Annotated in this window: 47 protein-coding genes, 2 tRNA genes and 2 pseudogenes (1 of these 51 cut by a window edge); 39 read left to right on the forward strand and 12 right to left on the reverse strand. The window is 62.6% G+C overall.

Annotated features, from left to right (window positions below):
• Positions 1 to 325 precede the first annotated feature (325 nt).
• From N181_RS00995 to N181_RS32750, 5 genes are all read left to right on the forward strand, one after another.
• Positions 326 to 880 carry a recombinase family protein gene (locus N181_RS00995; RefSeq protein WP_060563195.1) on the forward strand — a complete coding sequence of 185 codons (555 nt, stop codon included), beginning with the start codon at positions 326 to 328 and terminating at the stop codon, positions 878 to 880.
• Positions 881 to 1,381: 501 nt separating this feature from the next.
• Positions 1,382 to 2,068 carry a hypothetical protein gene (locus N181_RS01000; protein ID WP_060563196.1) on the forward strand — a complete coding sequence of 229 codons (687 nt, stop codon included), beginning with the start codon at positions 1,382 to 1,384 and terminating at the stop codon, positions 2,066 to 2,068.
• Positions 2,065 to 2,802 (forward strand): ParB N-terminal domain-containing protein, encoded by a 738-nt coding sequence (locus N181_RS01005; RefSeq protein ID WP_060563197.1) that lies wholly within the window; start codon positions 2,065 to 2,067, stop codon positions 2,800 to 2,802. The genes N181_RS01000 and N181_RS01005 overlap by 4 nt, the downstream gene beginning before the upstream one ends.
• A gap of 170 nt (positions 2,803 to 2,972) precedes the next feature.
• Positions 2,973 to 3,461, forward strand: coding sequence for a ribonuclease HI (gene rnhA, locus N181_RS01010; RefSeq protein ID WP_060563198.1), 489 nt, complete (start codon positions 2,973 to 2,975; stop codon positions 3,459 to 3,461).
• Between the two features lie 36 nt (positions 3,462 to 3,497).
• Positions 3,498 to 4,163 carry a hypothetical protein gene (locus N181_RS32750; RefSeq protein ID WP_141322084.1) on the forward strand — a complete coding sequence of 222 codons (666 nt, stop codon included), beginning with the start codon at positions 3,498 to 3,500 and terminating at the stop codon, positions 4,161 to 4,163.
• 92 nt (positions 4,164 to 4,255) lie between these two features.
• Here N181_RS32750 and N181_RS01025 read toward each other — a convergent pair whose 3' ends face one another.
• Together N181_RS01025 and N181_RS01030 are read right to left on the reverse strand one after the other, a co-directional pair.
• Positions 4,256 to 5,776, reverse strand: a complete 1,521-nt coding sequence (locus tag N181_RS01025) for a DUF6538 domain-containing protein (RefSeq protein WP_060563201.1) — start codon at positions 5,774 to 5,776, stop codon at positions 4,256 to 4,258.
• A 78-nt stretch (positions 5,777 to 5,854) separates the two neighbouring features.
• Positions 5,855 to 5,929: transfer RNA gene (locus tag N181_RS01030), tRNA-Thr, on the reverse strand.
• Between the two features lie 262 nt (positions 5,930 to 6,191).
• Here N181_RS01030 and N181_RS01035 point away from each other — a divergent pair.
• From N181_RS01035 to N181_RS01080, 10 genes are all read left to right on the forward strand, one after another.
• The gene (locus N181_RS01035) at positions 6,192 to 6,410 is read left to right on the forward strand and encodes a hypothetical protein (protein WP_014327284.1); all 219 of its coding nucleotides are present in this window, start codon (positions 6,192 to 6,194) and stop codon (positions 6,408 to 6,410) included.
• Positions 6,411 to 6,626: 216 nt separating this feature from the next.
• Positions 6,627 to 7,919 carry a UDP-N-acetylglucosamine 1-carboxyvinyltransferase gene (gene murA, locus N181_RS01040; protein ID WP_012706806.1) on the forward strand — a complete coding sequence of 431 codons (1,293 nt, stop codon included), beginning with the start codon at positions 6,627 to 6,629 and terminating at the stop codon, positions 7,917 to 7,919.
• Between the two features lie 160 nt (positions 7,920 to 8,079).
• A complete protein-coding gene (locus N181_RS01045; protein ID WP_014327286.1) occupies positions 8,080 to 8,520 on the forward strand; it encodes a DUF2948 family protein in 441 nt (146 codons plus the stop codon).
• 34 nt (positions 8,521 to 8,554) lie between these two features.
• Positions 8,555 to 9,859 carry a histidinol dehydrogenase gene (gene hisD / locus N181_RS01050; RefSeq protein WP_037391986.1) on the forward strand — a complete coding sequence of 435 codons (1,305 nt, stop codon included), beginning with the start codon at positions 8,555 to 8,557 and terminating at the stop codon, positions 9,857 to 9,859.
• Positions 9,856 to 10,332, forward strand: a complete 477-nt coding sequence (locus N181_RS01055) for a UPF0262 family protein (protein ID WP_014327288.1) — start codon at positions 9,856 to 9,858, stop codon at positions 10,330 to 10,332. The genes hisD and N181_RS01055 overlap by 4 nt, the downstream gene beginning before the upstream one ends.
• Positions 10,333 to 10,343: 11 nt before the next feature.
• On the forward strand, positions 10,344 to 10,805 hold the full coding sequence (locus N181_RS01060) for an arsenate-mycothiol transferase ArsC (protein WP_014327289.1): 462 nt from the start codon (positions 10,344 to 10,346) through the stop codon (positions 10,803 to 10,805).
• A 178-nt stretch (positions 10,806 to 10,983) separates the two neighbouring features.
• A complete protein-coding gene (gene infA / locus N181_RS01065; protein ID WP_014327290.1) occupies positions 10,984 to 11,202 on the forward strand; it encodes a translation initiation factor IF-1 in 219 nt (72 codons plus the stop codon).
• A 47-nt stretch (positions 11,203 to 11,249) separates the two neighbouring features.
• Complete coding sequence (locus tag N181_RS01070; RefSeq protein WP_014327291.1) at positions 11,250 to 11,870, forward strand: Maf-like protein; 621 nt, start codon at positions 11,250 to 11,252, stop codon at positions 11,868 to 11,870.
• Between the two features lie 6 nt (positions 11,871 to 11,876).
• Positions 11,877 to 12,089 (forward strand): DNA gyrase inhibitor YacG, encoded by a 213-nt coding sequence (yacG, locus tag N181_RS01075; RefSeq protein WP_014327292.1) that lies wholly within the window; start codon positions 11,877 to 11,879, stop codon positions 12,087 to 12,089.
• A 283-nt stretch (positions 12,090 to 12,372) separates the two neighbouring features.
• Positions 12,373 to 12,448 (forward strand) — tRNA-Phe (locus N181_RS01080).
• A 212-nt stretch (positions 12,449 to 12,660) separates the two neighbouring features.
• On the opposite strand, the pseudogene N181_RS35410 reads toward N181_RS01080, so the two are convergent.
• Positions 12,661 to 12,833 (reverse strand): annotated as a pseudogene (locus N181_RS35410) (winged helix-turn-helix transcriptional regulator); the annotation flags it as partial.
• 109 nt (positions 12,834 to 12,942) lie between these two features.
• On the opposite strand from N181_RS35410, the gene N181_RS01085 reads away from it, so the two are divergent.
• Positions 12,943 to 13,473 (forward strand): dihydrofolate reductase family protein, encoded by a 531-nt coding sequence (locus N181_RS01085; protein ID WP_014327293.1) that lies wholly within the window; start codon positions 12,943 to 12,945, stop codon positions 13,471 to 13,473.
• Between the two features lie 204 nt (positions 13,474 to 13,677).
• Here the strand turns inward: N181_RS01085 and N181_RS01090 are convergent, their stop codons facing one another.
• Positions 13,678 to 14,052, reverse strand: coding sequence for a VOC family protein (locus tag N181_RS01090; protein ID WP_014327294.1), 375 nt, complete (start codon positions 14,050 to 14,052; stop codon positions 13,678 to 13,680).
• A 220-nt stretch (positions 14,053 to 14,272) separates the two neighbouring features.
• The gene (locus N181_RS01095; RefSeq protein ID WP_037391987.1) at positions 14,273 to 15,184 is read right to left on the reverse strand and encodes a LysR family transcriptional regulator; all 912 of its coding nucleotides are present in this window, start codon (positions 15,182 to 15,184) and stop codon (positions 14,273 to 14,275) included.
• A 192-nt stretch (positions 15,185 to 15,376) separates the two neighbouring features.
• Here N181_RS01095 and N181_RS01100 point away from each other — a divergent pair, with 192 nt between their 5' ends.
• Complete coding sequence (locus N181_RS01100; RefSeq protein WP_037391999.1) at positions 15,377 to 16,669, forward strand: carboxymuconolactone decarboxylase family protein; 1,293 nt, start codon at positions 15,377 to 15,379, stop codon at positions 16,667 to 16,669.
• A 355-nt stretch (positions 16,670 to 17,024) separates the two neighbouring features.
• Here N181_RS01100 and N181_RS34365 read toward each other — a convergent pair whose 3' ends face one another.
• A complete protein-coding gene (locus N181_RS34365) occupies positions 17,025 to 22,088 on the reverse strand; it encodes a beta strand repeat-containing protein (RefSeq protein WP_014327297.1) in 5,064 nt (1,687 codons plus the stop codon).
• Between the two features lie 730 nt (positions 22,089 to 22,818).
• Here N181_RS34365 and N181_RS01110 point away from each other — a divergent pair.
• From N181_RS01110 to N181_RS35415, 4 genes and pseudogenes are all read left to right on the forward strand, one after another.
• Positions 22,819 to 24,876, forward strand: a complete 2,058-nt coding sequence (locus tag N181_RS01110) for an O-linked N-acetylglucosamine transferase, SPINDLY family protein (RefSeq protein ID WP_014327298.1) — start codon at positions 22,819 to 22,821, stop codon at positions 24,874 to 24,876.
• Positions 24,877 to 24,903: 27 nt separating this feature from the next.
• Entirely contained in the window at positions 24,904 to 26,157 is a 1,254-nt protein-coding gene (locus N181_RS01115; protein ID WP_014327299.1) for a DUF6250 domain-containing protein, read from the forward strand.
• A 49-nt stretch (positions 26,158 to 26,206) separates the two neighbouring features.
• Complete coding sequence (glf, locus tag N181_RS01120; protein WP_014327300.1) at positions 26,207 to 27,364, forward strand: UDP-galactopyranose mutase; 1,158 nt, start codon at positions 26,207 to 26,209, stop codon at positions 27,362 to 27,364.
• Positions 27,365 to 27,746: 382 nt separating this feature from the next.
• Positions 27,747 to 34,822 (forward strand): annotated as a pseudogene (locus N181_RS35415) (beta strand repeat-containing protein).
• Here the strand turns inward: N181_RS35415 and N181_RS01130 are convergent.
• The 6 genes from N181_RS01130 to N181_RS01155 form a co-directional block, all read right to left on the reverse strand.
• Positions 34,807 to 35,880: a GlxA family transcriptional regulator gene (locus N181_RS01130; RefSeq protein WP_037391989.1), complete on the reverse strand. Its 1,074-nt coding sequence runs from the start codon at positions 35,878 to 35,880 to the stop codon at positions 34,807 to 34,809. The pseudogene N181_RS35415 and the gene N181_RS01130 overlap by 16 nt on opposite strands.
• 442 nt (positions 35,881 to 36,322) lie before the next feature.
• Positions 36,323 to 36,784: a YbaK/EbsC family protein gene (locus N181_RS01135; RefSeq protein WP_014327303.1), complete on the reverse strand. Its 462-nt coding sequence runs from the start codon at positions 36,782 to 36,784 to the stop codon at positions 36,323 to 36,325.
• 82 nt (positions 36,785 to 36,866) lie between these two features.
• Complete coding sequence (locus N181_RS01140) at positions 36,867 to 37,055, reverse strand: hypothetical protein (protein ID WP_014327304.1); 189 nt, start codon at positions 37,053 to 37,055, stop codon at positions 36,867 to 36,869.
• 169 nt (positions 37,056 to 37,224) lie between these two features.
• Complete coding sequence (locus N181_RS01145; protein ID WP_014761069.1) at positions 37,225 to 37,479, reverse strand: GlsB/YeaQ/YmgE family stress response membrane protein; 255 nt, start codon at positions 37,477 to 37,479, stop codon at positions 37,225 to 37,227.
• A gap of 196 nt (positions 37,480 to 37,675) precedes the next feature.
• Positions 37,676 to 38,968, reverse strand: a complete 1,293-nt coding sequence (gene rhaI / locus N181_RS01150) for an L-rhamnose catabolism isomerase (protein ID WP_014327306.1) — start codon at positions 38,966 to 38,968, stop codon at positions 37,676 to 37,678.
• Between the two features lie 13 nt (positions 38,969 to 38,981).
• Positions 38,982 to 41,081 (reverse strand): bifunctional rhamnulose-1-phosphate aldolase/short-chain dehydrogenase, encoded by a 2,100-nt coding sequence (locus tag N181_RS01155; protein ID WP_014327307.1) that lies wholly within the window; start codon positions 41,079 to 41,081, stop codon positions 38,982 to 38,984.
• Between the two features lie 201 nt (positions 41,082 to 41,282).
• Here N181_RS01155 and N181_RS01160 point away from each other — a divergent pair, with 201 nt between their 5' ends.
• The 18 genes from N181_RS01160 to cheT all read left to right on the forward strand — a co-directional run.
• Positions 41,283 to 42,095, forward strand: coding sequence for a DeoR/GlpR family DNA-binding transcription regulator (locus N181_RS01160; RefSeq protein WP_014327309.1), 813 nt, complete (start codon positions 41,283 to 41,285; stop codon positions 42,093 to 42,095).
• A 128-nt stretch (positions 42,096 to 42,223) separates the two neighbouring features.
• Complete coding sequence (gene rhaS / locus N181_RS01165; RefSeq protein ID WP_014327310.1) at positions 42,224 to 43,213, forward strand: rhamnose ABC transporter substrate-binding protein; 990 nt, start codon at positions 42,224 to 42,226, stop codon at positions 43,211 to 43,213.
• Positions 43,214 to 43,504: 291 nt separating this feature from the next.
• On the forward strand, positions 43,505 to 45,016 hold the full coding sequence (locus N181_RS01170) for a sugar ABC transporter ATP-binding protein (RefSeq protein WP_037391991.1): 1,512 nt from the start codon (positions 43,505 to 43,507) through the stop codon (positions 45,014 to 45,016).
• On the forward strand, positions 45,013 to 45,993 hold the full coding sequence (locus tag N181_RS01175) for an ABC transporter permease (RefSeq protein ID WP_014327312.1): 981 nt from the start codon (positions 45,013 to 45,015) through the stop codon (positions 45,991 to 45,993). The genes N181_RS01170 and N181_RS01175 overlap by 4 nt, the downstream gene beginning before the upstream one ends.
• Positions 45,993 to 46,997, forward strand: coding sequence for an ABC transporter permease (locus N181_RS01180; RefSeq protein ID WP_037391993.1), 1,005 nt, complete (start codon positions 45,993 to 45,995; stop codon positions 46,995 to 46,997). Before N181_RS01175 ends, N181_RS01180 begins: the two co-directional genes overlap by 1 nt.
• A gap of 9 nt (positions 46,998 to 47,006) precedes the next feature.
• On the forward strand, positions 47,007 to 47,321 hold the full coding sequence (gene rhaM, locus N181_RS01185) for an L-rhamnose mutarotase (protein WP_037391995.1): 315 nt from the start codon (positions 47,007 to 47,009) through the stop codon (positions 47,319 to 47,321).
• On the forward strand, positions 47,318 to 48,694 hold the full coding sequence (locus N181_RS01190; RefSeq protein WP_174839369.1) for an FGGY-family carbohydrate kinase: 1,377 nt from the start codon (positions 47,318 to 47,320) through the stop codon (positions 48,692 to 48,694). Before rhaM ends, N181_RS01190 begins: the two co-directional genes overlap by 4 nt.
• 125 nt (positions 48,695 to 48,819) lie before the next feature.
• Complete coding sequence (locus tag N181_RS32755; RefSeq protein ID WP_153451782.1) at positions 48,820 to 48,996, forward strand: hypothetical protein; 177 nt, start codon at positions 48,820 to 48,822, stop codon at positions 48,994 to 48,996.
• Between the two features lie 387 nt (positions 48,997 to 49,383).
• Entirely contained in the window at positions 49,384 to 50,994 is a 1,611-nt protein-coding gene (locus N181_RS01195; RefSeq protein WP_037392008.1) for a globin-coupled sensor protein, read from the forward strand.
• A gap of 29 nt (positions 50,995 to 51,023) precedes the next feature.
• A complete protein-coding gene (locus N181_RS01200) occupies positions 51,024 to 51,317 on the forward strand; it encodes an STAS domain-containing protein (RefSeq protein WP_012706835.1) in 294 nt (97 codons plus the stop codon).
• A 3-nt stretch (positions 51,318 to 51,320) separates the two neighbouring features.
• Positions 51,321 to 51,686, forward strand: a complete 366-nt coding sequence (locus tag N181_RS01205) for a response regulator (RefSeq protein ID WP_012706836.1) — start codon at positions 51,321 to 51,323, stop codon at positions 51,684 to 51,686.
• A gap of 19 nt (positions 51,687 to 51,705) precedes the next feature.
• A complete protein-coding gene (locus N181_RS01210) occupies positions 51,706 to 54,006 on the forward strand; it encodes a chemotaxis protein CheA (RefSeq protein WP_037392010.1) in 2,301 nt (766 codons plus the stop codon).
• A 4-nt stretch (positions 54,007 to 54,010) separates the two neighbouring features.
• Positions 54,011 to 54,478: a chemotaxis protein CheW gene (locus N181_RS01215; RefSeq protein WP_014327318.1), complete on the forward strand. Its 468-nt coding sequence runs from the start codon at positions 54,011 to 54,013 to the stop codon at positions 54,476 to 54,478.
• Positions 54,475 to 55,383, forward strand: coding sequence for a protein-glutamate O-methyltransferase (locus N181_RS01220; RefSeq protein WP_012706839.1), 909 nt, complete (start codon positions 54,475 to 54,477; stop codon positions 55,381 to 55,383). Before N181_RS01215 ends, N181_RS01220 begins: the two co-directional genes overlap by 4 nt.
• The gene (gene cheB / locus N181_RS01225; protein ID WP_037392014.1) at positions 55,380 to 56,432 is read left to right on the forward strand and encodes a protein-glutamate O-methylesterase CheB; all 1,053 of its coding nucleotides are present in this window, start codon (positions 55,380 to 55,382) and stop codon (positions 56,430 to 56,432) included. The genes N181_RS01220 and cheB overlap by 4 nt, the downstream gene beginning before the upstream one ends.
• Positions 56,432 to 56,821, forward strand: a complete 390-nt coding sequence (locus tag N181_RS01230; protein WP_012706841.1) for a response regulator — start codon at positions 56,432 to 56,434, stop codon at positions 56,819 to 56,821. Before cheB ends, N181_RS01230 begins: the two co-directional genes overlap by 1 nt.
• Positions 56,818 to 57,372 (forward strand): chemoreceptor glutamine deamidase CheD, encoded by a 555-nt coding sequence (gene cheD / locus N181_RS01235; RefSeq protein WP_037392015.1) that lies wholly within the window; start codon positions 56,818 to 56,820, stop codon positions 57,370 to 57,372. Before N181_RS01230 ends, cheD begins: the two co-directional genes overlap by 4 nt.
• 60 nt (positions 57,373 to 57,432) lie before the next feature.
• On the forward strand, positions 57,433 to 57,671 hold the 5' portion of the coding sequence (gene cheT, locus N181_RS01240) for a chemotaxis protein CheT (RefSeq protein WP_037392016.1). It continues 154 nt past the right edge of the window; only the first 239 of its 393 coding nucleotides appear in the window; the start codon lies at positions 57,433 to 57,435; its stop codon lies off the right edge, out of view.

Below are 57,671 nucleotides of genomic sequence, written 5' to 3' on the forward strand. Positions count from 1 at the left end.
AATCGGACCGGGGCTCCCAGTGGGGTGAATGCCGGATCTTTCGGTGGAAATGCGCAGCCCATCTGAGAAGTGGCCAGCCGCAGCTATCCTCCAATACCCTTCGTCCCTCCTGAACGCCTCACTTTCTTGTCGGTCTCGGTTTGCGATAGAGTTAGCTGGGCATACGAGCATCCCAATGCTTCTGTGCGGGCCGGGTGACGCCGGATCGAATTGATAGTCGCCGCTGCACGTCCACTAAGTTTACTTTCTGGACAGAGGTCACTTGACCGTACACTTCGCGTCCACTAACCATATGTCCACATTTCTCTTAGAGTGAGGACATCGCATGATCGTCGGCTACGCCCGAGTTAGCTCCACCGGCCAAGACCACCAGACACAGATCGATCGCTTGAAGGAATCTGGCTGCGAGAAGGTCTACAGTGAGAAGCTCAGCGGCCTCGATCGAGATCGGCCTGAACTGCAGAAGGCGCTAGAGTTCGTCCGAGAGGGTGATGTGTTGATCATCACAAAGCTGGACCGGTTAGCCCGTAGCGCCTCCCACCTCCACCAGATCGTCGATGGGCTGACGGCCAAGGGTGTCGGCTTCAAGGTGCTTGACGACAGCGGCATCGATACCACGACCCGGTCGGGCAAGCTGCTCTTTGGTATCCTCGCGTCGTTTGCCGAGTTCGAGACCGCGTTGCGGCGTGAGCGGCAGTTGGATGGAATTGCCAAGGCGAAGGCTGAGGGTAAGACCGGTGGCCGACCGGCGCTCATCACCGCAGAGATCAAGGCCCAGATCGCGGCTATGAAGAACGGCGGGGCGAGCGTTCGTAAGATTGCTGCAGAGGTCGGGTTCAGCAAGTCTGCGGTTCAGAAGGTGATTGAGGAGGCGCGGTAGGACGCGCTCCCGGACGGATGCTGTCCATACATGAGCGTGTCCGTGTCTCTGGTTATAGGGTCGATTTGCCTCAACAAACTGCGAAACGGGGCGCGTCCGAAAAAAAGTTTTGTCACATGTGGGAGGAAATTTCCCACACGGGCCTCGCAAGTTCCTGAAAAGATTGGCGCCTCAAGGGATTTATGATCCCCTGCGTCTACCGTTTTCTTATCGTGTTGAATTTCAAAGGTTTTTTGCCTTGACGGCGGCGGCTTCTATAGCCATCTTCTGACCACCGCAGAGAACACCTGTCAGTCACCCGGAAGGCACCGCCCCCGGGAACGGAGAAGTGCGTCCTGACGGTCGGGCCGGTGACCAGCCGGGGCAGCAGCATCGGGGACAACCCCAAGCAAGATGACTAACTCCGTGAAAGTCCGGGGTCGAGTGGGTCCAGTGATCCCGAAGCAAGCCCCAACCTCGTCGGCCCGAAAGTCAAAACCAACCAGATAGTTAGGAGTATCCATGTGCCGTGTTGACGGCTGTTTCAGACCTGCAACGAAGTTTAGTCACCTGTGCGAACGGCACCGCAATGTCGCTCGCGTTCACGGCGATCCTCTTCAAAGGGGCATCACCAAGGCTGACCTGAAGCCCTATCTCAAGGCGATACGCGACTACCTGCACAAGCGCTCTGGCCCCCGGGCAGAAGCAATCATCAGCCGGGACTGGGAGCGTGTGCTGTCGAGCAGCCAGGCGTTCCTTGAACGCGCTGAGCGGGGCGAGCCACACAATCTACATTCACGCAACGCGGCACTGGTCGTCATTGACGTGGATGGAGAGCAACACCCTACCGACATTGCCGTGACGCTGATGGCGCTCGGTTATTTCTACGCCGACCAACCAAGCCGTTGGGCATCCGATCAGGGCTTCCAATTCCAAGCCGTTCGGATGTTTCGGAAGCTCGCAAAACACCAGACCGACTACTCATGGACGAGAACGGGGCAGATGATCCGAAGCTCGGCAAAGCGCTGCCCTCAGGGGACTACGAAAGCCTTGTGGCAGTCCATCACAGCCACCGGGTTCATTGGCTACGGCATCCAAATTCAAAAGCAAATCGAGAAGGAAAGACGAATGAGACAGAAAGACCGCATCGCGGATTTACGCGAGATCCTCGGGGCTTCGGCAGCGACCACTTACGAGACCGCTGAATGAAGACCGGAATAATCCGCCTCGACAGCCTTGTGATGGACCCGGCTTTGCAAATCCGAAGCTCGACCTCGGCGGCTACTGTGGCGGAGTATCGGGATGCCATGAGGGCGGGCGTGGAGTTCCCTCCGATCACCGTTGCAGCCATCGATCCGATGGACGATCTCAAGGGCTTCAGGCTCGTTGATGGATGGCATCGCGTCCTCGCTGCGCAGAAGATCGGATTGGGACGGATCAGCACCGCAATCGTGGACGAGACCGACCCGAAGCGTCTGCGCTGGCTGGCCGCCAACGCTAACCGTAGCCATGGTCTCCGGCTGGGTCGAAAGGATCGAAGGCTCGTCTTCAGGGCATACGTTCAGGCGGGAGAGCATCGTCACAAAGATCGAGGGCAACGGGTCAAGTCGGCTCGCGAAATGGCACGAGATCTTCAGGGCATCGTCAGTGACCGCCGTATCCCCGAGTGGATGAGGCAGGACTTCCCCAAGGTTTACGAGGCGATGCAGAAGGGCGGACTTGAGGAAAACCCGGGAGCAGATTTCGGCAAGAGCCACCCCGATGAGCGCCATCGAGAGTTGGCCCATCACTCCCTTTCGCAGTTCACCGCCGCGTTCCGAGCGCTCACTTCGGACGCCTACAAAGCCGAATTGCTCGACAGCATCACGAGCGCGACCCGCGATGTCGCTATCATAACTACCGGCGAGGACGTGGGCCCGACTTTCGTATCCGACGAGTTCTGACAAGTACTCGCTAAATCAATGACTTAGGTCGAAACCGCGAAATTTCGCATCGATGGGGGCGCAGCGGTGCCTCCATCCCACTGGTTTCATTGAACAATTACGGAATTGCCAAGCTCGCTGGGCAACCTCGGGACTGGTTTCCGTCAACAGACAATCTCAAGGAGAAACATATGCAGACTGGCGAAAACACTAAGCACGACGCCTTCATTCTCATCAACACCGACGGTGCTTGCTCGGGCAATCCAGGTCCCGGAGGCTGGGCAGCGGTCCTCAGGAAGTACGAGCAGGGCGTGGAACGGAAGGTGAAGCGAATAAGCGGAGCCGATCCCCAAACGACGAACAACAGGATGGAGATGAACGCCGCGATCGCCGGGCTGGAGGCAATCAAGAACAACGCCCATGGCCGCCTCATCGTAATCCGCAGCGACAGCCAGTTGCTCATCAAAGGAATGACGACTTGGCTCGCGAACTGGAAGCGTAATTCGTGGCGCAAGTCCGACAAGCGGCCGGTCGAGAACCAAGATCTTTGGATGCAACTCGATGCGCTCGCGGAAGGGAAGAACCTTCGATGGGAGTGGACGAAAGGCCACAATGGCGATGCCTACAACGAAGAAGCGGACCGTCTCGCAAGTCAGGCGATGCGGACGGCACTCATTTGAAAAAACGGCAATTTACGCAGAGAGTATGAGGCCAAATTGGAAGACGCTAGCTTTAAGATTATCACGCTGTCTTGGAAGAATGCCGACGCGCGGGACCTAGTAGAGTTCGAAGTGGTTTGCTGCCCGACTGGCAGAAACGGAGACCCGATAATTTCATCAAAGGTCGCATCGCTTCGCGGGTGGGTGCTGGACCTTGGATACTACCCGACACCTCGCGATTATCGTGTTCTTGATCTCTTCGATATGCGGAGTGGTCATGCCGAAGATGTCTTCCACGTACTTACTGGCCGACGAGCCATGATCAAACGCGCCTTGCCAGATCTCGACCTTGAGTGCTCGGGCAGATTTCTTCATTTGGAGGAACTCTCCGTCGAAGAGAAGTTTCGTGGAAAGCGCCTTGGTTTACGTTTGATACGGGAGGCGCAGAATATGTTCGCGCGGTATGACACCGTAGCGATCGTCAAGGCGCATCCTGACGGCACCAAGCCATCGGATGACGATTGCCGGAAGCTAGCGGATTACTACGCCTCAGACCCCACAACACGCTTTAAGCCCGTTTCCGTCCGCAGCCTCCCGGGTTGGCTGATATCGTATTGGGACGAACCGACAGTTCACGACGGCGATGCACCGTTCTGGTACTTGGAAGACGTGCCCGTCACATCATCACGCTCCGCTAATGATGGTGCCGTAACCTCAACATAGTTTAGCCGGCGTTCACAGGGGAGCGGCGATGGCGCACTGCCGGGACGGGGCCACCCAGGGTCCAGTCCCGGCACCTCGCTGATCAGCCTACACTAAACGCGAACATCGTATTTCGGCAGCTTCAAGATTTCGCGGTACAACGCCTTCATCCCGAACTCCCCATATTCAAAGTTGGACGTCCCATCCTCATGGCCCTGTATGGCTGCCATGTAGTGGACGCTTATATCAACGTCGCGAGCGACTGTTTTGAAGCGGTGCCGCCATGCGTGATTGGGCTGTACCCGTGGATCTTTCACGTTAGCCGTTTCTCGCACCCAGTCGCTTACCTTGCCGCGAACGCTCGCTGCTTGCGTGTGACCCGCTTTACGGCTTCGATTGTTCGGCAAATAGAAAATCGGCCCCGCCGGACGCTCGCGGATGACTTTCAGCAAGCCCAATTCGATCAGATGAGGATGGAGCGGTACCATCCGATACACGCCAGTCTTTACGGAGCCAGCCTCGGGTGTGATCTTTATGAACGGGATCCCGAACTGTTCCGTGAAATCCTCCCGGCGCAACTGCGTGATCTCCCCCGCACGGGCTCCCGTATAGGCGCAAATCCAAGGCACCCAGCGACAAGCGAGCTTATTGAGAGTGGCCATTCCTCCAAGCGTCGATGGATCACGCATGGCACACGTGAGGATCGTCTTTGCCTCATCATCCGTAAAGCCCTTGGGCCGCTCTTTGATCGCTCGTGGAACCGCCACTTTCACGTTGGCCGTCGGATCAACGGCTATGCGTGATTTGGCCAAGCCTACTCGAAACACAATTCGGATGGCAGCGAGATATTTGCCGTTCACTGTCTTCGCCGACAGTCCCTTCTCGTGTCTCAGAAAGTCGCAATATTCTGACACGTTAAGCGGTGTGATGCGGCCCACTTCTTCATGACCAAGATAGTCCCTGAAGCTCTCGATCTTCTGCCGGAAGTCACCCGGGGTACGGGGAGATCCATTTCCTGCGAGATGATCCCGCTCCCAGAGGTCGAACAAGTCTATGAGCGAAATGCCTTTGGCTGAAGTCTGCCTTTTTTGAATCGGCGGGAATCGATTGGCTCGAGGATCGGGACTGTAATCGCCTTGAGCTTTTTTGAGCTGCTGCTCTCCTGCCTGAAGAAGCGCGTCATGGGCTGAGCGGATCAGCTTATCGCGGCTTTCCGCATCTGTTTTGAAGCCTTCGCTAAGCAGCAGCTGATCGACACTTTCGCCGTACCATTGCTCCCAGTTTCCGGCTTTAGCCACGCGCATGGCCAGATCGATGATGTTTTGCCAAAGCGACGGACTACCCGGATCATCATCAAAGCGTTCAATGATTTTGCGGTAGACTTTGCCGCTGAGGGCAACGATCTGTTTCTGCGTAAGCGGCTCGGGCTGAGACCGGAGTGTCTTCCACTCTTGCGCTACCTTTCGCTCCTTGTCGGAGAAGAGTTCCTTAGCGAGAGCGGGGTCTTTGGTGCCTAGCGACACTTTGACTTCGGTCTTGCCGAGGACGCCGATCAAATCAGCAGGTACGCGAACACGGAAGTAGTAGACGCCAGTCTTGGGATGTTTGAATGGACGGGGCATTTGCAGAACCATTGTGGCCACCTATGTGTACCACCGAGGCGCTTTCAAGTCTCTGATAACAGCTAAGTTTTTGACACGGCAGGGGAAAACTGGTGCTGCTAGAGAGATTTGAACTCTCGGCCTCTCCCTTACCAAGGGAGTGCTCTACCCCTGAGCTATAGCAGCATCCGGCGGCGTTGGGTGATAAGCCGCAGCAAGCGAGGCGCCTATTGCCATAGCTTGAGGGGGAGCGCAAGCCGCAATTCGAAGTTTTTGTCGGAGCCGGCTCGTGCCTGCCTGCGGCAGCACCGGTTCGGAATCACAAAATCTCCCGTTTCCAATGTGTTAGCGCCGGCCGGGATCGGAAAAACGCTTCCACATTTTCGGCACTTTTGCCCGGTCGGAAATCGCCTTGCCGCTTCCGGGGCGGCTGGTTTTGCGCTAATCCATGCACATGCAGAACGATGACGACAAGGACCGCGCGCCGGGGCCGCGAAGCGGCGCGAAAGCCGGCAAAAGCGAGGCCGAGGTGAAGCGCCAGCGGCTGGCGAAGACGCTGCGTGACAATCTCCAGCGCCGCAAGCAGCAGGCGCGGGCCCGCCGGGCCGGCGACGCCGACGAGACATCCGGGCTGCCTGCCGCAAAATCGGACGAATCGGACGATTAATGCATGTCGACCAAAACTGTGCAGCGGTTTTGGGATGACGGCATGCAGGAGGAAAGTGATCGGCGGGGAAGAGAACCGTTTGAATCGCGACTACCGCCATTCCTGTCGACTTCGCATTTCAAGGCACTTCTAATTTCGCGGCATCTCCACTATGAGACGCCCTTCAGAGACACCGGATTTTTTAAGAAAGCGGGCGGCGCCCGTGCGAGAGGCCCCATGGATCGCATCAGGATTGTAGGCGGAAATCAACTTCACGGGGTCATCCCCATCTCCGGCGCGAAGAACGCCGCCCTGCCGCTGATGATCGCGTCGCTTCTCACCGACGATACGCTGACGCTCGAAAACGTGCCGCATCTCGCCGATGTCGAGCAGCTGATCCGCATCCTCGGCAATCACGGCGCCGATATTTCCGTCAACGGCCGGCGCGAGCGCCAGGGCGAGAGCTACGCCCGCACCATCCACTTCACCAGCCGCAACATCGTCTCGACCACGGCGCCCTACGAGCTCGTCTCGAAGATGCGCGCCAGCTTCTGGGTCATCGGGCCGCTGCTCGCCCGCGAGGGCAAGGCGCGCGTCTCGCTGCCGGGCGGCTGCGCCATCGGCACGCGGCCGGTCGATCTCTTCATCGAGGGCCTGACGGCGCTTGGCGCCAACATCGAGATCGATGGCGGTTACGTCAACGCCACGGCGCCGGAAGGCGGGCTGACCGGCGGGCGCTATGTGTTCCCGAAGGTTTCCGTCGGCGCCACGCATGTGCTGATGATGGCGGCGACCCTTGCCAACGGCACGACGGTGATCGGCAATGCGGCCCGCGAGCCGGAGGTCGCCGATCTCGCCAAGTGCCTGAACGCCATGGGGGCGAAGATCACCGGTGCGGGCACCGGCACGATCACCATCGAGGGGGTGCGCTCGCTGTCGGGCGCCCGCCATCGCGTGCTGCCCGACCGTATCGAGACCGGCACCTATGCCATGGCGGTGGCGATGACCGGCGGCGACGTGATCCTCGAGGACACCGAGGCGAGCCTGCTCGACACGGCGCTCGAAGCGATCCGCCGGGCGGGCGCCGAGATCAGCGAGACGAACAGCGGCATCCGCGTCGTCCGCAACGGCGCCGGCATCCGCCCGGTCGATATCGTCACCGATCCCTTCCCGGGTTTCCCGACCGACCTCCAGGCCCAGTTCATGGGCCTGATGACCAAGTCGAGCGGCGTTTCCCACATCACCGAGACGATCTTCGAAAACCGCTTCATGCATGTGCAGGAACTGGCGCGGCTCGGGGCGAAGATCTCGCTCTCCGGCCAGACGGCGAAGATCGAGGGCGTCGGCCGCCTGAAGGGCGCCCCGGTGATGGCGACCGACCTGCGCGCTTCGGTCTCGCTCGTCATCGCCGGCCTTGCCGCCGAGGGCGAGACGATGGTCTCGCGCGTCTACCATCTCGACCGCGGCTTCGAGCGGCTTGAAGAAAAACTGACGCGCTGCGGCGCCCATGTGGAGCGCGTCAGCGACTGATTCCTGATGCATGTCGCCGAAAAGTGTGTGCCGGTTTTGGCATAACGACATGCGCAAAAACAGATCCCGCGCCTGAAGCCGTTGCGGTTTCGGGCGCGACGTCTTATGTCCTTGATGATTGCGGTGCAAAACTCTGCGCCGGACGACAGGGATGGATCGCATGGATGCTTTGAAGCTGCTGGCACTCGACGAGGAAGACCTGGGGGTCGTTTCCGCTCATGTGCAAGACGCAGTCTTCAAGGTCGCCGGCATCCATTATGATGCGCGCCGCCGGCAGTTTTCCCTCGTCATCAACCGCTTCGTCTGGGAAACGGCGGAAGGCAAGCGCAAGAATTTCGAGCGGCGCCGCGCCTTGCTGTCGTTCAAGTGCGTCACCGCCGTGCGCTCGCTCGGCTTCGACCGGGCCGACATGGAAGCGGTGCTCGATCTCCTGGCGGTGCAATTCCTGGTCAAGGGGGAGGGGCCGGAGGGAACGGTCGAGCTGGTGCTCGCCGGCGATGCCTTGATCGCGCTCGATGTGGAATGCATCGAGGCGCAGCTTGCCGATACCGGCGGGGCGTGGGAAACCGCGTTCAGGCCGCGCCATCCCGAAGGCGGCTGAGCAGAACGGCGCCACCAGCAAGAGGATCATCGCATTGGCAATCCGGTTGAACTTTCTCGATAGCGGCTTCGAACGTGACTTCGCCGCGTTCCTGACCACCAAGCGGGAGGTTTCCGAAGACGTCAACGCCGTGGTGCGCGCCATCATCGACGACGTCCGCGCCCGCGGCGACGCGGCGCTCGCCGATTATTCCGCCCGCTTCGACGGCGTGGATTTCAGCGTCAGGCCCATGGCGGTCGGCGCGGCCGAGATCGACGCGGCGATCGCCGCGGTCGAGCCCGAAGTGCTCGGTGCTTTGAAGGTTGCGGCGACCCGCATCGAGTCGCATCACCGCCGGCAAGTGCCGAAGGATGATCTCTACGAGGACCGGATGGGTGTCGGCCTTGGCTCGCGCTGGACGGCGATCGATGCGGTGGGGCTTTACGTCCCGGGCGGCACCGCCAGCTATCCGAGCTCGGTTCTGATGAATGCGCTGCCGGCCAGGGTCGCCGGCGTGCCGCGCATCGTCATGGTCGTGCCGACAAGGGGCGGTGCGGTCAACCCGGCCGTGCTGGCGGCAGCAAGGCTTGCCGGTGTCGAGGAAATCTATCGCATCGGCGGCGCCCAGGCCGTCGCGGCGCTTGCCTACGGCACCGAGACGATCGCGCCGGTGGCGAAGATCATGGGTCCCGGCAATGCCTATGTCGCGGCCGCCAAGCGGCAGGTCTTCGGCACCGTCGGCATCGACATGATCGCCGGCCCTTCGGAGGTGCTGGTGATCGCCGACCGCGACAACGACCCGGATTGGATCGCCGCCGACCTCTTGGCGCAGGCCGAGCACGACGCCGGCGCCCAGGCGATCCTGATCACCGATGATGCCGCCTTCGGCGCGGCCGTCGAACAGGCCGTCGAACGGCAGCTGAAGACGCTGCCGCGCAGCGAGACGGCGACGGCGAGCTGGCGCGACTTCGGCGCCGTCATCCTGGTACCCGATCTCGACAAGGCGGTGCCGCTCGCCAACCGGATCGCCGCGGAGCATCTTGAGCTGGCGATGGCCGATCCGGATTCGATGGTGCCGAAGATCCGCAATGCCGGCGCCATCTTCATCGGCCGCCACACGCCGGAGGTGATCGGCGACTATGTCGGCGGCTCCAACCATGTCCTGCCGACGGCGCGCTCGGCGCGCTTCTCCTCCGGCCTCGGCGTGCTCGACTATATGAAGCGGACCTCCATTCTTCGACTTGGGCCAGAGCAGTTGCGCATCCTCGGCCCGGCGGCGATCGCGCTCGCCAAATCGGAGGGCCTGGAGGCGCATGCTCGCTCCGTCGCCATCCGCCTCAATTTCGGGGAGGAGGGATGAGGGCCGATCGCCACCTCAGGCTCTGTGATGTCGTGCTGGACGAGACGATCGGCCGCTCGACCCCGGACGTCGAGCACGAGCGCGCGGTTGCGATCTTCGATCTGCTGGAAGAGAACTTGTTCGAGCCCGTCGGTCACCCGGGCGGGCCCTATCGGCTCAATCTGTCGCTCGTCGACTCGAAGCTTGTCTTCGCCATCTCGACCGATGGCGGCGAGGCGGTTTCCACCCATATTCTGTCGCTCACCCCGTTTCGCCGCATCGTGAAGGACTATTTCCTGATCTGCGAAAGCTATTACGAGGCGATCCGCTCGGCGACGCCGAGCCAGATCGAGGCGATCGACATGGGCCGTCGCGGCATCCACAACGAGGGCTCGCAGACGCTGATGGATCGGCTTTCCGGCAAGATCAGGCTGGATTTCGATACGGCGCGGCGCCTCTTCACCCTGGTCTGCGTGCTCTATTGGCGCGGCTGACGGAGGCGGACATGACCGGGATCGCCGCGCCAGGATCGAAGATGCCCCGCTCGATCCTCTTCATGTGCGGCATGAACGCGATCCGCTCGCCGATGGCCGAGGCGCTCGCCAAGGCCGCGCTGCCGAAGGGAACCTATGTGGCCTCGGCCGGCGTGCGGCACGGCGAGCGCGACCCTTTCGTCGACGTGGTTCTCGATGAGGTCGGGCTGACGATCGGGCGTCACCAGCCGCATACGCTCGATGAGCTCGAGGACGATTACTTCGATGTCATCGTCACGCTGGCGCCGGAAGCCCATCACAAGGCGCTGGAACTGACCCGCTCCATGGCCGTCGACGTCGTCTATTGGCCGACGCCGGATCCGACCGTGGCGACCGGCACGCGCGACCAGATCGTCGGCGCCTACCGCGCCGTCAGGGACCACCTCGCCGGCCTGATTGCCAGCCGGCTGGCCGGCCGCGAGAAGGTCGGTTGAAGGACGGCGCCCTTCGCTTTTGCGTCGCTGAAAGCCATGGGGGCAGCGTAGGGTAGAATTGCCGAAAAAACGGGTATCAAGGCGGGTTCACAAATCCCTGGCGATTGTGTAGTTTCCGGCAAAATTTTCGGGATGCGTTGGCGCATCCGCGATTGAACATGAGAAAGCACAATCCTTTATGGCGAAAGAAGAAGTCCTCGAATTTCCGGGCGTGGTCACCGAATTGCTTCCGAACGCGACGTTCCGCGTGAAGCTTGAGAATGACCATGAGATCATCGCCCACACGGCCGGCCGCATGCGCAAGAACCGCATCCGCGTTCTTGCCGGCGACAAGGTGCTGGTCGAGATGACCCCCTACGACCTGACCAAGGGCCGCATCACCTACCGCTTCAAGTAGGTCCCTGCCTGGCGGCGGCAATCTTCAATATTTGACGGCTCGCTTCGATGACAGCCACCCAGAAACTGATATTGGCGTCCGGATCGCCGCGTCGCGTCGAGCTTTTGGCGCAGGCCGGCATCGAGCCGGCGCGGCTGCTGCCGATGGACCTCGACGAGACGCCCAAGCGCGCCGAGCACCCCCGATCGCTGGCACGCCGGCTTTCCGCCGAGAAGGCCAAGGCAGCGCTGGCGGCGATCAAGGGGGAGCCCGGCTGGGACGGCAGCTATATTCTCGCGGCCGACACGGTCGTCTGCGTCGGCCGCCGCATCTTGCCGAAGCCGGAGCTGTTGAGCGAAGCGTCGAGCACGCTCCACCTCCTGTCCGGCCGAAGCCACCGCGTCTATACCGGCATCTGCCTCGTCACGCCGGACCGGACGATCCGCCAGAAGGTGGTCGACACGAAGGTCCGCTTCAAGCGCCTTTCCGGCTTGGACATCGAGACCTATCTTGCCTCCGGTCAATGGCGCGGCAAGGCGGGCGGCTATGGCATCCAGGGCATCGCCGGAAGTTTCGTCGTCAAGCTCGTCGGCTCCTATACCAATGTGGTAGGCTTGCCGCTCTACGAAACCGTCAATCTCCTCATCGGCGAGGGTTACGACGTCCACGGACGCTGGCTGGAAGGCTAAAGACGAGTGAGTGGCGAAGGCAAGAAGAACGGTTCGAACGTCGAGCCCCTGCGCCCGACGCGGCCCTGCGCGGAATGCGGCCGCCCGTCGGTGCGCGAGCACTATCCCTTCTGCTCCGAGCGCTGCCGCAATGTGGACCTCAACCGCTGGCTTTCCGGCTCCTATGCGATCCCCGTCGCCGACGACGAGTCGAAGGCCGACGACGGCGAGGATCGCTAGACGATCCCAGCTTCGCTGCGGAGCGGCGCCGACCGGCGCATCGGCAATCCTATCCATCGGCAAATCTGTGCAGTCGCCGCGATCCGACTGGGCCTGGTCTGCGGCGCGATCCTGCTGAATCCCTTCGCTTTTCACGGCTTTTCCTCGGCTCGCGGATTTCCATCAAAAAAGAGTCATTTGGTGCTGGACACGGCCGAACAAGATGCTATAACCCCGCTCGCTTCCGGGGCGAACCAAGCGCCCTGGCGGCTTCCAGGCGGAAGCCGCTGCCAAAAGGCAGGATGCCCGGATAGCTCAGTTGGTAGAGCAGCGGATTGAAAATCCGCGTGTCGGTGGTTCAAATCCGCCTCCGGGCACCATTCAGTCCAGCCAAACCTGACTCAACCTGTTGGTCTCGGAATAGCCTCGACATTTCCGCGGGTTAGCCGATATTTCATCGGCTCTGTGGGCCTTTTATCCTAGTTTCGTGCCTCATTCTCTGCTTTTGGGCGCCCCGTCTCAGAAGGCCGTTCCCGCCAGCGACAATTATTTGCTGGCTGGCAGTTTCCGAGACAAGTTCGCTCTGTCCGCAACGGGATACCAATCCGGCTTTTTCCGGGCGCGTCAGCCGGTCGGCCAGAATGTTCGAGGCTATCCGCTCCTCCGACCGGGTAGCAACGCGCTGGAGACGACGATCAGGCTCCAGCGATCCCCCTGCGCCTCGAGAACCAGATTGATCGGGCCGCCCGAGCGTGGGGCATTCATGTGCACTCCCAAACCAATTGTGATATGAGATCAGTCGATCTAACTTACAATTGATTGCGTAATGCAATCAGACCCGCGAGGATGTGACATTTAGGGAAACGAAGTGGGTATGGCTAAGCTCGTGTTCGGAATGAACCAGTCCCTGGACGGCTACGTCGATCATATGGCGTTTGCGCCAAGCCCCACACTCTTCCGCCACTTCATCGAGGAGGCTCAGGCGCAGGCGGGCAGTGTGTACGGTCGCCTAATGTATGAGGTCATGCGTTACTGGGACGACGACCATCCTGAATGGGATGCTGAGCAATATGCCTTCGCGGCGGCGTGGCGGAACCAGCCGAAATGGGTCGTCTCGCGCTCGTTGAAGTCTGTCGGCCCCAACGCCAGGCTTGTTGAGGGCGATCTTGAGGGCGCGATCCGCGCGTTGAAGGCCGAGCGCGACGGGGAGATCGAAGTTGCTGGCCCGGACTTGGCGCAAAGCCTCACCGAACTTGGTTTGATCGATGAATATCGAATCTACCTGCACCCCGTCGTGCTTGGTCACGGCAAGCCATATTTCGCCGGACCTCGGCCGCCGCTCCGCCTTGTGACTAATGATCGGATTGGCGAGGATGTCATCAGGTTGACCTACGTTCCTGCTTAATCTCGCGACTCGCCGGATGGAACTCGCCCCTGACGTCTGGTCTTGGGTTAGGCCCAAGCGACGGAAACGGCCCGCTTTGGTGGCAGACCCCGACGATGTGGTGCGTGGATAAAGGGCAGCTATCCCCCGCCTCCTTCCGGAACCTGTCGGTCGGTAAACCGCCCCAGATCGGTTCTGGAAGCAGACGTCCCCTCGATGGAAAGGTTAGACCTCGGGTTCGTGGCAAACCACTTCGATGTTGTGCCCGTCCGGACCAATGACGAAAGCTGCATAGTAGTTCGCGTGGTAGTGCGGACGCAGACCAGGCGGACCATTGTCTTTGCCACCCGCCTCCAGAGCCGCGCGATAGAAAGCTTCGACTTGCTGGCGATTCTCGGCCGTGAACGCCAAGTGAAGATGCGCCGGCTTCTCCTCGGTTTGGTACAGGCACAATGAAGTCTTTCCCTTTGGACTAAGCTCGACGCCGTAGGTCGGCGGCCCCTCCGAGACGACGGCTACGCCAAGCGGTTCGAGGGTCTTGAGGAAAAACGCCTTGCTTGCTGCATAGTCGCTCACTCCGAATTTGACGTGGTCAAACATGAGTTCTCCTGCAGTGTGTGGGCCTATCTGACGGAGAGGCAACGGGAGCGTGCCGCCTGCTGCGCAGCTCGCAATGTCTGCTTGCACGCATTGCAGGGAGGTCTCGTTCCGTGCTGCTTCGCCTAACGTATTGTCGGAAACGGTGGACAGCAGACGCTTGAGCGACACTACAGCGCCGCGCGTCCAATCGGACGCGCCAAGGTTACATCAAAAAGGAAGGTCACGCCTGCGAGATTTCCCGAACCACGCGGCGAAGCCATTGGTGACCAGGATCGGCGTCATGACGCGCATGCCACGCCTGAACGACCCGAAACGGCGGAATATCAATCGGAGGCGGGAAGAACCGAAGCGGCAGCCGACTGGGCATCGGCTCGAAAAGGCGGCGCGGTTCCGTTGCCACGAGGTCCGAGGAGTCGACCAGAAATGGTGCCATCAGGAAGTGGCTGACGGTGACAGCGACTTTTCTCTTCAATCCACGCTCCGCCAGGACAGCATCGACGTAACCGTGCGGATTGCCCCGCGTCGATACCTGGAGATGGCGAAGCGATAGATAGCGGTCGAGATCGAGGGGATCGGCAAGGGCAGGGTGATCGCCCCGGCCGGCGCAGACGAAATCCTCCTCATAGAGCAGTTCCTCGCGTAGGTGAGACGGCGGCCCGGGAAAGTTGCCGGCAATCAGTTCGACTGTTCCTTCTTCCAGCATCGCGAGGCCAACGCCGTGGCTGGTGTTGCGGATCACCAGCGATATGTTCGGCGCTGCGCGTTCCAGGCGCGCTGTCAGCCGAGGCAAGAGCACGAAGGCCGCATAGTCGGAGAGGCCAAGCACGAACTGGCGGGTGCTCTCTTCTGGTTCGAAGGCCCGGCCACCACGCAGCACGACCTCGACCTGTTCGAGGATCGACCGGATAGCCGGAGCGGCGTCCAGAGCGACCGGCGTCGCAACCATGCCGCGCGGCGAGCGGACGAAAAGGGGATCTCCGAACAGGGCGCGAAGCCGATTGAGCGCGTGACTGACCGCCGGCTGAGTGAGCCCGATCCGTTCGGCGGCGCGGGTCGCATGCCCTTCGGCCACGAGGGCGTCGAACACAACCAAGAGGTTGAGATCGATGCTGGCGATATTAACTGCTTTCATGAAGGCGATACTAATTATTCATTGGATTTATCGCAACCGCTCCGCCTTCAATCGTCGTGTTCCTCCGGCCATCACGTCAGCCGCCGTAGGCACGGTAAATCGAGACAGAAGAAGGACCTCATGAAGATGAGCAAAGATTGGAACGGTGCCAAGTCTTCTGGCGGCGGCACAAGAGATCAGGACCGACGAACCATGCTCAAAACATCCGTAGGCCTGGCAGCCGCCGCCGCTCTTGGCAGTTCCGCTGCCGCCCAAACGACCGGTGCGCCAGGCAATGATCGCCGCGCAAGGGGTCTTGAAGCCCTCAGGGCCGTTGGCGGTGGGGATTTCAGCCAGACGCTGGATCCGCTTTCGCCGGACCTCTCCCGGCTTCTCATCGAAGACGCCTATGGCGACGTGATGGCCCGCCCTGGTCTTTCCCAGAAGACACGCGAGCTTATAAGTGTCGCCGTCATTACTGTTCTCGGCACGGCGCGTCCGGCCCTTCGCTTTCACATCGGCGGTATGCTGGAAACCGGCTGGAGCCCGCGCGAGATCGTCGAAACCCTGCTCCATGCTGTCATTTATGGCGGCTTTCCTTTCGCCCAGGACGCCGTGCTTCTTGCCCGTGAAGTGTTCGCCGAGCGCGGCATCACCGTCGGAACGGGCACGGGTCGGCCGGAGGGCGATGACTGGACGCTCGGAGTCCAGCAATTGCTCATGACGGGCGGGGATGACGCCGGCGCTTTCGCCCGCCGGGTGATCGACGGGAGCGGTCCATCGCCCGATCTCGATCGGCTGACAATCGAATTCGCCCACGGTGAGATCTGGAACCGACCCGGGCTCGCCCTCAAGGACCGCGAGCTGGCGACGCTCGCCATGGTCATTGCGATCGGTAACCTCGACAGCACGGTTCGCTTTCACCTCGAGGCGTGTTTGCGCACGGGCTGGACGCGTGCCGAGATCATCGAGTTGCTGATACAGATGACGGTCTATGTCGGTTGGCCGAAGGCGTTGATGGCGGTAGGACCCGCGCTCGCCGTATTCGCAGAGGTGGAAAAGCCGGGCGGCCTGGCTGCGCCGTCCAGCGCCGGCGAGGCAATTGCCGGACAGCGCACACAGGCAGAAACGGACGACGCCCGCTTCAATCGGGGCGTCGCAGCGATGGGAGAGATCAGCCAGGCGTCGGGCGAGGCCGTGGTCAACGCGTTCCAAGACATTGCCCCCGATCTCGGCCGCTATATCCTCGAGTTCTCCTACGGCGACGTGTTCTCGAGGCCAGGTCTCGATCTCAAATCGCGCGAATTGGCCGCGGTGGCCGCCCTTACGACACGTGGAACGAACGCGGATGAAACGCCGCTGAAGGTTCATGTCGAAGCCGCACTGAACACTGGAGCGACAAAAGAGGAGGTGACCGAAGCTATCCTCCACATGCTTCCCTATGCCGGCTTCAGCCGCGTGCAGTCTGCCATGGCGCTGGCAAGCCGGGTCTTTTCCCAACCCTAGAAAAGATCAGCCGGACACCCGGGCGAGTTTAAGATGCGAACCGCTCGCCTGTGTGACCGGCTCTGGTACCCGGAGAATGTTGAATGCCGTCGCAACTCGATGAGACGGTGCAAAACGTTCGCGGGCCGCGGGTCTAGCCGGAGCGGGCCTGCACTGGTGCTGCTCACGGTCGGCCGCGGTCTTCCTTCTCGAGGCACCGGCTTGAGGGATCTCTCGTGATGCTGGAATTGCAAACGGCCCCGCCTTTGGTTGAGGTGAGGCCGTAAACTCGATCAATCAGGTTTCAGGTTATACACAGTTGTCCCGGCTGGTCAGCGTGCCGATGCCGGGGGAAGGTCCCCCGGCATCGGAGCCGTTAGATGGCCTGGTAGGCCGCGATGATCGCCTCCACCTGCGAGCCGTCCAGGGCTTCCACCTGCGTTGTCGTGACGGCCAGCAGTTGGTCGCTCGACAGGCTCATGATGTCGTCCGTGGACAGGCCGGCGAGCGCGGTCGTGCTGATCGCGGCGATGTCGGCGGTCGAGAAGGTCGCGATGTCATCGGTAGACAGGGCCGCGATGTCGGCAGAGTCCAGTGCAGCGACCTGAGCCGAACTCAGCGCCTCGACCTGGTCGGTGGAGAGCGCGTCGATCTGGTCGGAGCTCAGGGCGCCGATGATCTTCGTGCTCAGGGCTGCGACCTGGTCGGTGGTGAGCGCCGCGACATTGTCCGTGCTGAGCGCGGTCAGTTGCGTCGAGGTCAGGGCTCCGATCTGGGCCGAGGTGAGTGCTGCGACCTGGTCCGACGTGAGCGCCCCGATCTGGGCGGTGGAGAGTGCTGCGACCTGCGTGGTCTTCAGCGCCGCTGCCTGATCGGTGGACAGTTCCGCGAGATTGTCGGTGGAAAGACCCGTCAGCGCGGTGACCGTGATCGCCGCGATGTCGGCGGTCGAGAAGGTCGCGAGATCCTCGGAGGCCAAGGCTGCGAGTTGCGCCGACCCGAGCGCGGCCACTTGTGCCGTGGTCAGAGCCTCAGCCTGGTCAGAACTCAGCGCTTCGATCTGCGTCGAAGTCAGAGCGGCGACCGTCTTCGAATTCAGCGCCGCGACCTGATCGGTGGAGAGCGCCGCGATATTGTCGGTGGAGATCACCGCAATCTGCGTGGAGCTCAGGGTTCCGACCTGAGACGTGGTGAGCGCAGTCACCTGATCCGAGGTGAGGGAGGCGATCTGGGCGGTCGAGAGCGCTGCAATCTGAGCGGTCTTCAGGGCTGCGGCCTGATCGGTCGACAGCGCCGCGACATTGTCGGTGCTGAGACCCAACAGGGCGGTCGCGGTGATTGCCGCGATCTCCGCAGTCGAGAAGGTTGCGATGTCCTCGGAAGCCAGCGCCGCAATGTCGGCCGAGTCGAGCGCCGCGATCTGGGCGGAGGTCAGCGCCTCGGCCTGATCGGAGCTCAGCGCTTCGATCTGTGCCGAGCTCAGCGCTGCGACCGTCTTCGAGTTGAGCGCCGCGACCTGGTCGGTGGAGAGTGCCGCGACATTGTCGGTCGAGAGCGCCGATATCTGCGTCGAGGTCAGGGCTCCGACCTGCGACGAGGTGAGCGCCACGACCTGGTCCGAGGTGAGCGCCGCGATCTGGGCGGTCTTCAGCGCCACGACCTGCGTGGTCTTCAGCGCTGCGGCCTGATCGGTGGAAAGCGCCGCGACGTTGTCGGTGCTGAGACCCGCCAGCGCCGTGACCGTGATCGCCGCGATGTCGGCGGTCGAGAAGGTGGCGATGTCCTCCGAGGCAAGAGCTCCAATCTGCGCCGAGGTCAGCGACGCCACTTGCGCCGTGGTCAGAGCCTCGGCCTGATCGGAGGTGAGCGCCTCGATCTGCGCCGAAGTAAGGGCGGCGACGCTCTTCGAGTTGAGCGCGGCGACCTGGTCGGTGGAGAGCGCCGCCACATTGTCGGTCGAGAGCGCCTTTACCTGGGTCGAGGTCAGAGCTCCGACCTGGGACGAGGTCAGCGCCACGACCTGGTCCGAAGTCAGCGCCCCGATCTGGGCGGTGGAGAGTGCCGCGACCTGGGTGGTCTTCAGCGCCGCTGCCTGGTCGGTGGAGAGCGCCGCGAGGTTGTCGGTGGAGAGACCGACGAGCGCCGTGACCGTGATTGCCGCGATGTCGGCCGTCGAGAAGGTCGCGAGATCCTCCGAAGCGAAGGCGGCGAGCTGCATCGAGCCGAGCGCGGCCACTTGTGCCGTGGTCAGAGCCTCAGCCTGATCGGAGCTGAGCGCGTCGATCTGCGTCGAGCTCAGAGCGGCGACCGTCTTCGAGTTCAAAGCGGCGACCTGATCGGTGGAGAGTGCGGCGACATTGTCGGTGGAGAGCACCGAAATCTGCGTCGAACTCAGGGCTCCGACCTGCGACGAGGTGAGCGCCACGATCTGATCCGAGGTGAGGGCGGCGATCTGGGCCGTCTTCAGCGCAGCGATCTGAGTGGTCTTCAGCGCTGCGGCCTGGTCGGTCGACAGAGCCGCGACGTTATCCGTCGAGAGGCCCGCCAGCGCTGCGACCGTGATGGCCGCGATGTCGGCGGTCGAGAAGGTCGCGATATCTTCCGAGGCCAGGGCACCCAGCTGTGCCATGGTCAGAGCGGCGACCTGCGCCGAGGTCAGCGCTTCGAGCTGATCGGAACTCATCGCATCGATCTGTACCGTAGACAGCGACGCCAGGGTCTTGGTGTTCAGGGCCGCGACCTGGTCGGTGGAAAGTGCCGCGAGGCTGTCGGTGCTGATCGCCGACGCTTGCGTCGAGGTCAGGGCACCGATCTGAGCAGTGCTCAGGGCCTCGACCTGGTCCGAGGTAAGGGCGGCGATCTGGGTGCTCTTCAGCGCCGCGACCTGCGTGGTCTTCAGTGCTGCGGCCTGATCGGTGGAGAGTGCCGCGACATTGTCGGTAGAGAGGCCTCCGAGCGCCGTGACGGTGATTGCCGCAATGTCGGCGGTCGAGAAGGCTGCGATATCTTCCGAAGCCAGGACAGAGAGCTGTGTCGAGCTGAGCGCGCCGACAAGAACCGAGGTCAGCGCCTCGACCTGTGTCGAGCTCAGCGCTTCGATCTGTGCCGTGGTCAGAGCGGCGACGGTCTTCGAGTTCAACGCCGCCACCTGGTCGGTGGTGAGTGCCGCAATATTGTCGGTGCTGATTGCGGACACCTGCGATGAGGTCAGCGCTCCGACCTGGGACGAGGTGAGTGCCACGACCTGGTCCGAGGTGAGGGCGGCGATCTGGGCGGTCTTCAGCGCGGCAACCTGGGTGGTCTTCAGCGCCGCGGCCTGATCCGTGGAGAGTGCCGCGACATTGTCGGTGCTAAGACCGGTCAGCGCCGTGACCGTGATTGCCGCAACGTCGGCGGTCGAGAAGGCGGCAATGTCCTCCGAGGCAAGAGCCGCAATCTGTGTCGAGCCGAGCGATGCCACTTGTGCCGTGGTCAGAGCTTCAGCCTGGTCAGAGCTCAGGGCTTCGATTTGCGCCGAAGTCAGAGCAGCGACGCTCTTCGAGTTGATGGCCGACACCTGGTCGGTGGAAAGCGCCGCGACGTTATCGGTGGTCAAGGCCTTCACTTGGGTCGAGGTCAGGGCTCCGACCTGCGACGAGGTCAGCGCCGTGACCTGGTCCGACGTGAGGGCGGCAATCTGCGTCGACTTCAGCGCCGCGACCTGGGTGGTCTTCAGTGCCGCGGCCTGATCGGTGGAAAGCGCCGCGACATTGTCCGTGGAAAGACCCGCCAGCGCCGTGACGGTGATTGCCGCAATGTCGGCGGTCGAGAAGGCGGCGATATCCTCCGAGGCGAAAGCCGCAATCTGCGTCGAGGTGAGCGCGGCCACTTGCGCGGTGGTCAAAGCCTCGGCCTGGTCGGAGGTCAGCGCGCCGATCTGTGTCGAGCTCAGCGCTGCGACGGTCTTCGAATTCAGTGCCGCGACCTGGTCGGTGGAAAGTGCGGCGACATTGTCGGTGGAGAGGGCCGAAATCTGCGTCGAGCTCAGGGACCCGACCTGGGACGAAGTGAGGGCCACGACCTGGTCGGAGGTGAGGGCGGCGATCTGGGCCGTCTTCAGCGCAGCGATCTGGGAGGTCTTCAGTGCCGCGGTCTGATCGGTCGACAGTGCGGCGACATTGTCGGTGGAGAGGCCCGCCAGGGCGGTCGCGGTGATTGCCGCAATCTCCGAGGTCGAGAAGGTCGCGATGTCCTCGGAAGCCAGAGCCGCAATGTCGGCCGAGTCGAGCGCCGCGATCTGAACGGCGGACAGAGCCTCGACCTGATCGGAGCTGAGCGCGCCGATCTGCGCCGAGCTCAGCGCTGCGACGGTCTTCGAGTTGAGCGCCGCGACCTGGTCGGTGGAGAGAGCGGCGACGTTGTCGGTGGAGAGCGCCGAAATCTGCGTCGAGGTCAGGACACCGACCTGCGACGAGGTGAGTGCCACGACCTGATCCGAGGTGAGGGCGGCGATCTGGGTGGTCTTCAGCGCTGCGACCTGGGTGGTCTTCAAGGCTGCGGCCTGATCAGTGGAGAGGGCCGCGACATTGTCGGTGGAGAGACCTGCGAGCGCCGTGACAGTGATTGCGGCAATGTCGGCGGTCGAGAAGGTGCCGATGTCCTCTGAGGCCAGAGCTCCAATCTGCGTGGAGGTCAGCGACGCGACTTGCGCCGTGGTCAGAGCTTCGGCCTGGTCGGAGGTGAGCGCGTCGATCTGTGCCGAAGTCAGGGCGGCGACGGTCTTCGAGTTGAGCGCTGCGACCTGATCGGTGGAAAGCGCCGCGATGTTGTCGGTGGAGAGTGCCTTTACCTGAGTCGAGCTCAGGACGCCGATCTGCGAAGAGCTCAGGGCGCCGATCTGGTCCGTCGTGAGCGCGGCGATCTGGGCGGTCTTCAGCGCTGCAACCTGGGTGGTCTTCAGCGCAGCGGCCTGATCGGTCGACAGTGCCGCGAGATTGTCCGTGGAGAGACCTGCGAGCGCCGTGACGGAGATTGCCGCAATCTCGGCGGTCGAGAAGGCGGTGATATCTTCAGAGCTCAAGGCTGCGACTTGCGCCGAGCCGAGGGCGGCCACTTGCGCCGTGGTCAGGGCCTCGGCCTGGTCGGAGGTGAGGCCGTCGATCTGTGCCGAGCTCAGCGCCGCTACCTGAGACGTCGCCAGGCTTGCGATCTTGGCCGAATCGATGGCAGCCAGCTGGTCGAGGCTGATGCCAGCGACCGAGGTTGCCGAAATGGCGCTCAGCTGTGCGGTGGTGAAGGTTGCGACATCTTCCGTATCGAGCGCCGCGATCTGGGTCGAGGAGAGCGCTTTGACCTGAGCGGTCGTCATAGCCGCAACATCGGTCGTCGTCAGGGAGGCAATGGCAGAGGTCGAGAGATTCTTGATCTGGTTGACGCTCAGAGAAGAGATGATGGAGGTCATGGACGCGAGCCTTCAAAGTTAATCGCTTGTGGAATTCACCCGTTGGCGCCGACCGTGCGACAAGCGCAGGGACCCCGTGAGGGCCCAGGCGCGTGATGCGTGCGACCACATGCGACGCCCGTCCACCCGGACGCAAAGAACTGCCTTGGCCGTCAAAGCGTCCTGATGGGCGTAAAGATCGAGTTGAGGAACATGGCTCGCGGGAGCCTTAGCGCTCGGAAAGCTTCATGCAGACAGGACGACTGCGTCCTATTTCCTACGCCTGTGAATGAAACCTTCCCTTGGCGAGATCGGTTTCGTCATCTTCTCCGCAGCCTCATCCGGTGGTTGCTGACTGCGGTACTCGGTTACTACGACTAGCTACGAAAGTTAAAGTTTTAGTTAACGGGTCGGCTCAAAGGGTGAATGCCACAATGTTCGACCGGACTGAGCCTGGGTGCGATTCGGGCACGGGCCACGTCTGAGGCGACGCTACAACATCGAATCGGCGCTTTGCAATATTCAGCGAAGCCTAAAATGCCGAGAGGGTCGACAACGGCCCCATGCCCAATGTTGCGTGCCGCGCGCTTCAAGAGACCGGCCAGGCGGGTACCTTCCATGTTGAACAACCCGCCGCATAGGCAGTCGAAGCGGCGCAAGCCCAGGGCAAGCTAGTCCGGTTAATGGCCTAAAATAGCATTCGAACATGTTCTCAGCGTCGGTCGCCAACTCGCCTGTCAGTGGGATTTTCATGACCATCTACACTCATCTCGCCTCGGATCCTGCTTCGCCGCTCGCCGGTTTCCTGGAAAGGGCGCGACAGCAGCGGCTTCCGTTGACGGAACTGTTCCAGTTTGCGGAGAGCTTCAATGCCGCCGGGCAAAGGGAGCAGGCCGCCGAACTTTACAAATCCTGGATCGCCTACAACGATTCCAATCCGCTGCTTCACCTTGTCTATTTCAACTACTCCGTCACGCTCCGGCAGATGGGCGATCTTGCCGGCTCCATTCATGCGCTGCGCGCTTGCCTGAAGCTCGAACCGCGCTTCGGCCAGGGCCATATCAATCTCGGCCGAGCGCTGGAGGATGCCGGACTGACGGGGCAGGCGATTCAACAATGGCAAGTCTATGCCGAGGCGACCTCCGAGATCACGCCGGAGCGCGTCGCTCATCGTTTGATGGTCCTCCAGCACACGGGTCGAGTGCTCGAGAATGCCGGTCTCATGGAGGAGGCGGAAAGCACGCTGTGGAAGGCGATCGAGCTCAGACCCGACAGGACCGAAGCCGGCCAGCATTGGACCTCGCTGCGGCAACGCCAATGCAAATGGCCGACATTGGCCCCTTCGGAACATGTTTCGGCTCGGCAACTGCTCGATGCGCTGTCTCCGTTGACCCTTGCCTGTTATGCCGACGATCCGGTTTTCCAGCTTGCCAAGGCCTATCGCTACTGCAAGTCGCTGGTGGGCCGACCCGATTTGAACGGCTTCCCGAAGCTTCAGCCTCGCCAAAAGTCAGGGACCGGACAACGATTGCGTGTCGGCTATGTGTCGTCCGACCTGCGCGACCATGCGGTCGGCTTCGCCCTCAGCGAAGTTTTCGAAACCCACGACAGGAGCAGCGTCGAGATCTACGCCTATTATTGCGGCGAAGCGCGGACCGGCGACGCGACGCAGACGCGGATGATGGGCGCCATCGACTGCTGGCGCGACATTTCCGCCGTCAGTGACAGCGACGCGGCAAAGCAGATCATCGCCGACGAAATCGACATCCTCGTCGATGTCAACGGCTACACCAAACATGCGCGGACCAGGATCTTCGCCTACCGGCCGGCACCGGTGATCGTCAGCTTCTGCGGCTACCCGGGTACCATGGGCAGCCCCTTCCACCAATACGTCATCGCCGACGAGCAGATCATCCCGCCGGAAAACGAGATCTACTATTCGGAAAAGGTGCTGCGGATTCCCTGCAACCAGCCCGTCGACCGCAAGCGGCAGATCGCGTCGCGGCCGGGCCGGGCCGAAGCGGGGTTGCCCGAGGACGGCTTCATATTCGCCTGCTTCAACGGCGCGCAGAAGATCACCGCCGCTTGCTTCGACCGCTGGATGGCGATCCTCGCCGCGACCCCCGGCAGCTTCCTCTGGCTGCTCGGCGGCGGCGAGGATGTCGATCAGCGCCTCAAGCAGGCAGCCCAGCAGCGCGGTGTCGCACCCGAGCGCCTGATCTTTGCTTCGAAGGCGCCCAACCCCAAGCATCTGGCGCGCATCGGATTGGCCGATCTGTTCCTCGACACCTTTCCTTATGGGGCGCATTCCACCGCAGGCGACGCGCTGACCATGGGATTGCCCGTCCTGACATTCCCCGGCAACGGCTTCGCCTCGCGATTCTGCTCGAGCATCGTTGCCGCCGCAGGCGTACCCGAACTCATTTGCGACGGACCGGACGACTTCGTCCGAAAGGCCGTCGGATTTGCGAAGGACCGCCAGAGCCTCGCAAATGTCAGAGAGGCTCTAGAGAGCCGTCATGACGCCAGCGTACTGCGCGACATTCCGGCTCTCGTCCGGCGCCTGGAGGAATTGTTCTGGCAAATGCAGGGCGAGTGCGAGCGCGGCGAAACGCCTGTGCCCGATCTCGGCAATCTCGACATCTACTACGAGGTCGGGGCGGAGATCATGAAGGAAAACGTGGAGTTCGTCGACGGCGCCGCCTATCGGCAGCGCTACGTCGAGAAACTGGCTGAGTGGCATGCCTTTTCGCCAATCCCGTTCGACTCCCGCCTGTGGACAGCGGCAACGGCCGGCGCCCGTCGATAAGCACCCGTTTCAGATAGTGAGGATGATATGGCTCCGGTTATACTTGTCACATTCGCAGGCCGACAGAAGAGAATGGAAATCCTCACCCGGTACATCCATTCCGCCATGGATGCCGGGATCATCGATGAATGGCATGTCTGGGATTTCACCCGCTCGCAGCAGGATCATGAATGGGTGACGCGCGAATTCGGACCTGTCCGCTTTATGGGCTCCGCCGCGCCTTACCAGACCAACGGATCGGTCGCTCCCAACCAACCGCTGCGCCTCGGCGCAACGATCACCAATGACCTTCACATTGCCATCGTTCCCAATGGCGGTGGCGACGACTATTTCGAACTGGTCGTCGGCGGTTGGAGCAATTCGCATTCGGTGTTGCGGAAACTGCCGTTGAGCCAACTCAGGAGTTTCGACCGCAACGATGTTCCGGCGCTGTGGAGCAGGCCCACACCGGGCATTCTGTCGCCGGGCACCGCCAACCAGATCGTCATCAACGTCGATGCGGCGGGTGTTCCCTCGCTCCACGTCAACAACGTGGCGATCGGCCGTTGGCCCGAACTGGACTTGTCGGCCGGCGCGTCCGTCATGGTCAGAGGCGGCTGGGGTGCCGATCTGGAACTTGGCAATGTACGCTCGCGCATCCAGCGTTTCGTCGGCAACCCGAATGAGCAGATGCCCTATTGGCAAGCCTATGACTACTACGCCAAGCGGCTGAAGATCTTCTCGGACTCCATATTTTTGAAATGCGACGACGACATCGTCTACATGGATCTCGAAAAGCTCAGCGATTTTATCGAATTCAGGCGGACCAATCCGAAATATCTCGTTGTGTCCGCCAATGTGGTGAACAACGGAGTATGCGCCCACTGGCAGCAGGTGGCGGGCTCCATTCCCGAAGGGGTAGGCCACTTCGAACGGCCGCCGGGTGGATTTGGCGGAAGCCTCTGGCAGAGCGCGGAGCGTGCCAACGAGTTGCACGACTACTTCCTGCAGACCAACAGTAAGCACCTGCCGTTGCCGAGCAAGGTGATCGAGTGGACCGAACGTCAATCGATCAACTTCATCGCCTGGCTCGGCAAGGACCTCGTGCATATGGCCCTGCCGAAGGGAGACGACGAGCGCGCGCTCACGGTTGACCTGCCGATGCTGCTCGATCGGCCGACGGCGATCTATTCGGATTTCACCGTCAGCCATTTGAGCTTCGGACCGCAGGAGCAGGGCCTGGCCCTGGATCGCCTGATCGATGCCTATGACGAACTGATGCGCAACGCGCTCGCCGCGTGACGCCTTCGTCGAATATCGCAATACGGACTTGGGACTGGAGCGTCTTCGAATGCGCGCAAGCGGAAGAATCGGCATTGTAGGGGCAGGATTGTCGGGTGCGGTCATTGGCCGGGAACTGGCCGAGGCGGGCCATCAGGTCGAGATATTCGATGCGCGCAACCATATCGCCGGAAACTGCCACACGGAGCGCGACGAAGAAACGGGCGTGATGATCCACGTTTACGGCCCGCATATCTTCCATACGGACGACCGCGAAGTCTGGGACTACGTCAACAGCTTCCAGGCTTTCATGCCCTACAAGAACCGTGTGAAGGCGACATCGGGGGACCAGGTCTATTCCCTGCCCGTCAATCTCCACACGATCAATCAGTTCTTCGGCAAGACCTTCAGGCCGGACGAGGCCCGCACCTTCATCGAAGCACAGGCGGACACGTCGATCGAGGACCCGAAAACCTTCGAGGAGCAAGCGCTTCGTTTCGTGGGCAAGGACCTCTACGAGGCGTTCTTCCAGGGATATACGCAAAAGCAGTGGGGCTGCTCGCCGACGGAATTGCCGGCATCGATCCTGAAACGGCTTCCGGTGCGCTTCAACTACGACGACAACTATTTCGCGCACAAATACCAGGGCATGCCGGAGAACGGCTATACCGACATGATCGGCCGCATTCTGGATCACCCCAACATCAATGTCAGCCTGAAGACGCGGTTCGTCCGGGCGCAAAAGGACGATTTTGCGCATGTGTTCTACTCAGGCTCGCTCGACGGCTATCTGGATCACGAATTCGGCCCGTTGGGCTATCGAACGCTGGACTTCGAGCGGTTCGAGTATGACGGCGACTACCAGGGCTGCGCCGTCATGAACTACGGTGATGTTTCCGTGCCCTATACGCGCATCACCGAGCACAAGCATTTCTCGCCGTGGGAGGAGCATAAAGGCTCCGTCTGCTACCGCGAGTTCTCCCGCGAATGCGGCCCCGAGGACATCCCCTACTATCCAATCCGCCTCGTCAAGGACAAGGAACAACTCGCCCAATACGTGGAGCGAGCGAGCCGCGAAACAGCGATCACCTTTGTCGGGCGGCTCGGCACCTATCGCTATCTCGACATGGACGTGACCATTCGTGAGGCACTCGATACGGCACGGCTTTACCTTGCCCGCGAGGCGGAGAACGCCTCCATGCCGGTATTCCTGCATTCGCCGATCTGATTGTCGTTGTCGCGGATCGGCGCCATCGAACCAGCTCGATACGCTCGCCTGCGGGGCAGGCAATGCAGGATGGGCCGGTCCGCGTGGACCGCTTTGGCGCAACGAAAACGTGATCGCGCCGAAGGTCAGACAGACACAAGGTTGCTGACTATTATCAACGGCAGCTTATTCCCAAAGCAGCCATGAGATCGCCCATGCCGGTATCCGGACGTTTGCCTTCCACACCCCGCAAATCGAACCTGGGCGAAGCCCACTGACGACGGCGATCCCGTCCGGGCGGCAACGCCAGCCGTCGCTGAGGTGCCGGAGCTGTACGACCGACCGCTCTTTCGAAGCGGCCGCTGGCTGATAGAGACCAATTTGGCCCCAAGGGTTTTCACGCATGACCTCCATCATTTCGTCCCTGAGCCCCACTCTGATCAAATCCTATTCCACAGCGGCCGTCGCTGCCTGGACGACGGAAGACGTGGCTTCGCTGACGACGAAGCAGATCAGCGCGATGTCGTCAGCTCAGATCGCGGCGCTCGACACGGAGGATGTCGACGTCCTCAGCTCTCGGCAGCTGGGCGCCATTTCTCCCAGCGCCATTGTCGGTTTAACCCTGGAGCAACTCGCCGTTCTCGACCAATCCGATATCGAGAGCTTCGGCACGAGCCAGGTCGCGGCCCTGACCACGACGCAGATAGATGGTCTGTCGACGGAGCAGGCGGAGGCGTTGAGCTCGACCCAGGTCGGAGCCTTGAGCGCCTTGCAGCTCTCGGCCTTGAGCGAGGAAGACCTGGCGTCCTTCTCGACCGCCGACATCGCTGCCATCGGCGCAAAAGCCATAACCGGGCTCCCGACCGATGTCGTCGCATCCCTTTCCACGGATCAGCTTGCCGCCTTGAGCACCCGTGCCGTCGCCGCCCTGTCGACCGCGCAGATCGCCGCCTTGTCCACCGATCAGCTTGCCGCCTTGACGACGGCCCAGGTCGGTGCGCTGAAGGCTTCGCAAATCGAAACCCTGGGCACCGACGACATTGTCGTGCTTTCCACCGAGCAGATTGGCGCGCTGAGCGCCTCGGCAATTTCGGGGCTTTCCACCAAACAGATCGCCACCTTGACGGCCGACCAGGTCGAGGCACTGACCGTCTCGCAGGTGAAGGCGCTGACGGCGGCGCAGCTCGGGTCCCTGGAGACCGACGGCATAGCGACATTTTCGACTGCCGAAATCGCGGCGATCAGCAAGGCCGTATGGGGCTTGACGACGGACGCCATCGCTGCGCTCTCCACCGCCCACATTTCCGCCCTGAACACGGCGGCCGTCGCCAGCCTGACGACGGCACAGATGGCGGCCTTGTCGGCCGACCAGGCCGAGGCGATGTCCGCCTTGCAGGTGAAGGCGCTGAATTCGAGACAGCTTGCGGCGCTCGGGACCGACGGCATAGCGACATTCTCGACCGGCGAAATCGCCGCGATCGCCAACCTGGCCATCAAGGGAGTGAGCACGGACGCGATCGCTGCGCTTTCGACCGCTCAGGTTGCAGCGCTCAGCACGAGTGCGATCTCGGGCCTGACGACCGCACAGAGCGAGGCATTGTCCTCCGACCAGACTGCGGTCCTTTCCGCGGCACAGCTCCGGACGTTGAGCTCGGCGCAAGTCGCCGCACTTGACACCGACAATATCGAGGCCCTGTCCACAGACCAGATCGCGGCGCTCAGCACCAAGGGCGTCATGGGCCTGACGACCGACCAAATCGGCGCGTTGACGACCGACCAGGTCGAGGCCATGTCCGTGACACAGGTGAAGGCCCTGAACGCGCTACAGATTGCGGCGCTCGGGACCGACGGGTTGGCGATGTTCTCGACCGGCGAGATCGCGGCGATCAGCAATAAAGCCATACTGGGGTTGGACGCCGAGGTCATTGCGTCCCTGTCTACCGATCAGATCGCGGCGCTCAGCACGAGTACGGTCGCCAGCCTGACGAGCGCCCAGCTGGCCGCTTTGTCGACCAACCAGGCGGAGGCCTTGTCCGTCTCGCAGGTGAAAGCCTTGAGCTCGGCTCAACTCGCCGCCCTTGGGGAAGACAGCATTGCGACGTTCTCGACCGCCGAGATTGCGGCGATCACCAGCAAAGCCGTGCCCGGCGTCAGCGAGGACGCCATAACAGCGCTTTCCACCGCTCAGATAGCAGCGCTCAGCACGAGCGCAGTTGCGAGCCTGACGACCGCACAGATCGCCGCCTTGTCGACTGATCAGACCGCGGCCCTGTCCACCGCGCAGCTTAAAGCCCTGAGTTCGGCGCAAATCGCCGCCTTGAGCACGGACAACATCGCGGCTTTGACCACGGTTCAGGTCGCAGCGCTCGGCACCAAGGCTGTCGCCGGCCTGACCGCCGACCAGGTCGAAGCCTTGTCTTCCGATCAGGTCGCGGCTCTCTCCACTCAACAGGTTGCCGCGCTCGGCTCCGAGCAGCTTGCCGTTCTCAGTGCGGAGGACATAGCGGCATTCTCGACCGCCGATATCGCGGCGATCAGTTCAAGCGCCATTGCCGGGTTGTCGGCAGATCTCATAGAGTCCCTCACCACGGCCCAGATCGTGGCGCTCAGCACGAAGGGCGTCGCGCGCCTCAGCACCGATCAGATCGACGCGCTGTCCAGCGACCAGCTTGCAGCCTTGTCGTCCGTCCAGGTTGCCGTCCTCAGCTCCACGCAGCTCTCGGCCCTGGAGGCAGAGGACATTGCAACCTTCTCGACCGCTGATATTGCCGCAATCGGCTCGAAGGCCATTTCCGGCTTGTCGGAGGATGTCGTCGCCGCCCTGACCTCCACGCAGATTGCTGCGCTCAGCACGGCCGGCATTGCGGGGTTGAGCACGGATCAGATGGCGACACTGAGCTCCGACCAGGTCGCCGCTTTGAGCACCAAGCAGATTGCAGCGCTGAAATCGACGCAAGTCGCCGCCTTGAGTACGGAGACGGTCGCCGCCCTGTCCTCGGACTTGATCGCCGCGCTCAGCACGGCCGGCATCAACGAACTGACCACCGACCAGGTCGAAGCGCTGTCGACTGACCAGATCGTGGCGCTGAGCACCAAGCAGGTTGCTGCGCTGAGCTCGGCGCAAATCGCCGCGCTGGACACGAGCGATATCGCGGTATTTTCGACCGAACAGATCGCCGCGTTGAATACGGCCGCAATCAGCGGGCTGAGCACCAAGCAGATCGATGCCCTGAGCACCGAGCAGGTGGAAGCCCTGACGGCGGCACAGGTCGGCTCGCTCAGCTCGACGCAGCTGGGGGCGCTCGGAACGGAAGACATAGCGGTCTTCTCGACGAAGGACATCGCGGCGATCAGCGCCACTGCGATGGAAGGACTGTCGACGGCCGTCGTGGCCGCGCTGTCCACCGATGAGATAGCTCTCCTGAGCACTGCCGGCATTGCGGGCCTCAGCAGCGCGCAGTTGAACGTGCTCAGCACCGATCAGCTCGCCGCCTTGAGCACCAAGCAGGCTGCTGCGCTGAGTTCGGCGCAGCTTGCCGCCTTGGGTACGAGTGGACTTGCAGCCCTCTCGACGTATCAGATCTCGGTCCTCAGCGCCGCTGCCATCGGGGGACTGACCACCAAGCAGCTCGTTGCCCTGAGCACCGGTCAAATGGAAGCCCTGACCTCGACCCAGGTCGGCGCCTTGAGCGCGACGCAGCTCGGGGTTCTGGGGGCGGAAGACATTGCGGCCTTCTCGACCAAGGACATTGCCGCTATCAGTTCGAGCGCCATTTCGAGCCTCTCCACGGCCGCCATAGCGTCCCTCTCAACCGATCAGATCGCCGCCCTGAGCGCCGCCGGCATTGCCGGTCTGAGCAGCGCGCAGGTCAACGCGCTCAACACCACGCAGCTCGCCGCCCTGAGCACCAAGCAGGTTGCCGCGCTCACTTCGGCGCAAGTCACCGCCCTCGGGTCGATCGATATCACGGCCCTCTCCGTCGATCAGATCGAGGCCTTGGGTTCGGCAGCCGTTGCGGGCCTCACCACCAGACAACTCGTGGCTTGAGCACGGATCAGGTGGAGGCGCTGACCGCGGCCCAGACCGGCGCCCTGAGCTCGGCGCAGCTCGCAGCCCTGGGGACGGAAGACGTGGCGGTTTTCTCGACCAAGGACATCGCGGCCATCAGTTCGAGTGCCATAGCAGGACTGTCCACGGCTGCCATCGCTTCGCTCTCGACCGAGCAGATCGGCGCCTTGAGCGCGGCCGCCGTCGCGGCATTGACCACCAAACAGATCGGCGTTCTGAGTTCCGACCGGATTGCTGCCCTTTCGACCGAACAGCTCGGTGTGCTGACGTCGCAGCAAATCGCTGCGCTGGATGCGGACGACATCAAGGCGCTGTCGATCGAGGACATCGCGGCGCTTGGCGCGGATCTCGTTTCCGGCCTTTCGACGGATGTCATGGCTGCCTTCTCCACCGACCAGATCGCCGCCTTGAGCACGGCTGCCGTCGCGGCGCTGAGCACCAAGCAGGTCGATGCCTTGAGCACCGATCAGCTTGCGGTCTTGACCACAGCCCAGATCGGGGCGCTCACCTCCAGACAGGTCGATGCGCTGAGCACGAATGACGTGGCGACGCTTTCGACCGACCAGATCGCCGCCTTGAGCGCGGCCGGCGTTGTCGGCCTGAGCACCGCGGACATCGCCATCCTGAGCTCGGGCCAGGTCGATGCCCTGACGACGACCCAGATCGCCGCCCTGGGCTCCAAGCAAATCGCCGCATTGGGCACGGACGACATAGCAGGCTTCTCGACCGCGGAAATAGCAGCCCTCAGTTCGAATGCGGTAGCGGGACTGTCCACAGAGGCGATCGCGGCGCTGTCGGCGGAACAGATCGTAGCCTTGAGCACGGCCGGCGTCGCCGGTCTTACCACCGCCCAGATCACTGCGTTGAGCACCGACCAGATCGGAGCCCTGTCGACCGAACAGGTCGCTGCTCTCAGTTCCAAGCAGGTGGCGGCGCTGGGCACCGACGACATGGCGGCCCTCTCGGCGGACCAGATTGCGGCGCTCGGTACGACTGGCATTGCGGTCCTTTCCACTGCACAGATCGATGCACTGAGCGCCGAGCAGCTCGAAGCCCTCACCTCCGTCCAGGTCGCGGCGCTGAGTTCGACGCAGATCGCCGCGCTGAGCACCGATGATCTGGCCGCCTTCTCGACCGCGGATATCGCGGCGATCAGTTCGCGTGCCGTGGCGGGGCTGTCCACCGACACGATCGCGGCGCTTTCGGTGGATCAGATCACGGCGCTCAGCGCGGCCGGCATCGCCGACCTTTCCACTGCCCAGATCAACGCCTTGAGTGCCGACCAGCTCGAGGCTCTGTCGACCGACCAGATCGCCGCGCTCAGCTCCAAACAGGTGGCGGCGTTGGGCACCGACGACATTGCGACCCTCTCGACCGAACAGATTGCCGCGCTCAGCACCGCCGGCGTCGCGGCTCTTTCTACGGCGCAGATCCAGGCGCTGAGCGCTGATCAGCTCGAGGCTCTGACCCCGAGCCAGGTCGCAGTGATGAGTTCGACGCAGATCGCCGCGCTGAGCACCGCCGACCTGGAGAGCTTTTCCAGCGCGGATATCGAGGCGATCGGTTCGAGCGCCGTAGCAGGCCTGTCCACCGATACGCTAGCGGCGTTTTCGGCGGATCAGATCGCCGCCCTGAGCGCGGCCGGCGTCGGCGGTCTTTCCACCATCCAGATCCAGGCGCTGAGCACCGACCAGATCGAGGCTCTGTCGACCGACCAGATCGGCGCCCTCAACTCCAAGCAGCTGGCCGTGCTCGGAACCGACGACATTGCGGTTCTCTCCACGGATCAGATTGCCGCGCTGGGCACGGCCGCAATTGCGGGCCTTTCCACCGCCCAGATCAACGCGCTGAATGCCGATCAGCTCGAGGCCATGACCTCCGGTCAGGTCGCGGTGATGAGTTCGACACAGATCGCTGCGCTGAGCACCGCCGATCTGGAGAGCTTCTCGACGGCCGATATCGCGGCGATCAGCTCGCGCGCCGTGGCGGGATTGTCCACGGACACAATAGCGGCGCTTTCCGCGGATCAGATCGCGGCCCTCGGCACCGGCGGCGTCGCCGGCCTTTCGACCGCCCAGATCAACGCGCTGAACACCGACCAGGTCGAGGCGCTCACCTCTCTCCAGATTGGCGCGCTGACTTCGCAGCAGATCGCCGTCCTCGGCACGGACGATCTGGAGACCTTCTCGACGGACGAAATTGCGGCGATCAGTTCGAGTGCCGTGTTGGGACTGTCGACCGACACGATAGCGGCGCTCTCGGTTGACCAGATCGCGGCCTTGAGCTCGGCCGGCATTTCGGGCCTTTCCACCGCCCAGATCAATGCGCTGAGCACCGACCAGATCGAGGCCTTGTCGACCGCGCAGCTCAGCGGCCTCGGCTCCAAACAGGTGGCGGCGCTTAGCACCGGCGATCTCGCGGTGCTGTCCACGAGCCAGATCGCAGCACTGAGCACGGCGGGCATTGCGGGCCTGAGCAGCGATCAGGTTGGCGCTTTGAGCGACGAGCAGGTCGACGCCCTCTCCACCGTCCAGATTGCCGCTATGAGCTCGGATGCGCTCTCGGGCCTTAGCACCGACGATCTGGAAGGCTTCTCGGCCGAGGACCTTGCGGCGATCAGCTCTTCCGCCATCAAGGGCTTGCCCACGGAATTCATCGCCGGGCTGTCCACCGCCGAGATTGCCGCTCTCGGTACCGCCAGCATTGCGGGTCTGAGCAGCGCTCAGGTCGGGGCGATGAGCGCCGAACAGATCGACACGCTGTCCACTCTCCAGATTGCCGCCCTGAGCGCCGATGGGCTCGCCGGTCTGACCACCGAGGATCTCGGAACGTTTACGACCGGAGAACTGGTGGCGATCAGCGCGGCCGCCATCAAGGGACTGTCCACGGCCTTTGTCGCAGCGCTCTCGACGGCTGAGATCGCCGCCCTGACGGCAAGCCAGATCGGGTCGCTGAGCTACAACCAGGTGGCGGCGATGAGCACCAGGCAAATCGCCACCTTGTCCACCGCGCAGCTCAGCGCTCTGAACGCCATACAGGCCGCGGCCCTGGGAACGGACGACATCGCCCAACTCTCCACCGATGATATCGTCGCCTTGAGCACGCGTGCGATCTCCGGACTGAGCACCAGGGTCGTCGCCGCCTTGACCACGGACCAGGCCGAGGCTTTGACGTCCGTCCAGGTCAGTGCGATGACCTCGGCGCAGGTCGGGGCATTGGAGACTGAGGATCTGGCGACCTTCTCGGCGGAGGATGTCGCCTCGTTCAGCTCCTATGGCGTCGCGGGGCTGTCCACGGAAGACATTGGGAATCTGTCCAGCACACAGCTGAACGCCTTGATGGACTCCCAGATGGACGCCCTGAGCTCCGATCAGATCGCGGCAGTCATTGCGGCCTATCTGGGGATGTAAATGGCTCCTCGGCCGCGACGGCTTGGCGCGGCACCTCGGGCGGCAGCGAGTTGCTTGCGTGCCGCCGCCGGGGTGATCGAGAAAGCCTTGCGGAACTTCCGGATGAAGTGCGAAACGTTCTCGAAGCCGGTTTCCAGCGCGATCTCGATCAGCGGCTTGTCGGTGGAGGCGACGAGGCGCATCGCCGCGTCGAGGCGAAGCTTCAGATAGACGGATATCGGCGTCGCCCCGAGCTCGTTCTGGAACAGGCGTTCGAGCTGCCTGCGCGAGATGCCGAGCACGGTCGCTACGTCGTCTATGCCGATCAGATCCTCGAGATGCTGCTCCATGACCATCAGCGCGAGACTGATCCGTTTGTCGTGCACCGGCACGGGGCCGAGCGGGTTTCGCGGCTGCATCTCGCTGGCTTCACGACGACGCGTGATCTGCATGATTTCGAGCGCATTGCGTTCGGCGTCTTCGCCGACATGCTTCCGGATCAGGTAGGTCGCGAGATCGGCGACGCTGCTGCCGCCGGCGCAGGTGATGATATTGCCATCCTCGAAGAAGATGCGGTTCGATGTGACCTCGATCTCGGGGAAGCGGGCGCGGAATTCATTATGATGCAGCCAGCTCACGCATGCGGCATGGCCGTCGAGCACGCCGGCCTCGGCGAGGACGAAACTTCCGGTGCAAACGCCGATGATCGGCACGCCCGCCCGTGCGGCGCCGTGCAGGTAGTCGACGGTCTCCCGGTCGAGTGGCTCTGCGACGTTGAGCCGCCCGCCGACGACCGCGATATAGCTGAATTCGGTCGGCGGACGGAGCGACGCGGTTGGTGCCACCTGGATCCCGCAGCTCGACATGACGAAATTTCTCGTGCTGCCGAGCACCTCCCAGTCGCAGTTCACCCGCCCCGACTTGTCCTCAACGTCGCTTCCCAAGCGAAGCGCATCGGCGAAGAGCGAGAAGGCGCTGAGCGTGAAGCTGCGCGCCAGAATGAATCCGACACGCAGCACGCCCTTGTCGCTGACGGTCTTTCCGGCGGCAGCCGTTGTTTCTGTGAGAGCTGTTCGCAAAGTCGCGCCGTTCCGTCGCCGATCTGATCGGGAGCCCATGAATGGTCTCCCGCCACGCGCCCCTCGGGGGGCCCTTCTGAAGCTTGAGACTTGCTTCTATGCTCCAATTATCCCGCAAGCAACGCTCCGGGTAAATGCTTCAGTTCCCACCCGAGACAGGCGGGCTAATCCGCATTGACAGGATGACTTTTTAACCAATTTGTCGGAAAATTCTGAATGTCGATGGGAGAGGGGTCGGCACGCCGGTTGTCGGCGACGAGCCGTCAGGTTGCGCCTTCGCTTGTTCCCATCGGGAGCGCGGGCAAGGATCCAGGCAGATGACAATGCATATGATGAAAGTGCTGTTAAGCCTCATGGCCGCGCTTTCGTTCGGCTCGCTCATGGTTCTCGTGGCCGTTCTGTAGGAACGCACGCGGCCCCGCTCGACGGCCGCCGGGGCCGGTCAGGTTTCCGACACGTCGATCCATTCCGCGCCGGTCAGTTCCGCCATGCGGTGAGGGCTGATGTGAACGGCGGCGTTAATTGCGCCGGCGGCGGGCACGACCACATCGAAAGCCTTCAGGGATTCATCGCAATAGATCGTATGCGGCTTCGCGAGGCCGAAGGGGCAGACGCCGCCGACGGGATGGCCGGTCTCGGATTCGACCTCGCCAAAGCCGAGCATGCGCGCCTTGGTGCCGAAGCGCGCCTTGTATTTCTTGTTGTCGAGGCGGGCGTCGCCGCGCGTGACGATCAGGATGACGTCGTCGCCGACGCGAAGCGCCAGCGTCTTGGCGATCTGTGCCGGCTCGACGCCGTGTCCCTCCGCCGCGAGCGCCACCGTTGCCGTGCTCTGCTCGAGTTCGATGACGTCGATGTCCGGGGCGTGCTCGGAAAAGAACTCTTTGACGGAGGTGAGGCTCATCTCGAAAGGCCGGTGCTGCGATCTGCAAATGGGATATCCGCGGCGAATTGCGGCCGACGGTCTTTTTGAGGAGAGGAATGTTTCAGTCGTCGTTCGACGCGTCAAGGTCTTCCGGTCGCCGGCCCTCCTGTTGCGGCGGCAGATAGCCGTGGCTTGCGAACCAGTTTTCCAGAATCGTGGAGATTGCCTCTTGGCGCGTCGAACTGGCGGGATGATCGCTCATATAGGATTGCAGCGCCGTTTCGATCTTTTCTGCATAGAAATCGGTCATCGTTCCCTCCGCTGACGTCTCGCGGTGGCGATCCATGGCTTTGCGCGCGGATCGCTCAGCGCCCGCGCCTGGTCAAACGGACGAGGGCGCCATAGCTTGATATCGCTGAATGATTTTGTCCTCAAACCGGTTCCGATGGTAGGCGAATCCTTGACCGGATATCGCCATTTCAGGCCTGTTTGACGATGCGGATCAGCACCAGCAGGATAATCGCCCCGATGGTGGAATGAATGATTGCGGCGAGAATGCCTGTGCCGAGCGTGATGCCGACCGCCGGAAACAGATAGCCGGCAATCAAGGCGCCGATGATGCCGACGACGATGTTGCCGATCAGGCCGAAGCCGAAGCCGCTGACGATCAGGCCGGCGAGCCAGCCGGCAACCGCGCCGACGATCAAAAATACCAGAATGCTTTCAATGCCCATCAATGCCTCCTTGCGGTTGTGTCCTATGGAACATAGCCCATCCCTGCCGATCAGATAGGGGGCAATTCGATCGAGGATGATTTTTTTGCGCAAAGGGGATGGTCGGCTGCATCCCGGGCGCGAAACCGCACCCGGGATCATGAACTCGAATCGGTCAGGACGACAGGAACGGCTTTTCCGCTCCCCTCGGATGATATCAGACGATGCCGCCGCCACCGCCGGCAACTGAGGGTCGTTCGGCCGCCACTTTGGCGCGATAGCCGCTCGCCCGGTAGGTCGCGACCGGAGCGATGGCGCCGCCGCTCTCAAGGCGGGCCATGGCGAGGATCGGCTCGACATCGGTGCGGAAGGCAGCTTTCAGGGTCTCCGACGCCATCAGCGCGTCGTTTTCCTGCTGATGGCCATCGAGCGCCTGGCGATCGACGAGAAGCGCCTGGGCGTAGGCGCGGCCAACTTCCATGGCGCTGGTCATCAGGCTCTCGATCGGATCCGTCACGTTATGGCTCTGATCGAGCATATGTGCCGGATTGAACCCTTCCGCGGCGCGCGTCTCGGCGTCGACCAGCTCGTTGAACACCAGGAAGAGCCGGTAGGGGTCGATCGAGCCGGTGTCGAGATCGTCGTCGCCATATTTCGAGTCGTTGAAATGGAAGCCGCCGAGCTTCTTGAACTGGATCAGCCGGGCAACGATCATCTCGATATTGACGTTCGGTGCGTGATGGCCGAGATCGACGAGGCAGAAGGCTTTGGGCCCAAGCTCCTGGGCGATCAGGTAGTTGGTGCCCCAGTCCTGGACCACCGTCGAATAGAAGGCGGGTTCGTACATCTTGTGTTCGGTGAAGATGCGCCAGTCCTCCGGAAGCGCCGCATAGATCGCCTTCATCGAGTCGAGATAGCGCTCGAATGCCCGGGTGAAGTTGCTCTGGCCGGGAAAGTTGGAGCCGTCGCCGATCCACACCGTCAGCGCCTTCGACCCGAGCGCCTTGCCGATCTCGATGCATTCGAGATTGTGCTCGACCGCCTGGCGGCGTGTCGCGGCATCTGTATGAGTGAGCGAGCCGAACTTGTAGGAATGAGGTTGGCCGGGTGCGTCGGAGAAGGTGTTCGAGTTCATCGCATCGAAGCCAAGCCCAAGCGCTGTGCCTTTTTCCCTCAAACCTGTGAGGTCGGCTACCTTGTCCCAGGGGATGTGCAGCGAGACGGTCGGCGTCGCCCGCGTCAATTGCTGGATGACGCCGCAATCTTCGAGCTTGTCGAAGATGTTGCGCGGCTCGCCCAGGCCGGGAAAGCGGGCAAAGCGCGTGCCGCCGGTGCCGACTCCCCAGGAGGGAACGGCGACGCCATAGGCGGCGACCTTTTGCTTGATGGCGTCGATGTCGATGCCGCGGCGCGAGAGCCGCTCGCCGAGGCCTTCGTAGTCGCGCCTCAACGCTTCCTGCCGCCTGGCATTCTCGGCCTCGATCGCGGACGTGCTGATCATATTGGTCATGGCAGGCTCCCGATCAGCGCGTGAAGGACTGGGCATTGCCCGCGTCGACATTGACGATGTTGCCGGTCGATTTCGCCGACATATCGGAGGCGAGGAAATAGATGGCCTCGGCAATGTCCTCCGGGAAGACGCTGAGCTTCAGCATCGACCGCTCGCGGTAATGCGCCTCCAGGTCGTCGACGTCCATCTTGTAGGCGGCGGCGCGCTGCTCTTTCCATTCGCCGCTCCAGATCTTGGAACCGCGCAGCACCGCATCCGGATTGACGACGTTGACGCGGATTTGCGCCGATGCGCCTTCGAGTGCCAGGCAGCGGGCCAGATGGATCTCGGCCGCCTTGGCCGTGCAATAGGCCGACGCGCCGGGCGAGGCGGCAAGCCCGTTCTTCGAGGCGACGAAGACGACGTTGCCGCCGGCCTTCTGGCTGCGGAAGATGCGGAAGGCTTCGCGCGACACGAGGAAATAGCCGGTCGCGAGAATGTCGATGTTTTTGTTCCAGAGCGCCAGCGTCGTGTCTTCGATCGCCGCCGACGAGGCGAGGCCGGCATTGGAAACGAGTATATCGAGGCCGCCGAAGGTAAGCAGCGCATCGCCGAAGCCGGCCTCGACCGCCGTCTCGCTGGTCACGTTCATGCTGACGGAGCGGACGAAATCCTTGCCGTAGCGCGCGGCAAGCTCGTTCTGGGCATTTTCGAGGGCGGTTTCATCGATATCGGCGAGAACGACGCAGGCGCCTTCCTGCATCAGCCGGACCGCCGTCGCCTTGCCGATGCCGCCGGCGCCGCCGGTGACGAGCGCGATACGGCCGGCCAAACTTTTCGGCTTCGGCATACGCTGCAGCTTGGCCTCTTCGAGCAGCCAGTATTCGATGTCGAAGGCTTCCTGTTCCGGCAGGCCGACATAGGTTGAAACGCCCGAGGCGCCGCGCATCACGTTGATGGCATTGACGTAGAATTCGCCGGAGATGCGCGCCGTCGCCTTGTCCTTGGCGAAGGTGATCATGCCGACGCCTGGAACCAGATAGACGACCGCGTTCGGGTCGCGCATCGCCGGGCTGTCGGCGCGCTTGCAGCGCTCGTAGTAGCGCGCATAGTCGGCGCGGTAGGCGGCTATCGCCTCGGGTAGGCCGGCCAACGTCTTTTCGACATCCGGCTGTGCGGGATCGAAGTCGACCACCAGCGGCCGGATTTTCGTGCGCAGGAAATGGTCGGGGCAACTCGTACCAAGCGCCGCAAGCGGCTCGAGGCTTGTCGATGTGACGAAATCCAGCACCGCCTTGCCGTCGTCGAAATGGCCGACCTTCTTCTCCTCGGCGCTGATCAGGCCGCGGATCACCGGCATCAGCTTCTTGGCAATTGCGACGCGTTCGGAAGCAGCCAGCGCCGGTTTCGCCTCTCCGCCGAAGGCAGGTGCGGTATTTTCTCCCTCGAACCAGGCGATCGCCCGGTTGATGATCTCGATCGTCGTCTCGTAGGCTTCCTTCGCCGTGTCGCCCCAGGTGAAGAGGCCGTGGCTTTCGAGCACCACGCCGCGCGCCTTCGGGTTTTCGAGGCAGTATTTTTCCAGCCAGAGGCCGAGCTCGTAGCCCGGCCGCTTCCAGGGCAGCCAGCCGATCTCGTCGCCGAAGATTTTCTTGGTCAGTTCCTTGCTGTTCTTCGAAGCGGCGACTGCGATGATCGCGTCCGGGTGCATGTGGTCGACATGCACCTTCGGCACATAGGCGTGCAGCGGCGTGTCGATCGAGGCGGCGCGCGGGTTGAGGTTGAACGTACAATGCGGCAGGTAGCCGACCATCTCGTCCTCGAATTCGACGCCGCGATAGATGCCCTTCAGCGCCCGGAGCTTGTCCATATAGAGCGTGGCGAAGCCGTCCATCTTGATCGTGCCGACGTCGCCGCCCGATCCCTTCACCCAGAGAACCTCGGCCGTCTCGCCAGTAAGCGGGTCCTTCTCCATCACTTTCGCAGAGGTATTGCCGCCGCCGTAATTGGTGATTCGCTTGTCCGAGCCGAGCAGGTTGGACCGGTAGAGAAGCCGCTCCGCTTCGCTCATTCCCGCCGCCTTGGCGTCGTCCCAGAGATTGGCCAGGCGTGCGCCCTGTTGCTTGTCGAGCATCTCGAATTCCTCCCGGTAAGCTAGCCGCCGGCACCCGCGGCCGCGACGATATGATTGGCATCAGATCACACGGCCAATGCGCAGATGTCAATCAAAAACGATCAAAAACGTTCATATTGCAGCGCACAATGAAAAAAGATGATCGAAACTGATTGACAATGCTCGGCACTGATGGAAGCATGCAGCATATCGGAGGAGCGCATGCACGAGAAAGAAAGACACAGGATCATCCTGTCGGCGGTGCAGGAAAAGCCGGTCGTGACGGTGCCCGAACTCGTCGAACTGACCGGGAGTTCCGAGGCGACGATTCGTCGCGACGTTGCGGCGCTGCATGTGCAGAAACGTCTGCGCCGGGTGCGCGGCGGCGCCGAGGCGATCAATCCGCCGCAATTCGTCGGCCTGGCCGGCCGGCCCTTCAGCGTCAACGAGGGTCTGCATGCGCGGGAGAAGCAGGCGATCGCCCGCGAGGCGGTGGCGCTCTGTCAGGATGGCGAGCCGATCATCATCAATGGCGGCACGACGACCTTCCAGATGGTGCATTTCCTCGCCAACCGCCGGATGCAGGTCTTCACCAACTCCTTCCCGATCGCCGAGCACCTGCTGAAGCACTCGAAGAACACCGTGATGTTGTCGGGCGGAACGATCTACCGCGAGCAGAACATCATTCTGAGCCCCTTCGACAATGACGTGACGCGCAATTTCTATGCGCGCCGCATGTTCATGGGGGCGCAAGGGCTTGGGCCGCTTGGGCTAATGGAAGCCGACCCGCTCTTGATCCAGGCCGAGCAGAAGCTGATCGACCAGGCCGACGAACTCGTGGTGCTCGTCGATTCCTCGAAATTTCACAAGCGCTCAAGCCTCATTCTCTGCGGCCTCAAGCGCATCGCCACTGTGATTACGGATTCGGGCATCGAGGACAGGCACGCCTCGATGCTCGAAAGCGCCGGCGTCAATCTCGTCATCGCCAATGCGAAGCCGAAAGCCGACGCGCAAACTGCTTCGACATCCGCCTGAGCGGATGGGGAGGGGGAAAAGGAAGGCGGACTGACCGGGCACAAGCCGGCAGCAAGACCGCCAGATGGAGTTGTCGGGTCGGATGATGCATCCACTCCGGATGCACGGACCCAAGGGAGGAGAACGTGATGAAAATTCTGAAATCATTGATGGTGACGGCCGCCGTCGCGGCCGCGCTCATGGCGAACGCCGCCCATGCGGAGAACAAGAAGATCGCCCTCGTCGTCAAGGCGCTCGGCATCGGCTTCTTCGAGGCCGCCAACAAGGGTGCCCAGGAAGCGGCCAAGGAACTCGGCGACGTCGAGATCATCTATACCGGTCCGACTTCGACGACGGCGGAGGGCCAGATCGAGGTCATCAACTCGCTGATCGCCCAGAAGGTCGATGCGATCGCGGTTTCGGCCAACGACACGGACGCCCTCGTACCGGCGCTTAAGAAGGCGATGGATCGCGGCATCAAGGTGATTTCCTGGGATTCGGGTGTCGCCAAGGACGGCCGCCTGATGCATCTCAATCCGTCGTCGAGCCCGTTGATCGGCAACATGATCATCAAGCTCGCCGCCGATAGCCTGCCGGAAGGCGGCGATGTCGCCGTGCTCTCGGCTTCGGCAACGGCAACCAACCAGAACACCTGGATTGCCGAGATGAAGAAGGTCCAGGGCAACTACAAGGGCATCAACGTCGTGGCGACCGTCTATGGCGACGACCTTGCCGACAAGTCCTACCGTGAGACGCAAGGCCTCATCCAGTCCCATCCGAACCTGAAGGCGATCATCGCGCCGACCTCGGTCGGCATCGTCGCCGCCGCTCAGGCCGTCACCGACGCCGGCAAGATCGGCCAGATCAACGTCACCGGCCTCGGGCTCCCGTCCGAAATGGCCGGACATGTGAAGTCCGGTGCGTCCAAGTCCTTCGCGATCTGGAACCCGATCGACCTCGGTTATTCGGCGACGATGATCGCCTATGACGTCATCAACGGTGCCGAAGCCAAGCCGGGTGCGGAACTGAAGATGGGCCGCATGGGAACAGTCAAGCTCGACGACAACAACGAAGGCGCCATGGCCGATCCGTTCGTCTATGATGCCTCGAATGTCGAGGAATTCGCCAAGATCTTCTGATCGGCGAAGGCAGTGGGGCGGATCGGTTCGCCTCTCATCCGGCCTGCCGGCCACCTTCTCCCCGTTTTGACGGGGAGAGGGGAACGCGCGGCGGCGCCTCGCCCCTCTTGGACGTTGCGGTGCCGGCTGCCCGCAAGTCCCCTCTCCCCGCGAGCGGGGAGAGGGTTAGTCCTCGGGTTAAACCCGAGGAGAGGGGCAGCCCCACGCTCGAGCGCGGCCAAACGATCGCCGCCCAATTGAAACGACTGAATGGTGGACCCTCTCTTGTTGCAGGAAAAGACCACATCGCGGATGAAGCCCGCCATCACGCTCGAGGGCATATCGAAGTCCTTCCCGGGCGTGCGGGCTCTCTCCGATGTCTCTCTGGCGCTCTATCCGGGTTCAGTGACGGCGCTGATCGGCGAGAACGGCGCGGGCAAGTCGACGCTCGTCAAGATCCTGACCGGCATCTACCAGCCGGAGTCCGGCGTGATCCGGGTCGCCGACACGGAAACGACATTTCCCACCGCCCTTGCTGCGGCGCGCGCCGGTGTGACCGCGATCCATCAGGAAACCGTGCTTTTTGACGAGCTCTCCGTCGCGGAAAACATCTTTCTCGGCCATGCCCCGCGCAATCGCTTCGGCTTGATCGACTGGAAGAACCTGAACGCCGACGCCGAGGCTCTGCTCCACCGGGCCGGCGCCGACTTCGACCCGACGATCCGGCTGCGCGACCTCGGCATCGCCAAGAAGCATCTGGTGGCCATTGCCCGCGCCCTCTCCGTCGACGCGCGGGTCGTCATCATGGACGAGCCGACGGCGGCACTATCGCACAAGGAGATCCACGAGCTCTATGCCCTGATCGAGCGGCTCAAGGCCGACGGCAAGGCAATTCTCTTTATCAGCCACAAGTTCGACGAGATCTTCCGGATCGCCGACCGCTATACGGTGTTCCGCGACGGGGCAATGGTCGGCGAGGGGCTGATCGCCGACGCCAGCCAGGACGATCTGGTCCGCATGATGGTTGGCCGTGCCGTCGATTCCGTCTACCCGAAGAAGGACGTCAAGATCGGCGAGCCGGTGCTGACGGTCTCCGGCTACCGCCATCCTACCGAATTCGAGGACATCAACTTCGAGCTGAGGCGCGGCGAGATCCTCGGTTTCTACGGCCTTGTCGGGGCCGGCCGCTCGGAATTCATGCAGTCGCTGATCGGCATCACCCGGCCGTCGGCCGGCGCGGTCAAGCTTGATGGAAATGTGCTGGTCATCCGCAACCCGGCCGAGGCGATCCGTGCCGGCATCGTCTACGTGCCGGAGGAGCGCGGCCGGCAGGGCGCGATCATCGGCATGCCGATCTTCCAGAACGTCACCCTGCCGTCGCTCTCCCATACGTCACGCACGGGCTTCCTGAAGCTTGCCAACGAATTTGCCTTGGCGCGCGAATACACGTCGCGTCTCGACCTGCGCGCTGCCTCGCTGGATCAGGACGTCGGCACGCTCTCCGGCGGCAACCAGCAGAAGGTGGTGATCGCCAAGTGGCTGGCGACCAAGCCCAAGGTCATCATCCTCGACGAACCGACGAAGGGCATCGACATCGGCTCCAAGGCCGCCGTCCACGCCTTCATGAGCGAGCTCGCAGCGCAAGGCTTGAGCGTCATCATGGTCTCCTCGGAAATCCCCGAGATCATGGGCATGTCCGACCGGGTCATCGTCATGCGCGAAGGCCGGATTGCCGGCCGCTTCGAGCGCTCCGAACTGACGGCCGAGAAGCTGGTGCGCGCCGCGGCCGGCATCGAAACGCAGCTTAGCGGGAGGGCCGCATGATCGCCAAGCTCCTCAAGAATCGTGAAATCCTGCTCGTCGTGGCGGTCGTCGTGCTGCTTGCCCTGATTGCTTTGCGCTTTCCTGGTTTCGTGGCGCCGTCGAATCTTGCCCGCGTCTATAACGACACCTCGATCCTGATCATCCTGGCGCTCGGCCAGATGGCCGTCATCCTCACCCGATGCATCGATCTGTCGATGGCGGCGAACCTTGCGCTTTGCGGCATGGTCGCCGCCATGCTGAACGCGGCCTTTCCCGGCCTGCCGATCCCGGTCATCATTCTTGCCGCCATGGCGCTCGGCGGTCTGCTCGGCATGATCAACGGGACGCTCGTCTGGAAGCTCGACATCCCGCCGATCGTCGTCACCCTCGGAACGCTGACGATCTATCGCGGCCTGATCTTCCTCCTGACCGACGGCAAGTGGATCAATGCCCACGAGATGAGCGACACCTTCAAGGCCCTGCCGCGGCTGGCTCTTGCCGGTATGCCGGTGCTCTCCTGGCTGTCGCTCCTGATGATCGCAGCGATGTTCCTGGTCATGAGTCGCACGCCGCTCGGTCGCGCCTTCTATGCGGTCGGCGGCAATCCGCATGCGGCGATCTACACGGGGATTGATGTCGGCCGCACCCGCTTCTTCGCTTATTGCCTCTCTGGTACGCTCGCCGGCCTCTCCGGCTACCTTTGGGTATCGCGCTATGCGGTCGCCTATGTCGATATCGCCGCCGGCTTCGAGCTCGACATCATTGCGGCCTGCGTCATCGGCGGCATTTCGATCGCCGGCGGCATAGGCTCGGTGGCCGGCGCCGTGCTTGGCGCGCTCTTCCTCGGTGTGATCAAGAATGCGCTGCCGGTGATCAACATCTCGCCTTTCGCCCAGATGGCGATCTCCGGAACGGTCATCATCATCGCCGTCGCCGTCAACGCCCGCGCCGAGCGGCGCAAGGGCCGGGTCATTCTCAGGAAAGCGGAGGCGGTCTGATGGCGCACGCTCAACTCTCTCCCCGCAACATCCCCGATCGCCTCGAGGGGCGCGGCGCCCGCCTCCTGAAGAGCTGGGAAGCGCTGCTCATCGTGGTGGCGACGGTGATCTTCCTCGGCAATTCCTTTGCCTCGCCCTATTTCCTCGACCCGTGGAACCTGTCCGACGCCACCTTCAACTTCACCGAAAAGGCGATGATCGCCTTCGCCATGGCGCTGGTGATCATCTCCGGCGAGATCGATCTTTCGGTCGCCTCGATCATTGCGCTCGCCTCGACCGCCATGGGCTACGCGGTGCAACTCGGCGTCGACACGCCGGTGCTCGTGGCGATCGGTCTCGGCGTCGGGCTAGTCTGCGGCGCCGTCAATGGCCTCTTGATCACCGGCCTGGGCCTGCCGTCGATCGTCGTGACGATCGGCACGATGAGCCTGTTTCGCGGCCTGTCCTTCATCATTCTCGGCGACCAGGCCTTTACCGGCTACCCCGAGAGCTTTGCCTGGTTCGGTCAGGGCTATGTCTGGTGGGTCTTCTCCTTCGAATTCACGTTCTTCGTGCTGCTCGCCGTCGCCTATGGCGTGCTCCTGCACAAGACGAATTTCGGCCGCGCCGTCTACGCCATCGGCAACAATCAGACGGCCGCGCTCTTTTCGGGCGTCCGCGTGGCGCGGGTGAAGTTCACGCTTTTCCTTTTGACCGGGCTGATGGCCGGCCTCGCCTCGATCTGCCTCACCTCCCGCCTCGGCTCGACGCGCCCGTCGATCGCGCTTGGTTGGGAGCTCGAGGTCGTCACCATGGTGGTGCTCGGCGGCGTCAACATTCTTGGCGGCTCGGGCACGATACTGGGTGTCGTGCTGGCGGCGCTGATCATGGGCATGGTCACCTTTGGCTTCGGCCTCCTGAACGTGCCGGGTATCGTCATGTCGATCTTCATCGGCCTGTTGCTGATCTCGGTCATCGCGCTTCCGATCCTGTGGCGGCGCGCCCGCCGCCGTCTCGCGCATTGAGGTCTCCCGATGGAAAAATACGCTTTCCGAATGCGGCTCAACCCGGGCATGGCCGAGGAATACAGAGCGCGTCATGATGCGATCTGGCCGGAGCTGGTGACGCTGCTCAAAGACGCCGGCATTTCCGACTATTCGATCCATCTCGACGAAGAGACGAACCTGCTGTTCGGCGTGCTCTGGCGCACGGAGAACCACACGATGGCCGATCTGCCCTCGCACCCGGTGATGCAGAAATGGTGGGCCTACATGGCCGACATCATGGAAACCCGCGTCGACAATGAGCCGGTCGCCGTGCCGCTCAAGACCGTCTTCCATCTGAGCTGACGATGAAGACCGTCGCAGTCATCGATATCGGCAAGACCAACGCCAAAGTCGCGTTGGTCGACCTCGAGCGTTTCGAGGAGATCGCCGTCCGCAAGACACCCAACATCGTCGTGGAGGAGGGGCTCTATCCCCACTTTGACGTCGCGCATCTCTGGCGCTTCCTCCTCCAAAGCCTCTCCGGGCTGCACCGGGAGCACCCGGTGGAGGCGATCTCCGTGACGACACACGGGGCGACCGCCGTCCTGCTCGACAACGCAGGCGAGCTCGCAATGCCGGTGCTCGATTATGAATATACCGGACCGGACGCGCTCGCCGAAGAATATGGCCAAGCCCGCCCGCCTTTTTCCGAGACGGGCTCGGCACGCCTGCCGATGGGGCTCAATGTCGGTGCGCAGCTCTTCTGGCAGCAGCGCATGTTTCCGAGGCATTTCGCCGAGGTCGCGACGATCCTGACCTATGCGCAATATTGGTCCTATCGTCTCACCGGCGTTGCGGCGAACGAAGTGACCTCGCTTGGCTGTCATACCGATTTGTGGAATCCCAAGTCTGCAACATTCTCGACGATGGTCGAGGCACGGGGTTGGACCCCGCTCTTTGCGCCGGTGCGCAAGGCGGACGAGGTGATCGGCGGCCTGCTTCCCGCGCTTGCCGAGGAGACGTGCCTGCCGGACGGACTGCCAGTCTATTGCGGCATCCACGATTCCAACGCCTCGCTGCTGCCGCACCTGCTGACCCGCAGTGCGCCGTTTTCCGTCGTCTCGACCGGGACCTGGGTCGTCATGATGTCGGTTGGCGGCGAGCTGGTGGAGCTCGACGAGAGGCGCGATACGCTGATCAATGTCAATGCACTCGGTGATCCGGTTCCTTCCGCCCGTTTCATGGGCGGCCGCGCCTTCTCGATGCTGGTCGGCGACAATCCGCCAGCGGCCTCGGCCGGGGCCGAAGCGCGCGTGCTTGCAGAAGGCTATATGCTGCTGCCGTCGGTGCCGAGCGGCTCCGGCCCTTTCCCCTCGGCAGAGCCGCGCTGGACGGTGAACGAAGACAACCTCACCCCTGCCGAGCGGCTCGCCGCCGTCTCCTTCCACCTTTCCCTGATGACGGCGACCTGCCTCGATCTGATCGGCGCAAGCGGCGAAATTGTCGTGGAAGGACCGTTCGCCGCGAATTCCGCCTATGTGCGAATGCTGGCCGCTGCGACCGGCCGGCCCGTGCTCGCCAACTGCCTCAGCAGCACCGGAACAAGCCTTGGTGCGGCATGCCTCGTCGCAGGTGCCGCGATCAGGACAGGAGCGGAAGCCGTCTCGGAGGCTGTTCCGCAGAGCTATGTCGATTACGCACACAAATGGCAGCGCTTCACCGCTGAGCGTGTGTAGAGCGGCAGTCGCAAGTGTCTATCGATGGATAGAAGAAGTAAGAACGAACGGATATTCTTGAACGCTGGTCGGAGGGCCTGCGTCAGAAAATGTTTCTGTTCGCCGCTCGTCTATGTTCGAGATTGATGACGATCGAGATCGCCGTCATTGCGAGGATTGCGATGGTGGCGGCGCTAATTCCAAGAACAATCATTGCTCATACCCGTGGACGCATCTTCATGATGTCGCCTTGTGCCTATGACGGTGCAGCGTGCGCGGTTCGCGCCCATTTGACCTTCGATTCGATACTGGACGACAAGTAGAACCGCAATTCTAAACTCTTGTGATTAAAAACCTGTTGTCTCCGGCCGAGTAAAACAGTGCAAGCCAGCAGAGAGTAACGCGCTGGTTGAATTTTAGCGATTCCGATTACGGGCTGGAAACCGTTAACCTTCAAGCAAGGAATTAACCATAAACATGGTCCAACACGTCGGAATAGGAAGTTTCCAGCTTCTCTCAAGGCATGATGCCACGCCGCCGTACCGGTTCCGGTCCGGTATGCAATCTCACCGAAGTTACTTGCGGGATGGACGATAGAGAACGCTCAGGCGCGCCGATTTCACCGATTGGGCGTGACCGGCCACAGCCCCTTCAGCGGGCCACATCTTCCCTCAGGCAAATTTCGACTACGCATCAGGCCGGGGAACAGCGTGCAGCAGGAAGCGTTAGAACAGGCAAGGAAGGGCCAGGCGGGCAGTCTGCTCGAGCGCCTGCGCTTTGCCGGCCTCGACGAAGCAGCCTGTGCGCTTCTGCGCGACCATCGCCAGGTGCTGTCGCCGCGCATCGAGCTCGCGCTGCGTGACCTTTTCCAACGGCTGCAGGCCAATCCGGACGCCGTCCGTCATTTCGACAGCGACCGCCAGCTGGACCGACTGCACGACCTCCAGTCGTCCCATTGGAATGTGCTGACCGACGCCCGTTTCGACGCGCTCTATGCCGAGCGTGTCAAGGTGCTCGCCGACACCGAAGCCCGCATGGGGCTCGACCCGCGCTGGCAGCTCGCAAGCCATGCGGTCGTGCTGGAGCATCTGATTGTAGGCGCCATCGGGAATGCCTGGCCCAAATCCTTGCTTCCGTTCGGCAAGGCACGCAGGAACGAGCTCTGCCGGCTGGTCGCCGCACTCGTCCGCGCCGCCTTCGTCGACAGCGAGATTGCGGTGTCGCTGCGCTTCAACGCGCTCCGCCAGCAGCACCAACGCCAGCTCTCCGACCAACGCAAGGGCGACGAGTCCGAAGTGACGGCGCTCTTCTCCGATTTCCTGCAGGCTCTCGGCACCGGTGACCTTGGCGCTCGCCTTCCCACGGATGCGCCGGATGCGTATCGGCCGATCGTCGCAGGGCTGAATGCCGCTTTGGACCAGATCCAGAACGCTCTGCTGTCCGGCGACAAGCGCGCCGCTGCCGCTGAAAGCATGGTGGAAAGCCTTCGCGGCCGCACGAGCGAGTTTTCCGGCACCGCGAGCGACGAAGCGGAAGCGCTGACCGGCCAGGTCGCAGCACTCGGTGCGATGACGGAACGAATGCGCTCGGGCTCGATCAGGATCAGCGAGACCGAGGCCAAGGCGAGCGAGACGCGCCAGGCTGCCGAGCGCAGCGGCGAGATCGCCGGTCAGGCGATTTCCGCCATGGCGGATATCGAGGCTTCCGCCGAAAAGATCGGCCAGATCATCGGCGTGATCGACGAAATTGCCTTCCAGACCAATCTGCTGGCCCTCAATGCCGGCATCGAGGCGGCACGCGCCGGCGAGAGCGGCCGGGGCTTCGCGGTCGTAGCGCAGGAAGTTCGGGCACTTGCGCAGCGCTCCGGCGAAGCGGCGCGCGAGATCAAGCAACTCGTCAACGGCACGAAGACGCAGGTCGAAGCCGGCGTCGAGATCGTCGGTCAGACGCAGAACGCGATCAGCAGCATCGTCGACCAGGTGATTTCCATCAACGCCGCCGTCTCCGGCATCGCGCGCGACGCGGAGACGCAGGTGAACGATCTGGCCGCCGCGACCTCCGAGATCGGCGGCATCTCGAAGGCGATGACCCGAAGCGCGACGCTCGCCGGCGAGGCGGCGGCTTCGACCGAGGATCTCCGCGGCACCATCCTCGAGTTGGGACAGACGATCCGCCGCTTCCGTTTCGAGCGCCAGGCCGGCTTGAGGGCTTCGACCTTTTCCCCGCCGCCGGCGCTTCTGCCGCAAGTCGAGGACGAAGCTGCGATGCCGTTCAGCGATGACGCCGCCCTCGGGCGGCACGTCGCCGGATGGCGGCGCTAGTGTCAGGAACAGGTCAGTCGAGGAACAGAATGGCCAGCAAGAACACCGCAAAGAAATCGCTGAAGCTCGCTCCGGTCCTGGACCTGAACGAGGCGACGGCGCTGCATGAAAGGCTGCTTTCGCTCAAAGGGTCGCCCGTCGCGATCGATGCGTCCGCTGTCGAGCGCATCGGAACGCTCTGCGCACAGGTGCTGATGGCCGGTGCAAGAAGTTGGGAAGAGGATCGGGTGTCCTTCACCTTTGCCAAGGTGTCGGACGCGTTCGTTAAAACGACACAGCTCATCGGCGTGGACATTGCGCCCCTGATGGCAAAGGAGATTTGAGAAATGAAGAAGAGAGTTCTGACTGTGGACGATTCCCGGACAATCCGGAACATGCTTCTTGTCACCCTCAACAATGCCGGCTTCGAAACGATCCAGGCGGAGGACGGCGTCGAAGGCCTCGAAGTGCTGGAGACCGCCAATCCCGACGTGATCGTCACCGACATCAACATGCCCCGCCTCGACGGCTTCGGCTTTATCGAAGGCGTCCGCAGGAACGACCGCTACCGCGCCGTGCCCATCCTGGTGCTCACCACCGAAAGCGACGCCGAGAAGAAGAACCGCGCACGCCAGGCGGGCGCTACCGGGTGGATCGTCAAGCCGTTCGACCCGACCAAGCTGATCGATGCCATCGAGCGCGTAACGGCCTGAAATCCGAGGGTGTCCTCCAATGGATATGAACGAAATCAAAGAGATTTTCTTCCAGGAATGCGAGGAGCAGCTCGCGGAACTGGAGTCGGGTCTCCTCAGGCTCAATGACGGCGACCGCGATCCCGAAACGGTCAATGCCGTCTTCCGTGCGGTCCACTCGATCAAGGGTGGCGCCGGTGCGTTCGGGCTGGATGACCTCGTCTCGTTCGCGCATGTGTTCGAGACGACGCTCGATTGCGTTCGATCCAACCGGCTTGAACCCAACCAGGATGTGTTGAAGGTCATGCTGAAATCGGCGGATGTGCTCGCCGATCTCACCAACGCCGCCCGCGACGGCGGCAGTGTCGACGAAGCGCGCAGCCGGCAGCTGATCAAGGAACTCGAGGCGCTCGCCAATGGCGAATTGCCGCAGCCAGCCGTTTCAGAACCGGCCGCAAAGCCAGCGCCGCCCGCCGCGCCGGTAGCGGCACCGGCGCCCGCACCGGTCGTCAACGAGGAAGGCTTCCAGCCCGTTGTCTTCTCCTTCGACGACTTCGAGGCGAGCGAACCTCCGGCGATCGAGCCGTCCACCTTTGAGATCCTCTTCAGGCCGAAGTCTGAACTCTATGCCAAGGGCAACGACGCCACGCTGCTGCTGCGCGATCTGTCGCGCCTCGGCGAGATGAGCATTCACTGCGACATGGATGAACTGCCGGCGCTCGGCAGCATGAATCCGGAGGCCGCCTATTTCGCCTGGAAGATATCGCTGAAGACCGACAAGGGCGAAGAGGCGATCCGCTCCGTGTTCGAGTTCGCCGAATGGGATTGCGAGCTCGACGTGGCGCTGGCAGGCGGCGACCACACCGGCACCGGCGAGGAACCGCCGATGCAGCCCGTACCGTTCGATCTGTCGCTGCTCGACGACGACGTGCCCGCCTCGTCGGGGGCGGCTGAGGATGAGGAGCAGGTTGTTGCCCAGCGCGAGGCCCGCGACGATGCCGTCTCGGCTGCGGCGACCGCGAGCAACGTCCTGCAGATGGCCCAGACCGCGCGCGCCTCCGCCGAGAGCAACCGGAGCGCGGCCCCCACCTCTTCTGCGGCGCAGGCGGCTGCGCAGCAGGCTGCTTCCGCCGCCACTCCGACGATCCGCGTCGACCTCGATCGCGTCGACCGCCTGATCAACCTGGTCGGCGAGCTGGTGATCAACCAGGCGATGCTGTCGCAGAGCGTCATCGAGAACGACACGAACGGCACCTCGTCGATCAATATGGGGCTCGAGGAGCTGCAGCAGCTCACCCGCGAGATCCAGGACAGCGTCATGGCGATCCGCGCGCAGCCGGTGAAGCCGGTCTTCCAGCGCATGTCGCGTATCGTCCGTGAAATCGCCGACATGACCGGCAAGTCGGTGCGTCTCGTCACCGAGGGCGAGAACACGGAAGTCGACAAGACGGTTATCGACAAGCTCGCCGAGCCGCTCACCCATATGATCCGCAATGCGGTCGACCACGGTCTCGAAACGCCGGAAAAGCGTGTCGCCGCCGGTAAGAACCCGGAAGGCACGGTGCGGCTGACCGCAAAGCACCGTTCCGGCCGCATCGTCATCGAGCTTGCCGACGACGGCGCCGGCATCAACCGCGAGAAGGTCCGCCAGAAGGCGATCGACAACGATCTGATCGCCGCCGACGCCAATCTCTCGGACGAGGAAATCGACAACCTGATCTTCCATGCGGGCTTCTCCACCGCCGACAAGATCTCCGACATTTCCGGTCGCGGCGTCGGCATGGACGTTGTCAAGCGCTCGATCCAGGCACTTGGTGGCCGCATCAACATCTCCTCGAAGCCGGGGCAGGGCTCCGTCTTCACGATGAGCCTGCCGCTGACGCTCGCCGTCCTCGACGGCATGGTGGTGACGGTTGCCAACCAGACGCTCGTCGTGCCGCTGACGGCGATCGTCGAAACGCTGCAGCCGGAAGCCTCGGCGATTCACAGCTTCGGCGCCTCGCAGCGGCTGATCTCGATCCGCAACTCCTTCTGCCCGCTGGTCGATGTCGGCCGCATCCTGAACTTCCGCGCCATCCAGGCCAATCCGGTCGATGGCGTGGCGCTGCTGGTCGAGTCCGAGGGCGGCGGCCAGCGTGCCCTGATGGTCGATGCCATCCAGGGCCAGCGCCAGGTGGTGATCAAGAGCCTTGAGGCGAACTACACCCATGTGCCGGGCATTGCGGCGGCGACCATTCTCGGCGACGGGCGCGTGGCGCTCATCCTTGATGTCGATGCGATCGTCGCCGCCTCGCGCGGACAAACCCTGAAACCTGAAATGTCTCTTGCTGCAGCCGGATAATACTATGACCTATGTCGCAAAAAATCTGACGACTGGCGGACGGGAGCTGATCGCTTTCCGCGTCGGCGGCCGGGAATTCTGCGTCAACATCATGTCCGTCCGCGAAATTCGCGGCTGGACGCCTGCGACCGCCATGCCGCATGCGCCGAGCTATATGCTTGGGGTCGTCAACCTGCGCGGCGCAGTGCTGCCGATCATCGATTTTTCGGCGCGCCTCGGCATGAAGGCGGCCGAGCCGACGGTGCGTCACGTCATCATCGTCGCCCAGGTGAAAAGCCAGGTGGTAGGGCTCCTGGTCGATGCCGTCTCCGACATCCTGACGGTCTCGGATACCGATATCCAGCCGACCCCGGATATAGCGTCAGACTTCGAAAGGAGCTTTGCGCGCGGCGTCCTGGCGATCGAGGGACGGATGATCTGCCTCGTCGAACTCGACCAGGTCTTCCCGCACGAGGAAAGGGAAGCAGCATGAGAGCCCAGGCCACTTTCGAGCAGAAGCTGTCGCCGGACGAATGCCTTGCAGCCGGCGAATACCCGCTGACGCGTCGCGACCTTGGCGAAATCGCCGCGATGATCTACGCGGATGCCGGGATCTATCTGAATGAATCCAAGGCGTCGCTGGTCTATTCGCGGCTGTCGAAACACATCCGCAATCTCGGTCTCAAGGGCTTCCGCGACTATTGCCAGCTCGTCGCGTCGCCGGCCGGTGCTGCAGCGCGCCGCGACATGCTCTCGCACCTGACGACCAACTTCACCCGCTTCTTTCGCGAGAACCATCATTTCGAGCATCTGAAGACCGATGTCCTGCCGGGCCTGATTGCCCGGGCCAAGAACGGCGGCCGGGTCCGCATCTGGTCGGCGGCCTGTTCGGACGGCCAGGAGCCCTACTCGATCGCGCTGACCGTGCTGTCGCTACTGCCGAATGCTGCGGACTACGACTTCCGGATTCTCGCAACCGACATCGATCCGAAGATCCTGGCGCTCGCCCGCGCCGGCGCCTATGACGCGACGGCGCTCGAGACGGTCAGCCCCGCCATGCGCAAGCAGTGGTTCCGCGAAGTCGACGTTAACGGTCGCGGTAAGTGGCAGGTCGATGACCGCGTCAAGCGGCTGATCACCTTCAACGAGCTCAACCTCATGGCGCAATGGCCGCTCAAGGGGCCCTTCGACGTGATCTTCTGCCGCAACGTGGTGATTTATTTCGACGAGCCGACGCAGATGAAGATCTGGTCGCGCTTCGCCGGCGTGCTCGATACCGGCGGTCATCTCTATATCGGCCACTCGGAGCGCGTCTCGGGGGATGCCAAGGCGATCTTCGACAATATCGGCGTCACCACCTATCGCCATACCGGAAAATTCCATGGAGGTCGGGCATGAACGCTCCCGCCCGAGTTCTCGTTGTCGATGACTCGCCCACGATGCGTGGCCTGATCTCGGCCGTGCTCAATGCCGATCCGGAGGTAAAGGTCGTCGGCCAGGCGGCCGATGCGCTCGAGGCGCGTCAGGCGATCAAGCAGCTTGATCCCGATGTCGTCACTCTCGACATCGAAATGCCGAACATGAACGGTCTCGAGTTCCTCGACAAGATCATGCGGCTCAGGCCCATGCCGGTCATCATGGTCTCGACGCTGACCCACAAGGGTGCCGAAGCGACGATCGCCGCCCTCGAGATCGGTGCCTTCGATTGCGTCGGCAAGCCGCATCCCGGCGATCCGAACCCGTTCGGCGGCCTGGTCGAGAAGGTCAAGGCGGCCGCCCGTTCGCAACGCAAATCGATGATCACCAGCAACCGGGCGGCATCCGCGCCGACCGTGAGCACCGCTTCCGACTACAGGGCGGGCCGCAAGATCATCGCGATCGGCGCCTCGACCGGCGGCGTGGAGGCGCTGATCGCCGTGCTGCAGAAGTTCCCGGCGAATTGCCCGGCGACGGTGATCACCCAGCACATGCCGCACACCTTCACCAAGAGCTTTTCAGAGCGGTTGAACCGCCTCTGCGCGCCGACCGTCCAGGAGGCGACCGACGGCGCCCGCCTCGAAGTCGGCAAGGTCTATCTGGCGCCCGGCGGCGACCGGCACCTGCAGATCGCCAATGCCTCGGCGCCGTGCTGCAGGCTGGTTGACCGGGAGCCCGTCAACGGACACCGCCCGTCGGTCGATGTCCTGTTCGATTCGGTCGCCGAACTGGCCGGGCGCAATGCGATCGGCGTGATCCTGACCGGCATGGGGCGCGACGGCGCCGCCGGTCTCCTCAAAATGCGGAACGCCGGGGCGCGCACCTTCGGACAAAACGAAAAGACTTGTGTCGTCTATGGAATGCCCAGAGTGGCCCATGAATTGGGTGCTGTCGAAATGCAGCTCCCCCTCGGCTCGATCGGGGAGGAGATTTTGAAGTCGGCAGCAGCCCGGAAGGAAGGAAACGAATAATGTCCATCGCCGAAAAGATTAAGGTTCTGATCGTCGACGATCAGGTCACGAGCCGCCTGCTGCTGGGCGACGCCCTGCAGCAACTCGGCTTCAAGCAGATTACTGCCGCCGGCGACGGCGAGCAGGGGATGAAGATCATGGCGCAGAACCCGCACCACCTGGTCATCTCGGATTTCAACATGCCGAAGATGGACGGTCTCGGGTTGCTGCAGGCCGTGCGCTCGAACCCGAACACGAAGAAGGCCGCCTTCATCATCCTGACCGCCCAGGGCGACCGGGCGCTGGTCCAGAAGGCCGCGGCACTCGGTGCCAACAACGTTCTCGCCAAGCCGTTCACCATCGAAAAGATGAAGGCAGCGATCGAGGCCGTGTTCGGGGCGCTGAAATGATGCTGGAGGCTGCCGGCAGGCGTGTGCATGTCATTCAGGGCGAGTTCAAGGTCGTCAACGATCCGGATGTCGTTCTCTCGACCATTCTCGGCTCCTGTGTGGCGGCCTGCATGCGCGACCCGGTGTCGGGCGTCGGCGGCATGAACCACTTCCTGCTGCCCGGCTCTTCGACGTCGCCGGCATCGGCCGGTGACGCGACGCGCTACGGCGTGCATCTCATGGAACTGCTCATCAACGGTCTCCTGAAACAGGGCGCGCGCCGCGATCGCCTCGAGGCGAAGATTTTCGGCGGAGCCAAGACGATCGCGCGGTTCTCGAATGTCGGCGAGCAGAACGCCGCCTTCGCGCGGCAGTTCCTGCTTGACGAAGGCATCCGTATCGTCGGCGAAAGCACCGGCGGCGAACATGGCCGCAAGCTGGAATATTGGCCCGTGACGGGCCGTGCCCGCCAATACGCCTTGACCGGAGTGGAAGCCCAGCGCGCTATCCATCAGGACCAGCGGCCCGCGCCTGCGCCGAAGCCGGTGGAAAGCTCGATCGAGTTCTTCTGATCGCGCATCCGACAGCCGGCCGGTGCCAAAGATTCCTTTCCAGACCACGTGAGAAAAACGATGCAGACCGACCACCAGAGCTACATGCCTCACGCGGAAGAATCGCTGCCGGAAGTGCTGATGCGCATCGTCACGGAGCTCCATGACGTCGCCTATCTCATCGAGCGTATCGAGCCGCAGCTCTGGAACAGCCGGGATGGATCGGCGACCGATCCTACCGATAAGATGATGGTGCTCCAGGGCATCGATCTCGCGGTCCAGAAGACCCGGGGTCTCGCCGAATTCATCGACACGATCAC

The organism is Sinorhizobium fredii USDA 205 (assembly GCF_001461695.1).
Lineage (GTDB): Bacteria > Pseudomonadota > Alphaproteobacteria > Rhizobiales > Rhizobiaceae > Sinorhizobium > Sinorhizobium fredii.

Bases quoted from the DNA above. Each gene is read 5' to 3' on its own strand.
- N181_RS01230 (WP_012706841.1), top strand. From the start codon at position 56,432: ATGTCCATCGCCGAAAAGATTAAGGTTCTGATCGTCGACGATCAGGTC.
- N181_RS01170 (WP_037391991.1), top strand. From the start codon at position 43,505: ATGAAGCCCGCCATCACGCTCGAGGGCATATCGAAGTCCTTCCCGGGC.
- infA (WP_014327290.1), top strand. From the start codon at position 10,984: ATGGCGAAAGAAGAAGTCCTCGAATTTCCGGGCGTGGTCACCGAATTG.
- N181_RS00995 (WP_060563195.1), top strand. From the start codon at position 326: ATGATCGTCGGCTACGCCCGAGTTAGCTCCACCGGCCAAGACCACCAG.
- N181_RS01135 (WP_014327303.1), bottom strand. From the start codon at position 36,784: ATGAGCCTCACCTCCGTCAAAGAGTTCTTTTCCGAGCACGCCCCGGAC.
- rhaI (WP_014327306.1), bottom strand. From the start codon at position 38,968: ATGACCAATATGATCAGCACGTCCGCGATCGAGGCCGAGAATGCCAGG.
- N181_RS01215 (WP_014327318.1), top strand. From the start codon at position 54,011: ATGACCTATGTCGCAAAAAATCTGACGACTGGCGGACGGGAGCTGATC.
- N181_RS01090 (WP_014327294.1), bottom strand. From the start codon at position 14,052: ATGTTTGACCACGTCAAATTCGGAGTGAGCGACTATGCAGCAAGCAAG.
- N181_RS32755 (WP_153451782.1), top strand. From the start codon at position 48,820: ATGACGATCGAGATCGCCGTCATTGCGAGGATTGCGATGGTGGCGGCG.
- cheD (WP_037392015.1), top strand. From the start codon at position 56,818: ATGATGCTGGAGGCTGCCGGCAGGCGTGTGCATGTCATTCAGGGCGAG.
- N181_RS01210 (WP_037392010.1), top strand. From the start codon at position 51,706: ATGGATATGAACGAAATCAAAGAGATTTTCTTCCAGGAATGCGAGGAG.
- murA (WP_012706806.1), top strand. From the start codon at position 6,627: ATGGATCGCATCAGGATTGTAGGCGGAAATCAACTTCACGGGGTCATC.
- rhaM (WP_037391995.1), top strand. From the start codon at position 47,007: ATGGAAAAATACGCTTTCCGAATGCGGCTCAACCCGGGCATGGCCGAG.
- N181_RS01045 (WP_014327286.1), top strand. From the start codon at position 8,080: ATGGATGCTTTGAAGCTGCTGGCACTCGACGAGGAAGACCTGGGGGTC.
- N181_RS01110 (WP_014327298.1), top strand. From the start codon at position 22,819: ATGACCATCTACACTCATCTCGCCTCGGATCCTGCTTCGCCGCTCGCC.
- N181_RS01115 (WP_014327299.1), top strand. From the start codon at position 24,904: ATGGCTCCGGTTATACTTGTCACATTCGCAGGCCGACAGAAGAGAATG.
- N181_RS01085 (WP_014327293.1), top strand. From the start codon at position 12,943: ATGGCTAAGCTCGTGTTCGGAATGAACCAGTCCCTGGACGGCTACGTC.
- N181_RS34365 (WP_014327297.1), bottom strand. From the start codon at position 22,088: ATGACCTCCATCATCTCTTCTCTGAGCGTCAACCAGATCAAGAATCTC.
- N181_RS01070 (WP_014327291.1), top strand. From the start codon at position 11,250: ATGACAGCCACCCAGAAACTGATATTGGCGTCCGGATCGCCGCGTCGC.
- N181_RS01140 (WP_014327304.1), bottom strand. From the start codon at position 37,055: ATGACCGATTTCTATGCAGAAAAGATCGAAACGGCGCTGCAATCCTAT.
- N181_RS01145 (WP_014761069.1), bottom strand. From the start codon at position 37,479: ATGGGCATTGAAAGCATTCTGGTATTTTTGATCGTCGGCGCGGTTGCC.
- N181_RS01155 (WP_014327307.1), bottom strand. From the start codon at position 41,081: ATGCTCGACAAGCAACAGGGCGCACGCCTGGCCAATCTCTGGGACGAC.
- N181_RS01160 (WP_014327309.1), top strand. From the start codon at position 41,283: ATGCACGAGAAAGAAAGACACAGGATCATCCTGTCGGCGGTGCAGGAA.
- N181_RS01100 (WP_037391999.1), top strand. From the start codon at position 15,377: ATGCTCAAAACATCCGTAGGCCTGGCAGCCGCCGCCGCTCTTGGCAGT.
- N181_RS01000 (WP_060563196.1), top strand. From the start codon at position 1,382: ATGTGCCGTGTTGACGGCTGTTTCAGACCTGCAACGAAGTTTAGTCAC.
- N181_RS01055 (WP_014327288.1), top strand. From the start codon at position 9,856: ATGAGGGCCGATCGCCACCTCAGGCTCTGTGATGTCGTGCTGGACGAG.
- N181_RS01035 (WP_014327284.1), top strand. From the start codon at position 6,192: ATGCACATGCAGAACGATGACGACAAGGACCGCGCGCCGGGGCCGCGA.
- rnhA (WP_060563198.1), top strand. From the start codon at position 2,973: ATGCAGACTGGCGAAAACACTAAGCACGACGCCTTCATTCTCATCAAC.
- N181_RS01005 (WP_060563197.1), top strand. From the start codon at position 2,065: ATGAAGACCGGAATAATCCGCCTCGACAGCCTTGTGATGGACCCGGCT.
- rhaS (WP_014327310.1), top strand. From the start codon at position 42,224: ATGAAAATTCTGAAATCATTGATGGTGACGGCCGCCGTCGCGGCCGCG.
- N181_RS01220 (WP_012706839.1), top strand. From the start codon at position 54,475: ATGAGAGCCCAGGCCACTTTCGAGCAGAAGCTGTCGCCGGACGAATGC.
- N181_RS01175 (WP_014327312.1), top strand. From the start codon at position 45,013: ATGATCGCCAAGCTCCTCAAGAATCGTGAAATCCTGCTCGTCGTGGCG.
- N181_RS01200 (WP_012706835.1), top strand. From the start codon at position 51,024: ATGGCCAGCAAGAACACCGCAAAGAAATCGCTGAAGCTCGCTCCGGTC.
- N181_RS01025 (WP_060563201.1), bottom strand. From the start codon at position 5,776: ATGGTTCTGCAAATGCCCCGTCCATTCAAACATCCCAAGACTGGCGTC.
- N181_RS01095 (WP_037391987.1), bottom strand. From the start codon at position 15,184: ATGAAAGCAGTTAATATCGCCAGCATCGATCTCAACCTCTTGGTTGTG.
- glf (WP_014327300.1), top strand. From the start codon at position 26,207: ATGCGCGCAAGCGGAAGAATCGGCATTGTAGGGGCAGGATTGTCGGGT.
- N181_RS01180 (WP_037391993.1), top strand. From the start codon at position 45,993: ATGGCGCACGCTCAACTCTCTCCCCGCAACATCCCCGATCGCCTCGAG.
- cheB (WP_037392014.1), top strand. From the start codon at position 55,380: ATGAACGCTCCCGCCCGAGTTCTCGTTGTCGATGACTCGCCCACGATG.
- N181_RS01205 (WP_012706836.1), top strand. From the start codon at position 51,321: ATGAAGAAGAGAGTTCTGACTGTGGACGATTCCCGGACAATCCGGAAC.
- N181_RS01060 (WP_014327289.1), top strand. From the start codon at position 10,344: ATGACCGGGATCGCCGCGCCAGGATCGAAGATGCCCCGCTCGATCCTC.